Consider the following 57671-nt stretch of genomic DNA (forward strand, 5'->3'; position numbering starts at 1 on the left):
TAACAACCAATACCAAATGATAATTTAGCAAAAATACTGAATTATTATTTGTATCTAAATCCATTTATTTTACCTCATTTATATATTTACCACTGATTTTAGAATACATCATATATAATAATTCGTCAAGTAGTTATTATTTTAGGCATCGAACCTAAAATAACAAGGACTATTCATCTCCCGCTTATAGAAGATAGGAGAATCACGCCCTTTTTGTCAAAATTATTAAAATATTTAGGTTTCATATGAATCAAAATATCTATAATCCAATACATTGACTGCTTACTTTACATCGGGTATCATCAATCTCCGATGTTTAAATTTTATTCAATTTCATATTGTAGATACTATGTCAATAATTTATATCTTTATTTTTTTTTCATATAAGTAAAATATTCCTTTTCTAAGATTTATTTTTCCTACCCTCTTATAGCCATTTTTATCATACAATTTTAAGGCAATCGGATTTAAGGAAAAAGCATCTAATCTTATAGATTTTATATTTTTCTTCTTTAACATTCTCTCAATCAACATGAGGGTACATTTGCCAATTCCCTGATGTTGAAAATCTGGATTAACACATAATCTATGAATTATAACAAAAGGATCTCCTTCATACCTCCAGTTTCCATTTTTATACTCTTCATTGCATTCTTGATTTATAACAACCACAAATGCTATTCTGTCATTAATTTTTCCTAAAAACATTTGACTTTTTAGAATATCTTCTTTTAAAATCTCTCTATCTGGATATATAATATCCCATTGATCAATTCCATTGTCATTCATTACTCGAATAGCAGCTTTAAAAATTTTTACTACATCGGCCAAATCCTGTATGACCGCTTTTCTTAATATCAATTCTGTACTCATTCAATACCAAATCCTTTATGCGCTCACATCAAAATTTGTTCCAAGATTCGTGTCTTGAATCTGGTCGATACTCTCTATAATCTGCTGAGCATTTTTCTGTCCATTATCCAATATTTTTTTTGTTAAAGCTGTACTTACCGCAGTTGACACATTTAACTGGCTCATAGCCATCGACAATTTAGGTATATCCATATTTTCACCTTCCTTCGTTTTATTTAAAAAAACGCTATCTTTTCAATTTAAACTACCAGCTGATAAATAACAAAATTATCATCACAATTTTATCATACAAATTCATCTATGTCATTTACCTTTTTAGTAAAATCATTCTCTAAAGATATTTTTCTTCCACCTACTTCATCATTTGCATTCTTTCCATTTTCAATATATTTTAATTTTTCATTTAAGCCATTTACATCTTTTATAGATCCTTCTATATTGTCATACAATTTTCCAATTTTAGATTGTATACCATTGGCTTTACCCATATTTAATGCTGCTTCAGCTCTTTCTCTTTTTGCCATGCTGTAGTTTTCCATATTTTCATCAAAATCAGCATCAGATTTCAATACATTTGAATTTCCAATCAATTTTTTCTTTATGGAATTTATGGTTTTCAACTGATTATAGGTATTTGACACATTTAAAATCAATGTATCTTTTGAAAGTTTGAGTTTATCCTCCCCATCTACATCCGATACATTTAAACTTGACTGATCCTTAATCTTTGACTTAGAGTTATCCTCATTGCTTATTTGAGACATCTGTATCTGCTGAATTTGGGCTTCTATACTCTGAATCTGCTCCTGTAAAGGTTCCATGAGCTCCTGTTTTGTCTTTACATCCATATCACCATTTTTTATGCTGTCTATCTGCTTTTGAATGGATGACTCCTGACTGCGAAGTGCCTTTATCTGATCGTCACTGGAATTATCCTTTTTGCCGCTCACTGCATTATGTACCCCAATGGAAAAAATTGAACTTATCACAGTTATACATCTCCTTATAAAAATCTCCAGTTATATTATCGTAGTTCCACTAAAAATACTTAGTTTTAATCCAGTGTCCCAACAACTTTATTCAATTTAAACAGAGCATTTGGATCAATTTTCAGAGTAGTGTCTTTTTCGCCCGAACCGCCATAAACAAATGAGAATTTAAGAAGTTTTCTATCTATTATGCAGGGCAGTGAAATTCCAAGCATAGGAACATTGCCCACTGAAAATCCTGTTACGGACTTAACCTCCTCTTTGGTCGCCAATCTTACATTTTTACAGCCCAATAAATGCTTTATGTCTTTAAAATTAACATGGCCTCTTTCTCCTGAAACAATCAATACATGAAAACCCACTGCAGTATATATTATAAGAGTCGGTGCTATTTGGTCAATATCAATTTTAAAATAATCCGCACCTTCTTTTGCAGTACGGATAGGTACATCATTATGAATCAATTCATATGAACAGCCGCTTTTTTTCAAAATCTCTCTTATATTCTCCATACTATTTCACCTCCTAATAAAAGTGTATTCTTTAGCCGACTATCTCTTCATTCCAGTATAAAGAGTTCCTCTCTAAAATAAATATTACAATAATCTGTGTGCTCATTATAAAAGTAAAGCCCTCTCTTACACCTTCATCAATTCAGTCTATAAACTGCAAAATCTCCTCCCTGTTTTTGCGAATTTTGTTGCGGAGTTTTGTATCTGCAGAGTAGCCCACACTTATTACGAGCCTTATCCTCTTAGCTGTTGGTATATCCAGCAGTTTCTTGAGCTTTTTCTCATTAAACCAGCCCATAATACAGGTGGACAATCCCTGCTCAGTGGCCGCAAGGCATAGATAAGCTGCTGCAATACCAATATCAATGGAGGAATAATCCTGATCTTTGACTGCTCCTCCAATTCGCGCTTTAATATCCCCTTTCTCCTCCAGTACAATGACAAAGGCAGGACATTTATCCGTAAATTTGTTCATACCTATATCCTGGAGACACTTTGCCACTTTAAAAGATAGTTCCCTATTATTAACAACTATGAATTTCCAGGGCTGCTCGTTACAAGCTGAAGGGGCAATTCGACACGCCTCTATGCAGGAAATTAATTTTTCCTTTTCAACCTGCTTATCCAGATAATTTCTGCAGCTCTCACGCTGTGCAATTAAATCAAAATAATTGGTCATAAATATACTCCTTTCAATGAAATTTAGTACTTTAATTGAAAATGCTTAATTCTAATACTTCTTCGCCTCTTCTCTTGTCATCCAAAAATGAATACCCGTAGTAGAATCCATCCATCTATCCTCATTAAAATTTTCTACTTCTACCCACTCACCCACACGATAAACAAAATTTTCATCTACCAAAGACCAAGCTTCCTTGTAACTTTCCTCATAGTCGAAGCTTTTGATCGTAAGCACTTTTGCCCTGCTGCAGCGGCAAGAAGGTAAAGTAGCAGAACTGCGCTTTGCATCTGCCGGTATTAGAAGCTGTACCAAAAGATCATTAAAACACTTCTTATATCCAAGAAAGGCTCCCTTCTCTGGACAATGCAAGCGAAACCATTTTGTATTCTCATCTGAAATAATACCTTCCAATTTAGCATGCTCCAGTACTGCGCCATATAAATTTGCACCTTCAATATTACAACCTGTCATATCTGCATATCGAAGCGCTGCGCATTCCAAATTTGCATGCCTAAAATTCGTCTTACGTGCGGTACATTCATCAAATAGTGCATTAAAAACACTGCTGTACTCTAGGCTTGCCTCATCAAACCTAATTTTATGAAATGCACTGAAAGAAAAATCAATATTAGATAAATCCAAGTTTGTAAAATCCATATTAAAAAGCTCTATCTCTTTTAAAACAAGCCTTTCTTTCGCTCTCCTAGTTTTTAATATTTCTTTAAATTTCTCCTGTGATAATTTACGCATGATATTTTTCCTCCTTAAATCCTGAACAAATCGTTTTATGTTCATTTTGAATGGAATTCAATTGTGATACAATTATTCCTACCAATATAAGGGTACAACCTGTATATCCTCTACCGCTCATGTTCTCTCCAAGTAAGAGTACCCCTCCTACAGCGCCAAATACTGATTCCATACTTAATATAATAGCAGCATGAGATGGCTTAGCATTTTTCTGAGCTATCGCCTGCAAGGTATATGCCACACCAACTGATAAAAGACCACCATAAAGTATTGGAACCAAAGCCTGTGAAATGTCACTCAAAATAATATTTTCAAATATCAGAGCCATTATTAAACTTAAAAATGAACATACCGCAAATTGAGCACAACATAATTTCAGGGCATTTACCTTATCAGAAAAATAATCTATCATTAAAATATGTACAGCCCAGAATATTGCCCCTATAATTTCGAACAAGTCTCCATAACTTATACTGAAATTTTCATTTACGCTTAAAAGGTAAAGTCCAACAACTGCAAATACTACTCCAATCCACAAACTTTTTTCAATTTTATGTTTTAAAAATATGCTTATAATCGGCACAAAAACCATATAAAGTCCTGTAATAAAGCTTGCTTTTCCGGCAGTTGTGTAACTGAGGCCAATTTGCTGTAGTGTTGAACCTGCAAAAAGGACTATGCCAACTAACGCACCAGGTAAAATTGATCTTTTAAGATTTATCTCAACATTATTTTTATAATTTCCGCTGTATTTCTTCTTTTCATTAAAATAGATAATTAATGGTATAAGCGAAATACTTCCCAGAGCAAACCTTGTCCCATTAAATGTGAAAGCTCCTACATATTGAGCACCTACCCTCTGTGCAACAAATGCAAATCCCCATATAGCCGAAGTAATTAATAAGAGTATATTAGCACTTAATCTTTTATTGTTCATTTTACCATCCTTTTCTAAATTAAAGTTTCTACGTAATACTTTGCAATTGGAAATTAAATGCCAAAATCATAAAGTGACATCTTCTCTGCCATAATTGCTCATTTCTTCATTTTGCTGTTTCATCATTTAAGTATCAATATAATTTTTATATACACTTATATTAAAAATTATATCAAAAAATTACTACAGGAACACATATCCTATAGTAATTTTTAAATTAATATTTATTCCATAAAGCTCCCCCTTTTTAATCTGGAAAGCTTTTTAACTGCTTGTACTTTTTGTAGCTTGATTTATGTACTTATCTAATTTTTGACTTGCCCTTAATATTTCATTATAGTCCGCTTCTTTTTCAATTAATTTATGTAACCTTTCTCTCAAATCGTTTACTTTATCATCTATCACGTAATTTCCAACCCACCTTTCTCATAAATAACAAATTAAAATTTATCATTCACCATAGCATTTCAATAAACCGCTAATATTTTATAATTTAAAACACTTCTAAATTATATCATAAAAATCGCTCATTGTAGACTATAGTATGCAGACAAATTGCAACATTTTTTTTAGAATTATATTTAAGAGGTGGTTTACGTGACATTAGAAAATGCACTTGCTATAACTTTAAAAAACCGCAGAATAAAATGTGGATTATCTCAAGAGGATCTTGCTCATAAATGTAATATTGACAGAACTTATATCAGCATGATTGAGTGCGAAAAGCGAAATCCTACTTTAAACACAATTTTTAAAATCTGCAAAAGTTTAAATATAAAAGCCAGTGATTTTATTTCAAGTATCGAAAAAACAATGGAGGACAATTAAAAAAACAATACTATTTTCTCGCCAACTTGATTCATATTTATAAATAAATTGAATGAGTTAAAAGGTCTCATCTTAAAAAGATGGGGCCTTCATTAATCTTTCGTATTTAAAGAATATTATTGACATGTTTATAACTAATTGTTCTATATCTATTCTAACGATTCATTTAAATTTCGGATACCAGATTCATCTAAAATGTCGGTTATGTCTTTCCACCTGTTTAGAGAATAAATATGAAGTCCGTTTATTCCTGCATTTATGAATCTATAAATTTGCTTTACCGTATATTCTTTTCCTGCTTTTTTAAAATCCTCTGGATTATCACCATATCTTGCAATTATTTCTGCCAATTCTCTTGGAATCGCACTGCCATTAGAAACTGTCATGCGAACGATAGGATCTTTTGAAAGTACCGGCATTACCCCCACATCGATTGGCAGTAAAATACCTGATTTTCGAATTTTCTCAGCCCACCATTTATACTGATCTACATCATGGCACAATTGAGTCATTATATAATCGGCACCTGCATCCTGCTTCACGCGAAGATGGGCAATATCCTCTTCAAAAGAGTCCGCTTGAAAATGCTTTTCCGGATTACCTGCTACAGCAATACAAAATTCAGGAAAATTTTTCTTAATAAATGCAACTAATTCATTTGCATAATCAAAATCACCCCTCGTTCCTTCCCAGCCCTTTGGGAAATCACCGCGTAATGCCAAAATGTGATCAATGCCCATATCCAAATACGTCTGCAGACTTTTTTTTATGTCTTTTTTTGTATTGCCAATACATGTAAAATGAGTTACAGGAATAGTCCTTCCACTTTTTTTAATAGCCCTGCAAACTTCAACATTCCGCCCTGCATTTGTTCCACCAGCACCATAAGTACAACTAATAAAATCAGGATTAAAAACATAAAGATGTTCTAAGGTGTCTAAAAGATTATCCATAGGCTGATCCATTTTAGGCGGAAATACTTCAAAGGAAAAGCTCATTTTTTGCTTCATAATTTCAGATATTTTCATATTTAACCCTTCAATCATAATTTTTTATTCATCTCAGCAAAATAATAGACATTTTATCTATCCTCTCCTCGTTAATTGAATACTTTTCAATACATTGTCAACAGTACAAAACATACATATATAACCAAATATGTAGATTTATTTTATCATATGTTCGTATCTTTTACAAGATTATATATCATCCAATCCTTTAAACTTCTCTTGTATACAATTTTAACCAGGATTGCTCTTCCTCAGTTAAATAAGGTGCTAACTTCTGATACACAAGTTTATGATAACTATTTAAATACACCTTCTCATCGCGGCTAAGGTCTTCTGGGTCTATGGCATCCAAGTCAATTGGAGCATACGTTACAGGATCAAAGTACATGAATTGCCCGAATTCATTTTGAATTCCTTTTCTAACAATAAGTTCATTCTCTAATCGAATGCCATAAGAGCCGTCTATATAAATACCAGGCTCATCAGTTATCACCATACCTTCCTCCAATACATGAGTTTCATGCTTGGATGGTACAACATACCACCTGAAACCGCTGGGAGCCTCATGAATATTTAGCAAATAGCCAACACCATGGCCAGTTCCACATTTATAATCTATATCTAAACTCCAGATGGGTTCTCTAGCTAACACATCTAAATTGTAACCTTTGCATCCATATAAAAATCTAGCACGCGCCAGATTCATCATACTTCTGGCTACGACTGTGAAATGGTGTTTAAGCTCCTTGTTCACTTCACCAAGGACAAATGTTCTTGTGATATCCGTTGAACCTTCAAGATAGTTTCCACCAGTATCCGTTAAGAAGAAATATCCTTTTGTAAGTTCTACATCCGTTTCAGATGTAGAAGTATAGTGCATCATAGCTGCATGCTCCTTAAAAGCACAAATCGGTTCAAAACTTTGCCACAAGTAATTATCCTGCATTTTTCTGAACTCCTCCAATTTTTGAGAAGCACTGATTTCCGTGATTTTTATTTTTCCTATATTTGTTTTTAACCAGTGCATGAATTTCGTAATAGCAACTCCGTCTTTAACGTGAGCTTTTTCAATATTGGCAAGTTCTACAGAATTTTTAATGGATTTGAACAGAACAGTAGGATTATCCACTTTTATTTTTTTAGTATGAACTGGAATATTCTTATACAGTGCATAATTGATACGATCTGGATCTATAAGCACCGTGTCTTCAGTCTTAAAGCTCTTGACATATTCATAAATATCGTTGTAGGGCTTTAACACTACATTATCTCTATCTAAAGATTCTTTAACTTTAGCATCAATCCGGCTTTCCTCAATAAACAAATATACTTTTTCCATGGAAACGACAGCATAGCAGAGAACCAATGGTGAATACATAACGTCATTTCCACGTATATTAAGTAGCCATGCAATATCATCCAAAGTTGTGATCACATGGTAATTTGCCCCTGCTTCTTTCATTGTGTTTCTCAGTCTGCACAATTTGGATGCTGTGCTTTCACCAGAATACTTTTCTTCGAGAAGGAAAACAGGTTCATTTGCCAATTTAGGACGATTTCCCCATATTTGGCCAACAAGATCACAGTTATATTCCACCGATACATTCTTATCAGCAAGCTTCTGGATCAATTCCTCTCCCTCTTGTACGGGAATAAGACGGCCATCAAATCCCAGCTTTCCATTATTGGGCATTTCAGCTTCCAAATATTCAAATACGGTAGGCACGCCTGGATTACCCATTTTAAAGAGCTTGATTCCACTACCTTTAAGTTGATACTCAGCTTGCAGAAAAAACCTTCCATCAGTCCAAAGTCCTGCTTCATCCCTTGTAATGACAACTGTTCCAGCATCGCCCGTAAACCCTGATACATAGGCCCTTGCCTTAAAAAATTCTCCTACATACTCACTTTGATGATTATCTGAAGATGGAATGATATAAGCATCTAATCCATTTTCTTTCATAAGTACCCTAAGTTTTGAAATCACTTCTTTTTTGTTTCCACTCATGTTTATTCCTCCCTTTCATTTTATAATTTGCTGTCAAAGCAGATTGATTCATTATAAAATCATTTAACATTAGCAGCAAAAACTAGAAAAGTTTTTGCTGCTAAAAGATTACAATTATATCACAACAGTTATCTCACTGTAATATAAAATTAATCATTTTCATTCAGCCATCTGTTAAGCACTTTTATATATTTCTCATTCTCTTCTACAAAGGGCATATGACGGCTGAATTCAAATAATTCCCACTTTGAATTCGGAATCTTATCATACATCGTCTTTGCAATAAGTGGAGAGCAGAGATCAAGAAGACCGCTGATAATTAAGCAAGGCTCTTGAATATCTTCAATTTGTTCCATAAAATCAAAGTCTTTTAATGTACCTGTTGGAGTGAATTCATTTTGTCCCCATGCAGTTATATAAGACTCTGTCCCGGCAACTTTTGGACGCTTTAAACACTCTGGTGAATCCGGACCTACTGGATCTGCACAGTAACGTCGCATGAATTCTGCTTCTGCATCCTTATACTCCTTTGATGAATAATCGCCGGATTCTTCTGCTTCTGCAATAGCATCCTGCATTTTTTGCGGAAGATACGTGACCCTTCTACGCTGTTCTTTTTCCCACAATGAGGCAGATGGTAGAGTGCTGGATAGTATATAACTTTTAATTCCCTTCGGTTTGTATTCACAAGCATATTGAATTGCCTGCATTCCACCCCAAGATTGTCCTAATAAATGGATTTCATCTAGGGATAAGTACTTACGCAGTTGGATTAATTCTTCAATCCATGTCTTTGCACACCACAAATCAGGGCGTGAGGGTGTTGCAGACAATCCGCATCCCAGCTGGTCATACATGATAATTGCACGCCCATCTTCTGCCAACTTGTCGAGCATTTCAAAGTAATTATGAGTGGAGCCGGGACCGCCGTGCAATAAAAGCAGCGGTTTTTTATTTCCTGTACATTCACCTACTATACGATAATAAGTTTTATATTCTAAATATGGCATATAGCCTTCAGTAATCTTCATAAATAACCTCCTTACAATCTATTTGCATTGACGATACTTCATTGATTTCAGTGTTCTGTTCACTCTTTTTGCATTCATATTATTGCCTTCCAATAATTAATTCATTAGCTAACCTGATTACTTGATTCCTCGTCTTTTATAACCAGACTGTTCAATTTTTTATCTAATGACCAAAGAATAATACCAGCTGTAATAGCAATAGCTGCAATTATGAAGTATGTGGGAGCAAATTTAAATTTCAATGTAAATTCATATATCCATCCATAAGATTTTGCTGCAAAGAACACAGCAAGTACCCAAACACTCATCATACTGGATAATAATCTAGGTGGAGAAAATTTACTGATGAATGAGTTTCCCAGCGGTGAAAATACCATTTCACCAAAAGACAATACAACACCAAATGCAACAATCCACCCAAGCGATGCAAGATGTCCTCCTCTTGTAACATCAGCCATTGCAAATATTACATAGGATAATCCCAATAACAACATTCCCAAAGCAGTTTTCTTGAACATGCTCAAATCCCCTTGAGGTCTTCTGGCTAATTTTGCCCACAATCCAGCAAGAACCGGTCCCAGCGTGATACACATCAATCCATTTAATGAATCGAACCAAGATGTTGGAACCTGGAAATTACCTATCATCCAGTTGGCAGCTGCATGGTCTCCGCCCCAGTAGAAGTATACAGGCATATACGCCAGATACCAGAATACCCAGAATATTACAGAAAAGAAAGATACCAGAATTATGGCAGCCACTCTTTTCTTTTCTATTGTTGTAAGAGGTTTCTTCTCTTCTGCAGGTTTATTTTCCTTTTTCTCTTTACGTTCATCAACTTTGAACGGCCTTTTGCCTGCTTCCCCCAGGAATCTCCACCCGAAAATAAACCAGACAGCATCAAGAAACATCATTATGGCACAAATCAGGAAACAAAAAGTATAACCTTTACTTCCTGCAAGTACACCTATAATTGTAGTACCGATAAAAGAGCCAATGTTGACAAAAGAATATTGAATAGAAAATGCGGAATCCAGCTGTTTTGGGTCATTAAATAGTCTTCCTGTAATAGCGTTGGTCTGGCACTTGAACAATCCGGTGCCAATAGATACCAAAACAATCATAATGTTGATCATGGCGGCACTTGAAGCCTGCCATCCAACCAGATAGCCTGCCCCCATCAAAATCATTCCAATTGGAACAAGGTATCTGGCGCCTATTAGACGGTCAGATATAAATCCCCCAATTAATGGGGCAAGATAAGTGAAGGCAACTAGGTTTGCAGACATCTTTGCTGCATCGGCAGTGGTAAGACCGAGCCCTCCACTAGCTACAGCGGTGGCCACAAATATTGTGAGCAGCCATTTTGCCGAATAGAATGAAAACCTTTCCAATGTGAAGGCAAATGAACATACATAAAATCCAAATGGCCTTCTTTTTGCGTTTTCCATTTCTTATCCCTCCTATAAAAAATTAAATAATGGATATATAATTCTAAAGAATCAGAATACATTTTTATTATACACTATTTATAAACTTTTTTGTGTAACTTTACAGTATTAGTATAATAATTATTTTTTTAAGCTCTCATATTTTACTAGTTCAACTTCTATAAGCCCTTTTTTTAGGCATAATATCTTATTTTGCTTAATTCATATACATCTCTCTACAAATTTTATACATATAAAAAATAAATTAAATATGTTCGAACTTTTTATAGATCATTGTCAAATTTGTTCAAACTTGTTATTTACACAGACGTTCCTCGCAATTTGTTCAATCAAGTATTGAACAGGAGTTATTAGTCAACATTTTGTGTAACGAATATTTTATTCCAAATCTAGATACGTTGACCAATAAAAGTTATTAAAAAAAATAAACATAGATATCCACCACATAATATAGTAGCTATCTATGTTTATATTGTATAAAATCTACGTAGGGTCTCCTCAAAATATAAAATCACTCATTTAAAAGTCAACTTTTTTACCCTCATATATATACTGGAACAACTTTTTCATCTCTTCTTCAGTTATCTTTGCAGGGTTAGCTCCAGTGCAGGCATCTTCCATGGCGTTATGAGATATTCTATCCAAATTATCCTTGAAATCACTTTCGCTTATTCCATAATCCTTTAATGTAAGGGGAATATTCATTTTTCTATTCATATTTTTAATCATATCAGTAAGGGAATCTGTGAGTTCCTCCTCAGTATCTCCAGAAAGTTTAAGAAGTCTAGCTATTTCTGCATATCTTTCAGGGCATGCATCCTTATTGAAATCTATCACATATGGCAGAAATATGGCATTGGCACATCCATGTGGTATGTGAAATACAGCACCGGTCTTATGGGCCATGCTATGGGTTATCCCCAGAAGTGCATTCGAAAACGCCATGCCAGCCAGACACTGAGCTATGTGCATATGACCCCTGGCTTCCATATTTCCTTTATAGGATTTCAATAAGTATTTGTTAATCATCTCTATAGCATGAAGTGCAAGTGGATCCGAAAAATCAGAATGTAAGCTTGCTACATAAGCTTCTATTGCATGGGTCAATGCATCCATTCCAGTATATGCCACAAGTTTCTTAGGCATGGTCTCTGCAAGTGCCGGATCTATTATAGCTATATCAGGAGTTAAATTAAAATCCGCCATAGGGTATTTTATCTGCGTCTTGTAATCAGTTATCACAGCAAAAGAGGTCACTTCGGTAGCCGTTCCGCTGGTAGAAGGTATGGCTATAAATTTTGCCTTTTTCCTCAGCTTAGGTATTCCAAAAGGAACTACTGCCTCTTCAAATGTAAAGTCGGGATATTCATAAAACACCCACATGGCCTTGGCTGCATCAATAGGCGAACCTCCGCCCATTGCTATTATCCAATCAGGCCCATATTCCCTCATAATTTTGGCACCTTCCATAACGGACTCAACAGATGGATCCGGTTTAATTCCCTCAATTAGCTTGAACTCAATATTGGCATCTTTTAAATAGGATTCAACTCTATCCAGAAATCCAAACCTTTTCATGGAGCCTCCACCTACGACAATTACAGCTCTATGGCCCTCCAGATCTTTTAAATGTTCTAAAGAATTTTTACCAAAGTAAACATCTCTCGGTATTGTGAATCTTTCCATTTTCTAATTCCTCCTTATCAATACTATAATTTAATTTTTATTTCAAGTAAATAAAACTACGCCCTCCATATCAATACATTCCCAATTTATTTTTAGATATATTTATAAATATATTCTTAGCAACTCAAGAGCTGCAGGTATCAATTTATTTGCAGTTTCTCTTGCAACTTCATAACCCACCTCGGTAAAACCAGTAAAAACAAGTTTGCTGAAACCTTTATGTTTATGTGATGCATCAACAGTTCTATCTACATCAAAAATCACTTCTTAAATATTTGACGTCTTTATGATATATGATATTACTGTTTGAATACAATGTCAATAAAAACTTTCAATTGTTATAATTTTGGCAATATATTGATTAATTATTCACTAATAATAAGACTCAATTATTTATTTCTTTTTAATTTCTATATTAGCTATAACACAGGATATCTCAATGATTTTCATATTTAGTTAATTTTTTATTCAAAATCTTATCATAATTCTAAGTATCAATTAAACTTATTTTGTTTTTAAATAGATATATAATAGATAATTTTTAAATTCATTTTTCCTAAGTTTTGACTAATTTTTGACTAATCACATTCATAAATAAATATATTAATATATATAATAGTATTTTTGGGGGATTCTATCAAGACATATATGACTACGTGAAGCAAAAGAATATAGTTAACGTATTCTAAGTGCTAAATACACTAAGAATACTGTTAATAAAGTTCAGATGGAGAAAATCATTCCTTATAAGCAAACTCCATCTGAACCTAAGAATCACTTGTCCAAACTGTTCTCCAGTATTTTTACTTATTAATCTAGAAAGCTCTGTTATTATTACTTCTCTTCTTTAATATAGCTAATCCATTCCTTTTTAAGTTCCCATAATGCTGCCTGCATAGTTCCTACATGCATAATTCCCGATTTCACCAGTTTATCATACTTAAACAAATTATCCCAACTTTTTTTTACTTTCAATTTCAAATTTGGATAAAAAGGTTTGGTAAATATATCTGACTCAATGGAAATATTTTGCTTTGCAAGCATACACTCATACTCTTTTCCATCTTCTTTACTGACAGATAAATATTTTAGATTTAAAATCTTGTTCCAATCTTCAATTTTAAAAAAAATAATTTTTTCGATAGGAACATTCAAACAAAGCAAATAATTGCCCGGATACCATCCAGCATAGTCTATTTCAGTAAATGTCCAAAATGGATACTCGGCATGTTCAGGCTTCTCTACAATATTCCGCGCTTTGCTTATATACCAATCGTATGCTTCCAAAAATATTTGGGAAACTTCCTGATACTTTTTTACAATATACTCTCTTTTTACATGACATATCTTTTGTTCCATCAATGATTTGACAACCACCGAACTCTGGGAAGTATACAGTATCACTTTATTATTTTTTGCACCCATTCTCTTTTCACCTCCCAGATTGTGCCCTGCTTTAAATCTGACAACGAATAGGAATTGTCAAATAATCTATCCCAGCTTTTAATTATCTCATTTTTAAGATGAGGATAAAAACTGCTGATATACGCATTTGAGCAATTTGATATTCCATAATTTTTAAGTTTTTTATCATATTCATCTTCATCTTTTTTATCCAGTGGAACATACCATAAGTTAACTACTCTATCCCATTTTTCAGCATCCATTACAATAATCAAATCCCGCTCTACTAAGAGCTCTAATATAACCGTGCCGGGTGTATGCTGAAGCATAAAATCGGAAGTTATTGAAACCCAGACAGGATATTTTACATCCTCAGGCTTTGGAACTATTTTGCTTGCTTCTCTGGTATACCATGAATACACTTCAAAATAGTACTTTGCACAATCTTCCAGTTTATTTTCTATATACTCCCTCTTTACAACATACCTTCCTTCGTTTTTCAAAATATCAAGAATCCTCTCATTTTGTCTAGTCCATATCCTCACTTTTTCTTTCATAAAATCACCCTTTTACGCATACAGAATCATCGGAAAATATTAAAGATATAAACAGGGATAAAGCTATCTTTAATTTGTACTATTTAAATCCCTTCTTTACAAGTAAATCAACGGCATTTTTACTTTCTTCTTCACTTACCAAAACTACAGGACCGGTACAGCCCATACCACTTTCTGAATATATACCTTCCTTCCAAAGTGTCTTACATGCATTTTCAAGTTCAAGTATATCAATTCCTGGAATAGCATAGGTTACTACTTTTTTAGGCGGTATTTCAACTTCTTCTTCAGTAACTGCACCCTTATCCTTTTCAAGTATTTTTCCTACTATTTCTTTCAGCCCTGCTGCATTGGCATTTTTATACTCAATATCAGCAAGCTGCACCAGATTATTTTTTGCAGAAAGTGCACAATATTTTAATGCCTCACAAATTAATGGAGCTCCAGATGCTCTAGACACTATATTAATTACCTTATCATAACCTTCTCCTACTCCCGGGCCGTACCCGTATCCAGTAGTTTCATAATTTCCCCCTGTTGTAAATGATGCAAATATCTTTATAAGTAAATTACCCGTTAAAGAATCGCAAACCATGACATCTGGTGTTCCTGCCAAAAGGTCATTCCCCCTCATAACTGAACCTCCATCGGCTCTTAAGGACTCACTAAAGGTAAACTTGTATCCCCGGCTTTGCAGTTTCTTAAGTGCTCTCTCGACACCTCTGGCTCCATCTACATTTAATATGCCAACCTTGGGATCTTTGATACCACAGGTTTTTGCAACAGCTATTCCATTTATAGTGTTTTTGATCATTCCCTCAACTCTATGGGTAGCTGTTGTTCCTGTAGTCGTGGCAAGTATCATTTCTTTTCCCAGACCCGGGGTAACCACTTTCCCAACTGTAGAAACTCCTATAGGAAAGTCAAAATGCTGAGTGACACATCCATCTATTACTTTATTATCCAGCAATTCCAGCATTTTTTTATGCCCTTCTTCAGCATCTGCAACTTCAACTGTATCAAAATTCCCTTCAGTTTTAGGTCCTATAAGAACTATATCAAAGTCACCATATTTGCTCTTGGCAAGTTCTGCAGCTTTACTCATCTCGCTAATACCATGTTCTGAACCAAATGTGGTCAATCCAATTTTAACTCTTTTTCCAAAACTTCCATTTATTATTCCATCTGCTATTTCATCAAACACTTCTGCAATCACCTTTTTAGTTTGATCCACTTTGCTCCCTCCTTTTAGTTAGTAATTTTCTATTTCCCAATACTTTATTGAGTTCACCTTTTGACATAAATCAGCATGTATTATTCTTCAATCATTTGTGCCGCAAATTTCTTCAATCCTTCAGCTATCATACTTTTAATCTCTTCTTTTGAAACTTCAGCACTTTTATCCTCAACACCATTATTTTTTTCAACCAAAATTGAAATTCCATCAAATAAATTAGTCATTCTACCTAAAAACAAGCTCCCTTTTCCTATTAACATAAAATTATTTAATTTTCCGGATTTTATATGTTCAATGCCATGTCCAATTATAGGTACCCCTGACGGTATGTGTCCCTGTGTCGGTGCATATCCCTGATATCCATGTTCCTTTACAAAGTTGGGCAGCTCTTTTCTATCCAGCTGTTTATTTTTTACTGCAAGAGCTCCTATCATCTTATAGTTTTGAGTTGGAACATCTCCTGCTCCTGCAGGTTCAGTTATATCAGGTATCTGAAGTTCCGGTGCAAACTTATCAACATCAGTAATCTTCAGTCCATTTTTAGTCAGTGGATCCAAAACCAGTGCTTCCAGCACCGCCTGTGGTGCGGCACCATGCGATATGCTGTGCCTTCCAATAACATCTGTCCTCAATACAGGGCTTACACCATCATTTTCCGATATCAGTATCGCAAAACCTCCCAGGCAATCTTCTAAAACCGGCAATCCCTTTTTAACATGGTCCTTACCATTCATTCCAAGCTTAGCAGTGGAACCGCCGGCAAACACAATAACATTTTTATAGACTCCCGATTTGACCAGTGCCGCCGCAGCAACGATTGAATGTGAAGGCCCAGCACAAAAACCTCTCATATCCACACCAGTAGCACCCTTAATTCCTGCAATCTCACCGCAGGCTTTGGCTATATTTCCACCACCTCTTTGATTCATGTCTCCAATAGCCTCTTCTGAGCATTCAATCATATACTCCACTTCATTCACATCTATCCCCGAATTTTCAATTAAATGCATTAGAGCAAGAACTCCTGATGCTTTAACTGACAAATTTTCAACCATTATATGTGAAGTCAAGTTTTTATCAAATTCATGTGCCCTTTTTACACATCCTACAAGCTTGTCATTTAAATATAAACCCTCAGCTATGTGAGCTTCTGTTAATTTCTCTATGTCAGTTATAGGAACCCCTTTTTTTAATTCATCTGCTTTCTTACTTAAAAACGGACGTGCCTTAAACTTTTCTCTAATTGTTTCAGTAAAATCTTCTTCCAGTAAGACAAGATCAAATACGTCACTCAACTTGAGCAGCCCGTAGAATTCATCTTCAGGCATTATTTCTCCAAACTTGCCAAACCTCGATGCACCATCAACTTTTTCATTGTACCAGGGCCTTTTTCTTTCACTTAACTCTTCTGGAGTCACGTTTCCTATATAAGTTTGATTTGGCGCATAACTGACTACATCTTCAAATGATCTTAAGTGATTAGGAACTTCTTTTAAATACTCCGACTCCGGATTTGTTTCTCTTTCTAACGTTTGAGTAGTGCCATTATGTATTACCATATCTGGTGTGTTCACTAATACATATGCAGCATTTTTGATTACTGGAAAACTCATTAAAAAAACCCTCCCTAATAATTTGAATTAATTTATACTGGAAAACAGCATACATCTCTGCATGCCATTTTCTAGTAATTAAATAATGATATGGACTATTTGTTGTATTTTGAATAACTGTCTCTGACAGTTTTTACCTCGCTGATAATTTCATCCACGTCAAGGACCATCTCCATCATACCACACTGTTCATCGTAAACAGCCGGATCAAACTCTGCCTTGACTTCCGGTTCTACTGCATGATATACACCAAGACCTAATGCTATCCCTGCAAGCGGCCCTGCAAATGTTGGATCCCCTGCACTTACTGTTTCTGCTGAAAGTCCTGATGCTTCTGCCTCTGCTCCTCCTAAAATTACAACTACATTTTCTACTCCATATTTTTCTGTCAAATCTTTTACTCTCTGTTGGATCTCCAGATCCATAGCTCCCGCAGCTGTTCAAACGAAACATTCTGTAGAGGCAAATACAACCTCTGCTCCGGCTGACTTTGCGCAGGCTTCAATAGCCTGGCCGGGTATGCCGTCCCTGTCTCCTATTGCAATTACCTTTTTTCCTTCCAATAAGCTCATTGTCTTTCCCTCCTTAATTACATTAGATATTTACATTTTTTGTAATCATTGTCTCGATATTTGCTTTTGTGGCATCTTCCTTTATGACCTCTTCCAGCTTTTCTCCATCTTTATAGAGAACAATTGTGGGAAGGCCGAGTACTCTCTGGGAAATAGCCAGCCTTCTGGCCTTTGAAGTATTCAGTTTACAAAACTTCACCTGTTTGTCATATTTTTTTGATAGTTCTTCTACATCCGGCATTAATGCCTGGCAGGGTACGCAGCCATCTCCAAAGTAATCCACAAGCACATATCCCTTGGCTTCCAAAACTTCTTCTTTAAATGTATTTTTATCTAACATTAACATTTTAATATCACCCTCTATTCTTCAAAATTATTTTCTATATATTTCCCAGCCTGTACAGCTGCTATTGCTCCGTCTGCCGCAGCTGTAACTACCTGCCTCAGCGGTTTTTCCCTAATATCTCCGGCTGCAAATACTCCCTCAATATTGGTTTCCATCTTATCATTTGTTATAATATATCCCGCCTTGTTCATTTTAATTTTGTCCTTAAATAAACCATTAATAGGCAAATAGCCAACAAAAACAAATACTCCAAATGTGCCGTCGTCCTCGTCAGCAAAATACTCATTTGTTTCTCCAGTTTTCGTATTTTTAAATACAGCAGACTGCAGCAATCCATCACCTTTTAACTCTGTTATCACTGAATTCCACATTATTTCAATTTTGGGATTTTTAAAGGCTTTTTCCTGTATGGATTTTGCTGCCCTGAGTTCATCTCTTCTATGAACTATAGTGACCTTTCTGGCAAACCTCGTCAGATATATAGCTTCTTCAACAGCTGAATCACCACCTCCTACTACAAACACCTCTAAATCTTCGAAAAATTCTGCATCACAAGTTGCACAGTAAGATACACCTTTACCAATTAACTGGTTCTCCCCAGGACATCCAATATGCCTTGGAGTAGCTCCAGTTGCAATAATTACAGCTTTAGCCTGGTATTCTTCTTTAATTCCCTTTAGCTTTTTTATTTTTCCGCTAAAATCCACCTCTTTTATTTCATCTTTTTTTCTTTCTGCTCCAAAGCTCTCAACCTGCTCCTCCATTCTGGCAATCAGGCTGGGGCCGGTGGCCTTTTCTACTGAGCCCGGATAATTAGCTACTTCATCTGTAATTACAATCTGCCCACCCACTTTACTTCCTTCCAGTATCAAAGTTTTCATTCTAGCCCTTGCTGCATATAAAGCTGCAGAAAGTCCTGCAGGGCCAGAACCAATTATGACAATATCGTAGATATTATTCATGCTACACCTTCTTTTCTAATATTTCAGTAATATTTACCTACTATTGATGTAAATTACTTTTAATTCACTATTTTCAGATACTACTATTTCTTCTTTAAACTTTCTCTTGCCGAAGAGCCTTGTATATACTGTAGCACATGACGAGCATAATCAGCATGAATGGAAATGCAGCAGCAATAGAAGCTGTCTGAAGTGTCTTTATCGCAGCAGTGCCTCCTACTAGAACAAGCATTATTGTAACAGCTCCCTGGGCAATTCCCCAAAAACCGCATAATTTTTTACTTGGATTCAGGTCTCCTCCCGATGTCAACATACTCAGTACATAGGTCGCTGAATTAGCAGCTCCTGCAAAGGACGCGATGATCAGGATAATTGCCAACGGCGCAGTGATGAAATAGAGCGGCATATGCTGCAATGTTGCAAATAAGGCAGTCGAGATATTGGATTTAACAGCTAACTGGATGGCACCGTGTGACAATGCATCTAGATTAAACGCAGCTCCACCATAGATTGCAAGCCATATAAAGCAGAAACCAGAAGGCAGGAAGACTGATGCAAGTATGAATTCCCGAATAGTACGTCCTTTGGAAACACGTGCTATAAACTGACCTACAAATGCTGCCCAAGCAATATACCAAGCTCTGTAGAATACTGGCCAAGCTTTAGTCCATTCAATATTGCCCATCCACAGACTCTGTCCGACAAAGTTTTGAATATAATCACCCATAGTTTGAGTAAAAATATTTAGTATAAATACCATTCCGCCAAACAGGAAAATAAATACCATAAATCCAATTGAAAGCCATACCTTCACATTAGCAACAGCCTGCATAGCCTTATGCAGTCCGGATACGGTAGCCGCTGTGAATATCACTGTCATGATTGCGATAACAACAGCAGTCATACCAGGTGTCGCTTTAATTCCCCAGATATATTCTACTCCTGTGGCAATCTGATCAGCTCCTAGTCCCAAACTGGTCGCTACTCCAAACATCGTAGCAAATACCGCTATTATGTCGATGGCTTTACCTATAGGTCCGTGAATGCGCTCACCAAGTATTGGATAAAAAGCTGAGCTGATTAAGCATGGAAGGCCTTTGCGATACTGAAAATAGGCCAGAGCTAAACCACAAATCGCATAAATAACCCATACATGAATACCAAAATCATTAAATACAATTCGCATGGCATCATGCATAGCTTGCGGAGTCCCTGGTTGCCCCACAGGTGGTGACATATAATGAGTTATCGGTTCAGCAATCGCCCAGAAAACCATCCCTATGCCCATTCCTCCCCCAAATAGCATAGTAAACCACTGGAAGTTTGTAAATTCCGGTTTTTCATCATCCAACCCTAGTTTGATATTGCCAAAACGACTGAGAGCAATAACAAATAGAACTATTGTAAAGATAAACGCCGACATGAGATATAGCCAACCAAAATTAGTAGTTAGAAATGATAACACACCATTGGCTCCTTTGGCCATTTGAGAAGGCAGGATTATACTAAATGCTACAAATATCAGAGCTATGCCTGCAGAAACATATAAAACCGATCGATCTGTTGTTTTTTGTTCACTTGACATAATTAATTTTCCCCCTTGACAAAACCAATCCAAATAGGTCTCATCTACTTTAACAAGACCTATTCAGTTAACTGATTCAGATTTTTACTTTAAAGACAGTCGGTTCTTTAATGTCTGTCGCTAAAGCATCCAGTGCCACTCCTACCCTGTGATATCTAAGCTTCCACTGCTGCTCTTTTGAATCTGCCGGATTTCCAAGTGGATATGGTATAGATATAGTTGGCACTATTCTGTTTGAGCCAACCGTAGTTGCAACAGGAATCAGATTGCACATTTGAACTATGGGGAAACCTGCTCTTTCAATTTCTTTTACCATCGTTGCACCGCAACGTGTACAAGTTCCTCAGGTGGAGGTTAATATAACTCCATCTACTTTAGCTTCTTTTAAGTACTCCACAATTTCTTTGGCCATTCTGGCAGCCTCACCCTGTGTCGTACCTGTTCCTACAGTTGAATAAAAATATTCATGAAGTTTTCCTATTTTTCCTTCTTTTTCATATGCCCTCAAAGCATCCAGAGGAACTATGACATTTGGATCTGCATTAGCTGCAGCCGGGTCAAAACCTGCATGTATTGTTTTAAATACTCCTGCTTCCAGCCTATCCATTTTGGAATAGTCATACCTTCCCCACCTTGTAGCAGATGCAGATTGAATTCTGTCAGGATTGTCTACTGGAACTATTCCTCCTGAAGTCACTACTGCTATATTAGCTTTACTTAGGTCTTTTATAGCAGAAGCTATAGGTACCATATCTTTTTTAGGAATAGGAAGTTCAGTTTGAAATTTCTCACCATTAAGTTTGTCAATCAGCATTTTTACAACTCTTTTAGCTGCAGGTTCCTTGGATTCGAGCCATACCTGGTGTCTTTTACCTCTTCCGTAATAGCCCTCTGCATCAGCCCATAAAAGTTCTTCACCGTTTAATATTTTGTTTCCAAAATCAGCCATAATTTTCATGTCGCGTCTCATTCTTCCTGCATTATTTCCACCCTTGAATATATATACATCTTTTTTAAACATCTCTACTCCAGGATTCTCAACGTGCATGGAGGTGATCGCAGGAACGTTAAACTTTTCTTTGACAGCTTTGCAAATAACTCCGCAGGCATTTCCATATCTTCCTGCCTGAAAAGCGGGGCCTGCAAAAAAGATATCAAATTCTTTTCCCTCGAGAAAGCCCAATATTCTGCCTACAGCTTCTTTTTCATTGGAGCCCATAAAGTTATCACCGCATATTATGGTATGGGTAACTTCGGCATCTTTAAGATATTTATTTAATGCCATAGCCGGTCCAACCAGGCCTTCTCTTATTTCAGGTTCAAAATCAGCTTTATCCTCTCCGCCTATTTGTCCAAAGAATTGATTTATATATAAAATTGCTTTTTTCATATTGTTCCACCTCCCTAAAACTCTTTCATTGTTTTTGGCGACCATCCACAAATCTGATCTCCGCAGAACATAGCATTGTTTTCCATAATTATTGAACCATCTTTTCTCACAGAAGGTCCCAGTATCTCATCATTTGCCCAGCCACCAGACAATCCATCTCTGCTAAGGGACTCAAGCTCACCAATTACCGTTCTCATAGGAGGAAGTTCTATTAATTCAGATACGTTTCCCGTAGAAACTATGGCATTGGCTTTCTCGTCAAGGGTAACCAGAGGCTGTGATTCTCCATCTCGACCTGTACACTCATTTGTAATTCCTACAGTTTTGATTCCGGCATTTTCCAGTGCCACAATACATGCAATAAAATCAGCATCAGGGTTACCATAGCCTTCCTCAGCAACTATGGCACCTTCTGCACCCAAAGACTCTGCCATTTGAGCTACAAACAATGCCGCTCGGTTTTTCTGTTCCAAAGCAACATTCAAATTTGACATTATAACACCCAGGAAATTTATTGTTTTGCCATGCTCTGAATATAACTCTTTGATAGTAGGATTGTTTTGAAAATCATAAGTTGCCCATTTTGACGAACAGGGCATAAAGCTTCCCGAAATCATTGCACCATCTAGAATTTCATTTGGATGCATGAATGTGGGAACAATGTGATTTGTGTCCCAGCCATAAACAAGATCATTGTATCCCATCTCCTCCATCTGCGATTGAGGCTGCATAACAAATACAACACCTGGAAGTTTTTGAAGGTCTTCAGATCTCCTTGTAATAGGATCCAATTCGAAAGTTTCAACATCTTCAGGCTCTAAATCCTTAACACAGCTTCCTATATATTCCGCTAGTTTATGTCCTGCCCACCTTAAAGCCTTATTTTTCTTCTGCTGTTCATTTTTCTCAAAACCTTCGTCTGTATCCCCAACAAGAACAATGTTTTTAATCTGTGAAAAATAAGTGTACTTGGCTCCTTCACCACTCATATCAATTAAACCATCCTGAAATCCACCCCAGTGTTTTCCAACCACAAGCAAGCTGCAGTCCTTAAGCGCATGCGTGCAACCGTTTCCAACCGGAGCTACATCTCCAGTTACCCCAGGAAATAATGTAGTCCCATCAACCTTAACCCTGCATTCAATAGCTTCTTTTACAGGAACAAGGCGAACTTCATCCCCAGGCTTCACAATTAAAAGATCTGCCTCTGTAATGTGTTCGTCTTCCAGTACATAATCTAAGGCTTCTTTTTTGTTAATTGTCAAAATACCATCTTTATAATTTGTTGATTCGCCAAAAAAAATGTCCTTTACATGGAAGTTTCCAATTTCAAGTTTCATTATTCTACCTCCTCTATTAAAATTATTAAAATTGTCTAAACAATTTTACTTGTATAAATTTTAACATATCATGTTTGATTTATCAATCATGATTGATAAATAATCATGATTGAAAGTTATAGAAATATCAAATTGGTTTTATCATAAATTTCAATAAAGCTGAAAATGATTACAATATCTACATTTTAACCTATACATCTATAAAAATTTAAAATACATCTTATAACATTGAGTAATACACTTGCACTATGTTATAATAGGTTATATGAATCAAACATTTTTGGAGGGCAAAATGAACAAAAAAGATATAAAAAAGTATAGAAACATGAGTTATTTTATTGATGCTGCTGCACGTATTATTGATGAGGAGGGAATTGAATTTGTTACCATAAGGAAGGTTTCAGATTTGGCGGGATACAATAGTGCTACCATTTACCACTACTTTAAAAACCTGGATGAACTTATATTATTTGCTTCAATAAAACATCTTAAAGAATATACCTTAAACTTAGAAAAATATATAGAATCAGCAAAGGGCAGTATAGAAATATACTATAAAATATGGGAATGTTTTTGTAAATACTCTTTTTTAAACCCTCAAATATATAACAATATTTTTTTTGGAAAACACAACGACTTCATACCGCATATAATTCAAGAATATTATTCCATTTTTCCTGAGGAACTGAGTGGAAATTCGAAAGAACTCCTGCCAATGCTTTTGGGCAGTGATTTATATACAAGAAATTTAGTATTATTATCAAAAATTCAGTCAGATGGCTATCTAAATGAGTCAGATTTAGATGACGTTAATGAAATGACAATACTGCTATATCATGGGATGCTGATAAAAGTTTTAAATTCAGAAAACCAACTAAAAATAGAAGATATATTACCAAAAACCCTTAGATATATTAAACAGATCTTAAACTCTTTTATAATAAAGAAAGAAAACTAAAACTCTATGTTCAAATTAATTACAATTTCCTATGTGCCAAAAATATCTCCAAACAGAATATTTTTGGCACATACATTCTTCTATTATTCAATTTTTTCTTCATACATATGGAGTCCAAAAATCCACAAATACCGGCATATCATTTGCAAAAAAACTTTTTACGTATTTTTAGTCTTTATCTTTTTTATTTAATTTAATATTTTATCAGAATTTATCATCTTTTCTACCTAATTTACACCATCTTTTGCAGAGATTAGCTTTTTTATTACAAATAACTTTATCCAAACCGCAGGAAGGGCAGACATATTTGTCTTCTTCTTTTTTTATTTCATATACGTTGCCACAATTAAAACATTTAAATTTGCAGAATACAGGCCTGTAGTTTCCTCCACTTATCCTTATTGAATTTCCCTGTGTCAAAGCAACAGCTGTTTTTTCTCTTGCACTATCTATTATATTTTGAAAAGTCTGTCTGGACACATGCATTCTTTCAGCACATTCTTCTTGATTTAATTTTTCAATATCTTTCAGTCTCATTGCTTCAAGTTCCTCAACTTTTATTACTATATCTTTTATTTAGCATTTTTTCTACCTGCTGGTATAAAATAATTATATTCTGGTAACTTTTCCATTCTTTTATAAAGGAGTGCAAACCATAATAAATAATTTCGATAAAATGAACGCTTTAGAATTTGAAAAAAACTTCAAGAAATTAAAGAAAAGAGAAAATTTGTATTAAATATTGTACTCATTAATTTAGAGAGCCATAAAAAATATCCTTACTCCTACAAGAGCTAAAGCAGCTGCAAGGCTTCTAATTATTGTCACTCCATGAATTTTTTGTGAAATTCTAGCGCCTAATTGTGCTCCGAATAATACACCAATTGATAACGCAACAGTTTGAATTACGCCAGATTGAAGTGCTCCGTCTACTATATGAACTATCGTTCCTGATAGTGACATCGCTGCCAGGACAAAATGTGATGTGGCGGTTGCAATATGAACCGGATAATTTAATACGTTAATAAGTATTGGAACATGTATTATTCCACCTCCTATTCCTAAAAAACTAGATATAAGGCCTACAAAAACACTTAAAATAATCCCAACAATAGGATTATATGAAAATGTATGTTTTACTCCTTCAATATCTATTACTGTTCTTGTAACATATCCCTTCTTAACTACTATATTGCTTTTCATTGCTTCCTTTTTCGTTCTCACCATTAAGAACACTGACACAATAACCAATATCACACCAAATATTCCATTGAAAATGCGCCTTTGTACATATGATGTTATAATTGATCCTATTATTGATCCCGGAAGCGCTGCAATTGCAAACATTATCCCGGATTTATAATCTATACGTTTCATCCTAGAGTAAGCAAAAGAACCAGATAATGCATTAAAAAATACAACTGCCAAAGAAATGCTAGTTATAGTATCTGGGCTTTTGTCAGGATACAACAACAACAATATAGGTACAAGTATGAAACCTCCACCAGCACCAATTAAAGTTCCAAATGCTCCAACGAGGAATCCCAGAGGAGTTAGCCATAATAATTGTATCAATTTAAAAAACCCTTCTTTCTGCCATAATTATTAAGACCTATTATTTGAAATATAAGAATGTACCCCTAGAAATTCGGACACTAAAATAACCAAAGACTCATTATAATATTTCAACAGCTTTTTTTGCCAGTGAATCAGCTAGATCATTATACTTATCTTCGCCTGAATGAGCCTTGATTTTCTTAAATTTTATCTCTATCCTTTTCATATATTTTTGCATAAAATCCCTGTAGTCCTTAGTAAGAATCTTATTGGCCTTCCACTCGCCTGTGGCCCAACATTCAATGCCCTTGTAATCATATGCAATAACTACACTTGTAAAATCATTTGCCAATGCCAGTTCAACAGCTTTCAAAGCTCCCCTTATCTCACCAAATACATTTCTACTTTCAATCATATCGCTGATTCTAAATGCTCCCAGATCCTTAAAGAGTACAGCATCATTTTTTACCATAACCACGCCATACCCAGCTATCTTCTTACTATCATTATAGGAACCATCCACATACGCATAGAGAACATCTTCTTCACATGTATTTCGAGGTAAATCAGCCCTATCCTGATTTAAAAATTTAAGTGCAGAATCATAATCCTTAAATTTCTTGTATACAGCTCCGGAAAAACCTTTGATCTGTATTTCACAATCTTCCCAATTATCAAATATACCCGTATTTTTTCCCTGTTTTACGGCATAAAAATTTGGCATTCAACAGATACCTCCTTTTCTCTTGCTTGTGTAAATTCATGAAACCATTATATCATATATTTTAATTGCATCTAAATGCATACTATTTAACAATAAAAAAACTCAGAAACAGAAATTATTTGATAAAATCAATAAGTTCCATAGGCCTTCCAATAAGAGCCTTTGCTCCATTTTTTAACAGTTCATCAGCTTTTCTAAATCCCCAGGTAATACCTATGGCATACATACCAGCACCATTAGCTGTTTTCATATCCACACCTGAATCCCCAAGATAAAGATAGCTCGGAGGTGAAATCTTTGAAAGTCTGGATATCTCCAGTGCTGCAGAAGGATCCGGCTTCTTAGGAATACCTGCCCGTGAACCGAGAACATAGTTAAATTTTTTCATTCCGAAAAATTTGTCAATTATTATCTTTGTAAAATTATCAGGTTTATTTGAAAGTACCGACATGTTAATTTTCAAAAAATAAAGCTCGTCCAATAGTTCGTTTATTCCGCTGTACGGTTTTGTCAGTTCATGCCACCTTTTATTATATTCATCTATAAATTCTGCCAAGCACAGTTTCACCATTTCATCATTTGAATTATTTTCTGGCAGAGCCCTCAATACCAATTTCTCAATACCATTTCCAACAAAATATTTATATTTTTCCACGTCATGTACAGGAAATCCATGCTTAATCAATACAGTATTCATTGAATTAGCCATATCATCAAGTGTATTTAAAAGCGTACCATCAAGATCAAAGATAACTCCAGAATAACTCATAATCAGCTCTCCTTTTATTTACATTTTGCTCATAATCACCAGTCACTGCCATGTGTAAGATTCTCTCAGCATTTTAATTTCTCTTGCATAACCCGGCAGTTCATTGGGAGTTTCTAAAAAGAATGGAAGATGGCACAACCTTGGGTGATTTATAATTCTTACAATGGCTTCTTTCCCGATAAAACCCTGCCCAATTTTCTCATGGCGATCCTTATGACTTGAAAATGAGTTTTTACTGTCATTTAAATGTATTGCCTTGAGTTTATCCAATCCGATTATTCTGTCAAATTCATCTATAATACCATCCAAATTATTTACAACGTCATATCCCGCATCGTAGACATGGCAGGTATCAAGACATACACCCATTTTATCAGAAAGTGCAACTCTATCTAATATACACTTTAATTCTTCAAAACTCCTCCCAATTTCTGTGCCCTTTCCTGCCATTGTTTCAAGTAGAACAGTGGTAGTCTGCTCAGGTATCAATATGGAATTAAGCATATCTACAATGTACTTTATTCCAACCTGAACCCCCTGCTTCACATGACTCCCTGGGTGAAAATTATATAGATTATGGGGCAAATACTCCATTCTTTTCAAATCATCCTTCATAGTTTCAGATGCAAATTCCCTAGTTTTTTCATTTGCAGAACAAGCATTTAAAGTGTAAGGTGCATGAGCCATAACCACAGAGATTTTATTCTCCTGCATAATTTTTAAAAGTTCATTTATATCTTCAGGATCAATTTTTTTAGCCTTTCCTCCCCTTGGATTGCGGGTAAAAAATTGAAATGTATTGGCCCCTATCTCAAGTGCTGTTTTTCCCATTGCTTCATAACCCTTGGCAGCTGATAAATGACAACCTATATTCAACATAATTACTACCTCCATTAAAGTGCTGCATTTACATTTTCTATTTTTAGAAGTTTCTTTTTTAAATCCAATCCTCCGGCATAACCTGTTAAATCTCCATTGGAACCTATAACACGGTGGCAGGGAATAAAAATTGGAATAGGATTCCTGTTATTTGCCATTCCCACCGCCCTGCAAGCTTTTTCATTACCTATATACGTAGCTATTTCCTTGTAGCTGCGAGTTTCACCATAGGGAATTTCCTCAAGTGCCTTCCACACTTTTTTTTGAAATTCCGTACCTGTAGGTGCCAGGGGCAGATCAAACAATTTCCTATTCCCATTAAAATACTCCTCAAGCTCCAGATATGCTTTTTTCAACAGAGGTGTTTCTTCAACAATATCATATTTTTCGCTAAAACTATTTTCAAAATACAGATTTGTAATGGCCTTTTTATTTTCGGCAATTCCTATTCTGCCTATTGCAATATCATAATAAAATATATTACTCATATTTTTTCTCCATTTTAATAAATTTGCGTTTTTTCTAAACACAGTATATCACAAATCTGTATTTTTTCATAAATTCAAATTTAATTATTGATCTATTTTACAGTTAAATGTTTTTCAACAAGAAGATCATTTTTTTCCATTGACAGAAATATAAATATTGTATATACTGTGTATATATTAATATATACAGTATATATGATTTTCAAAGGAGTACTACCTATGAACATAATTATTTCCAATATATCAAAGGATCCTATTTATGAACAGATTACAAAGCAGATAAAAGACAATATAATAAAAGGCAGCATTTCCGAGGGTGAACTTCTGCCTTCAATAAGAAATCTTGCCAGAGAACTTAAAATAAGTGTCATAACGACTAAAAGAGCCTACGAAGAACTGGAAAGGGAAGGTTTTATAGAAACAGTTCCTGGAAAAGGCTCTTATGTATCATCACAGAACAAGGATCTTTTAAGAGAAAAAAAGATCAAATCGATTGAAGACAAATTGATGGAAGCCATAGAAGAGAGCAAAATCATTGACCTTACAAAAAAAGATCTGGAAGAAATGCTGGATATTCTATACGACAATATGTAAATGGAGGAGATATCATGGATAACATTCTGGAGATTATAAATTTAGGTAAAACCTACAAGGATTTTACCCTGCACAATATAAGTTTCAATTTGCCCAGAGGATACATTATGGGGCTCATAGGTCCAAATGGTGCAGGTAAAAGCACTACCATAAAGCTCATAATGAATCTTGTAAAAAAGGATTCAGGGATTATAAAGGCTTTTGGCCTGGACAATTTAAAATACGAAAAGCAGATAAAACAAAGGATAGGCTTCGTATATGATGCAAATTATTTTTACGAGGATCTGACTACAACAGCTATGAAAAATATCATATCCCGTTTTTATAAAGATTGGGACGATAAAACTTTCAATAGATATATGGACGAATTCAATCTCCCCGGGAACAAAAAAATAAAACAGCTTTCCAAGGGAATGATGATGAAATATTCTCTTGCCATTGCCCTTTCCCACAATGCCGAATTCATCATAATGGATGAACCCACTTCAGGACTGGATCCGGTCTTCAGAAGTGAAATGCTGGATATACTCTACTCCATAATCCAGGATGAAAACAAAGCAATATTGTTTTCCACCCACATAACCACGGATCTTGAAAAAATAGCGGATTACATCACTTTTTTAAATTCAGGCAGGATAGTTTTTTCAGACACAAAAGATAATATTTTAGATAGTTACGGCATTGTAAAAGGTGATAAAAATCTGCTGCAGCCCGATATCAGGAAAAAATTCGTAGGTATAAGAGAAAATTCCTATGGATTTGAAGGCTTGACCAATAACAGCTCAGAAATAAAAAAGCTGTTCAAGGACAACGTTATAATTGAGAAAGCCACTCTGGACGATATCATGGTATACACTATAAGGGGGAACAAATAATGTGGAATTTGGTTTTAAAAGATATACTTTTACAAAAAAGAACCTTTGTTATACTTGTCTTAATTTCAATATTATTTACCATTAGTTTTAAAGATAATACCAGTGTTATCTATACATCTACCGCTGTTTTTACGGGCTACGCATTTTTAAGTAACAGTTTCTATCGCGACGAAAGAACTGAAATGATGCTGAACAGCCTTCCTATCAATAGAATAAATATAGTTATATCAAGATACCTGTCTCTGTTTATAGTTTTGATTATCAGCACAGCAGTTTTGTCTTTAGTTTTTATCTTTACAAAATATACAGGCATAGTACAACCCCCTGCAAGTGTAAATACTGAAGATATAATAGTAGCCCTGATAAGTATTCTGCTTTTCAGCAGTATACTTATCCCCATATATTTTAAATACGGATATTTAAAAACAAGATATGTGGTGATGATATTGTTCTTAGGTACATACTTTGTTTTTATGGCATTTGCAAAAATATTCGGTGAAAAAATTCAGCCTTTTATCATCTATTTGAGCGGTATTTCTGAAATCACAATGAGGTTTATTATTCTGACCATATGCCTGATCGTACTTTTGCTGTCGTTTTTTCTGTCCTATGAAGCCTATAAAAACAAGGAGCTGTAAAAGGGGGTCTGACCCCATTCCAAAAAATGGAATGGGGTCAGACCCCCCCTTGCAAAATTCACCATTATGTATATAATATTATGTATACATAATATTACTTATGTATATACTGAGCTTACTCTAAAATTTATAATATTTGTATGCTCAATCTGTTACAATTATTAATAAAAGGGAGGATGGCAAATGTTATATCGAAGTTTCGGTAAAACAAATGAAAAGGTTTCAATTTTAGGTTTTGGATGTATGAGGCTTCCACTGCTTCCTGGAGGCGACTCCAGTAAAATTGATGAGAAAAAGGCCATAGAACTAATTCGTTATGCAATCGACAATGGTGTAAATTACGTGGACACCGCATATACCTACCACGGGAACAGTTCAACAAAAGGGGGTGAAGGTGAGCCTCTTGTAGCAAAAGCATTAAAAGACGGTTACAGGGAAAAAGTCAATTTGGCCACAAAGCTTCCCAGTTGGTTAATAAATCAAGGAAGTGACATGGACAAATATTTAAATGAACAATTAAAGCGTTTAGAAACAGATCATATAGACTTTTATTTGATACATTCACTTAACCGTGACAACTGGAAAAGAGTAAAGGAAAATGGTGTTGATGAATTCCTAGACTCTGCTATAAAAGATGGCAGAATAAGATATGCCGGATTTTCCTTTCATGATAAATTAAAACTCTTTAAAGAAATAGTAGATTATTATGATTGGTCATTTTGTCAAATACAGTACAACTATTCAGATGAAAACTTTCAAGCTGGAACAAGGGGATTAAAATATGCCGCCCAAAGGGGACTTGGAGTTACAATTATGGAACCACTTAGAGGAGGAAAACTTGTCAACAGCCTGCCTAAAGAAGCCAGAGCTATTTTTGATAGATCGGGCTTTAAGAGGACACCAGCTGAATGGGGATTGAGATGGGTATGGAATCACCCAGAAGTGAAAGTTGTCCTAAGTGGAATGAACTCCATGGAACAAGTCAAGGAAAACATAAAGACAGCAAGCAAGGTTGAGGCAAATTTATTGACAGAAAAAGAATTGAAAATAATTGATCAAGTTAAGGATGTCTTTAATTCAAAGATGAAAGTCAACTGTACCGGCTGTGAATACTGTATGCCATGTCCATCTGGCGTAAATATTCCAGGATGTTTCAGTGCCTATAACAATTACAGTATTTTTGGAAAAGGTGACGATACCTACAATTCCATTTCATCTGAACACAGGGCTTCAAAATGCAAAGAATGCGGCAGATGTGAATCTCTATGTCCTCAAGGCATTTCAATACGCAGTAAATTAAAAGACGTCAGGTATCTGCTCGAAAAAGTACCTGCACTTTAATTTTATTTTTTACAAACTGACGTTATAGACATTGACAGGTAATGGCACAAACCTCTTTCATTTCAAAACTCCTGCCTTTTGTGCCTCTTCCCGTCATTGTCCAAAAAATACTCTATTTTTAAAAATATCTTTCCACTTCATTTAAATTTCACGTAGGAAGGATATTTCCATTTTTTCAACTCTTCCTTAGGCAGAACATTAGGCTCCTTATTGCTGTTCAGCAGCAAAGCTCTATAATATATTTCCGCTATTTCCTCTACATATCTTGCTTTAAGATAGGCACTTTCTATATCTTTACCTACGGTTACAACTCCATGGCTTTCCAATAAACATGCATCCGATTTTTTAAGTGGCCCAACTATGGACTGAGCCAATTCTTTTGTGCCGGGCCTTTCATAACGTGCCACATATACAGTTCCCCCATAGTATACAGATTCATATACAATTGGTGGAATTTCTTTTTTCAAAACTGCAAAAGATGTTGCAAATCGTGAGTGAGTGTGTACTACAGCACTAATATTCTTTCTTGAATTATAGGCATAAATGTGCATCAGTACTTCACTGCTTGGTTTATAATCTTTTTTGTTTTCTATTACATTCAAATCCTGATCCAGTACACATATGTCCCTGCCAGTTAGATCCTTCCTGTCTACTCCCGAGGGAGTTATCAATACGCATCCTGTATCTCTATCCTTAATACTAAAATTTCCAGATTTATGTTTGCACAGCCCCTCTTCTTCTGCTTCTCTTGCCACCGCAGCCAATTCTTCTTTTTTATCTTCAAGCATAATACTCCCCTTTCTACCTTCAATTTTCAGTTTAGATTATCTTTTTTAAATTTTCTCCAAAGGGCGGATATACTATACCCTTTTCCGTTACTATGGCAGTTATATTTTCGTGAGGTGTTACATCAAAAGATGGATTATATACCTTCACTCCACTAGGTACAGTCCTGACTCCAAATCTGCAGGTGACTTCCTCAGGATCCCTCTCCTCTATAGGTATATCCTTTCCAGTTAGAGTATTTAAATCTATACTCGGTGTAGGTGCCGCTATATACATCGGTATATTGAAATACCTCGCCAAAATTGAAACTCCAAAAGTGCCTATTTTATTTGCCGTATCGCCATTGGCAGCTATCCTGTCACATCCTACTATTACAGCATCAACCTTGTGCTGAGACATAACCACAGCTGCCATATTGTCTGTAATAGTTGTCACATCTATTCCCGCCATGTAGAGTTCAAGTGCAGTAATGGTAGAGCCCTGAAGCCTAGGCCTTGTCTCATCTGAATATATTTTAAGATGCCATCCTCTCTCCTTTGCAATGTACATAGGTGCCGTAGCCGTTCCATATTTTGATGTGGCCAGCTGTCCTGCATTGCAGTGAGTTAATATTCCCATATTATCCTTGAGCAGTGTAATCAAATTTTCTCCTATGCTCCTGCATATCTTGATATCTTCACTGTGAATCCTTTTGGCTTCATCCCTAAGTATTTTCTTTATTTCAGGAATTGGTCTATCACTTTCATCTTTAATTTTTCTAAGCATTCTCTTCAATGCCCAGGAAAGGTTGACAGCAGTAGGTCTACTTGAATTCAAATACTGCGCTTTCTCTTCTACATAGTTATAAAATTTTTCAAAAGAATCCTCAGGCGCACTTCTAATTCCAAAATACAGTCCATAACCTGCTGTCACCCCTATAGCAGGTGCACCTCTTACTATCATCGTCTTTATAGCATCATAAATTCCTTCAACCGTACCATAAGTTTTATACTCTATATAGTTTGGCAATTTTGTCTGATCCAAAAGTACAAGCTTATCTTCTCCATCTTCCCACTTAATAGCAAATAATTCAGACATTTTCTTACCTCCCCAAATTTTATTTTGCAGAATTTCTAATTAATTTTATAAATTCATCAATGGAATCAACATCGTCTCTATTTAGGAGAATAGATTGTCCAACTTTTAATCCCATTATCTGAGCTTTGGCTCTTTCCCTAAGGTCCTTTACTGCATCTATGTCAGGTACATGGGCCATTCCAATAATTCTTCTCATTATCTCACAGGCGCAAAACCCAACGGTTTCATGAAGCAGATTTCTCACATAATATTTCCTGTAACCAGCTATTTTTGTTATTATATCTTTTGATTTATTTTGCCAAAGATAATTAAACTCCTTTAAAAATTCCCTCCATATATCTTCTATTGAAGTTAAAAGATAGACCCTATAACGTTCAATTTCCACTTTAGACTTATCTCTTCTTCCCTCCCAGGAAACATAATTCAAAATAAAATTAGCAAACAGCAGTCCCATATCGTATCCATAAGATCCATAAAATGCAAACTCGCAGTCAAACACAATAGTCTTTTCACTGTTTATAAATATAGAACCTGTATGCAAATCTCCATGAAGCAGTGACTCGGCTTTTGTCATGAATATATTCTTCAATTTTGAAACTTCAAGACATATTTTTTCATTTTCCCAGATTTCCTCTTTGACATAATCTCTTATATATTTATTAATTTCATTGGATCCAGCATCCATGTAAGGATCATTTAAAACAAGCTTTTCAGTTATATCACATAATTCAGGGTTTATAAATTTTCCTACAATTTTCTTCTTTTCCATAGGACTCATTCCCATATCCGATGTCAGGAATAAATTCCTTGCCATAAACCTCCCTATCTGCTGAGGAAAATTTTTAAAGGTTTTCATCTCCATCATGGCTTTTCTCAGGATTTCCATATCACCTAGATCTTCCATCACAGTCAATGCATATTCATTACTGTGGTAGTATATTTTTGGAACGCTGCCTGGACAAACTTTGTCCTGAAGTTTAAGTGTCTCAGCTTCTATTCTGTTTCTGTCTAAAGTCAATTTCCATCCTTCTCCTGCAATTTTCAAATAGGGAAGAGCTTGTTTTACAACAACTTTCCTATTATCATTTAGATCCACCACCCTGAAAACATAATTTAAATTGCCATCCCCTATTTCTCTGCTCTCAATTTCATGATCCTCTGGAAATATACCTACGCTTTTCAAATAATCACCTATGGTGCTTAATGTCATTTCTTTATACCCGCTCATTTTTAAGCCTGATTTTCAGCAATCAGGTCTTTTCACCTCTTCTTTCCCCTATATATTTTTATCCATTATAGGCCAAATATGAACAACTTCTTAAAATAGTATAACACAAACGCACTTTACCCGGCAGCTATACTTTTTGCTCAAATAATTTTAAAATCTCTTCCTCTGTCAGCGAAGCAATTCCCTGGCCTCCTGAAAGCTCTCCGCCAAGCAGGCTGTCTATAAGTTTCTTCTTTTCATCTTGCAGCTGTATTACCTTCTCCTCGATAGTACCTTTGGTCACAAGCTTTATAACCTCTACTACATGTTTCTGACCTATTCTATGTGCTCTGTCTGTAGCCTGCTGTTCTACTGCAGGGTTCCACCATGGATCAAAATGAATTACTACATCCGCAGAAGTTAAATTCAATCCTGTTCCACCTGCTTTTAAACTTATTAAGAATACCAAATTACTGCCGGTATTGAACTCATCTACCAATGTCATTCTATCTTTGGACGATACAGATCCATCCAGATAACTGTAATCTATACCCTCTATTTTCATCCTGTTTCCAATATTTTTAAGTATGGAAGTAAATTGTGAAAACACCAGTACTTTATGTCCTTCCTCCGTACTCTGAATTAAAAGCTCCACAAGTGCCTCAATTTTTGCACTCTTCCCATTATAATTTTCCATTATTACAGATGGATCAAGACAAAGCTGTCTCAATTTTGTAATGTATGCCAGTATCTCAATTTTACTGTTTTTAAATTCATCCTCCTTTACTTTCTTCTCAATGAGCTCAATGGCATGTCTTGCATAGGTTCCATAAACTTTTTTTTGCTTATCTCCCATGTTTACCATGACAGTTCTTTCTATTTTATCCGGCAGTTCCCCTACGACATCTTTCTTTCTTCTCCTCAAGATAAATGGTTTTACAAGTTTCTTCAGATCTTCAATTACCACAGGTTCTTCTTTGAATCTCTTGTAATACCTCACACTAAATCTCTTCTCATCATACAGATATCCCGGCATTATAAAGTCAAATATGGACCAGAGCTCCATGACGGAGTTCTCTACAGGAGTACCTGTAATAGCAAACCTTCTTCTTGCATTTATGTTCTTTACAGCTTCAGCATTTTGAGAATGGGGGTTCTTTATATACTGGGCCTCATCCAGCAGACAATAGTCAAATTTTATATTCTTATAGATCTTAAGATCTCTTTTTAAAAGACCATAGGTAGTTATAATCACATCATACTCATCTATATATTTTATCTGTTTTTCCCTACAGCTTTTTGAGCCATTCACCGCTGCTATCTTCATATCCGGGGCAAACTTTTCAAATTCATGAATCCAGTTATACACCAGGGATGTAGGCACAACAATTAATGACCTGCTTCCTGTACTTGACAGCAGAAAAACAATAACCTGCAGAGTTTTCCCGAGTCCCATTTCATCTCCCAGTATTCCTCCAAATCCAAGATAATCCAGTGTCTTAAGCCAATTATATCCTATTTTTTGATATTCTCTCAAAGTACCTCTTAAATTTTCAGGTTCCTTGAATTCAAGATCTTTTACATTCTTGAATTTATCAACTATTCTTTTAAGTTCAGCTGTTCCCTTTATATATCTTATATGATTCTTTTTCATATAGTTATTTATATAAACGCTCTTATTTTTATCTATCTCAATGTGATTATCCCTTATATTTCTCTGAGAAACCACATCCAGAAGTTTTAAAAACTTTCTAAGTTCTAGCTCCTCCAAATCCAGATATTCTCCAGTTTTCAATTTGTAATATTTTAAATTGTCTCTAAAAGCTCTGAGTATTGAAGCTGTTTCCTCTGAAGGTATATCCCCAAGTTTAAACCCCATCTCAAAATAGTCATATTTCCCTGATTTAATCTCTCCACTTATGTCTTTACTTTTTATAAATTTTATACCCCTGAAGTTTTCAGAATAAAACACATCTCCCATTTCTTGAAGTTTTCCTACTTCCTCTTTAAAAAATCTGAACGCATAGTCATCTCCCCTCATAAAATGGAATTTATTTTCAACTCTTTCAAATCCAAGTGATCCTAATGTCTTCAAAACAGCTTCCTCTTTTTTGGAATCTCTATATACGATCTTTCCGGTATAGTCTTCAAATATATTAAACTCAAAAGCACCATATTTTACTTTGACAATAAGTATAATCCTGGTGCCCTCTTTATCAAAGTAAAATTTAAACTCGCATTTTTCATTTACCACCTTGTTCTTTATAGCTTTTGACAAAACAATATTATCCGACAATAAATTAAGCCTTGGAATCAGTTCTCTAAGTATGACATCTTCCTCATCTCCCTGAAATGCAACTGAATTGTTTCCACTGAATACATCAAGAAAAGGCTTTATTCTAAAACAGTATTCCCTGTCTGGAAGATATATGGTTGAACCGTAGAAAAACACATTGTTTCTAGATCCCAAAACCATGGGCATTCCATTTAGAACCCTTAAAACATAATCCTCCTTTACCATTTTCAAATCAAATTCCAGTGGTGGAGGGCTATCAAGTATTTCAGTTTCAACACACCTATATAAAAATCCTTCATTTAAATATACCCTGTGTTTTTCTATTACTTTAAAAAATTCTCTCACCAGATAATCTGGTATATGTATATATTTCCCATCTATATTTGACTTCTTTACTCTTCCCCGATATGTGGAGCTTCCCTCTACACTTTTCAGCATCTGAATAAAATCCACAAGACATTTATCCCTCGTGCTGAATTTATCTTTTTTCATATCAAGAGTGAAATTTTTTCCATAGACTACAGGTATATTATTGTAAATTACCAGCAAAAATTGATCTATATCTTTAAGTACATAGAGATTTCCTGAACTCATTGAAGTAAGCCCTATTTTAAACTGAGCGGAGATCTTATTCTCCCATTGATTTCTATCCACATAAACTTCTATTTTTATCTCCTTCTTATTTTTCTCATCACCTAAAAGCACAGATAAAGTATCCAAATTCTTATATTTAGATTGAAAAATATTCTCAGATTCTGATTCACACAAAAGAGAAAAATCTTTTAATTTGTCAGCAGCCCTGTAAAAAGTAGCTATCAGATGCTTGCAGCAATAGTTTTCCCTTCGGAATTCATTATTTTCATAATCTCGACAACTGCAGTAAGTTGATACTATGTTTTTATTCTCCGCATCCAATTCAATTTCCGTATTGTATTCACTTACAAGGCTTTCCGAAATGACTCTGCCCTTTATATACACAAGTGTCTCCCTGTTTGTGATCTCTATAGAAGAAACCAGATCATTGTCTATAATTCTCATTCCCTTGGCATGATTTTTTCCGCTTATCTGTTCATTAAATAACTGCAGTAATCTGTCTTTATTCATCCTACCACCCTGATATCCTATATTTTATACAGACTTTAATTATACCACAAATAAACTTCCAGGATAAAATCATATAGAACAGGTAATTTTCTAGGTCATATTCACATAAACTATACCGTAAATAATTTTGTGGAGCAATCATGAACTATAGAAATAACTTATTTTATTCCAGGGCTAAAGCCGTAAATTATGCCGTAAAATATGCCCAATCACCAAATCCATCTTATAAATATTTTCTTGTACAAGGCGACAATGGAGGTGACTGTACAAACTTTATATCACAATGTCTCAGAGCTGGAGGTGCTCCAATGGTATTTTCAGGTAAAAACAGGTGGTGGTATACCAGCAAGAACTGGTCAGTTTCCTGGGCTGTAGCCGGTTCTCTTTACTGGTATCTAAAAACCAACGCCACAAAAAATTTATATGGTGTCAAGGGTATGCAGGTCGACTCTGTATCAATGCTGGAACCAGGCGATTTAATATTCTATGAAAATAGAAAAGGTAGAATACAACATTCTGCAATGATAACTTCATTTAACAGAAGTTATCCTCTGATATCCCAGCATACTCCAAATGTTTTAAACATACCTTATGAAAAAGATTGGGCTATAAGAATGTATTTTTTAAAAATATATTCTTAGTTTACTATTTTATTCTATAAAATGATCAAATTTGTTTTCAATTATTTTTTTACTATTATAGCCATCAATTTAATAATGATATAGTTTGAAAAGACTGTTAGAATATAGACAAGCCTAAATTCCCAAAAATATTGATTAAGGAGCTGATCAGCATAAGTTATTAGTTGTAATTTCTAAAATCACTTTAACAGCACTTCAATTGAAAAGTGAACTAAAAAATACAATATAACAAAATTTAGGAGGATTTAAAATGTTAAAAATCAAGCATAAAATATTTTCATCTTTAATAGTTGCAGCACCATTATTAGTAAACGCTGGGGTGGCTACAACAGTTCACGCCAGTCCTGTAAACAATAATTCCTGTAAAAATTACGAAACAGTCTGTAAATCAGCAGATTCAAATAATTGTGTAACTATCGATGGCGTAAAATATGATTGTTCAAAACTTATTCAATCCATCTGCTCAGGTGTTGATTCAACATCATATAATTGTACAAAATAGTATATTTAAAAATACATTTATATTAAGATAGAACTCCAACTCATGAAGTTGGAGTTCTATCCTTTTTTCGCATATTCTTTCACAATGTCCTATTAAACACATATGCCTTAATTCACTCTAAAATATTATTATTTTGACCTTCTATATCCTGCAGCTTGTGCCTCTTCTTCCGTATTAAACCATGCTTCAGGATTGGTTTTGTCATAATAACTATCTCCTGGCATATGATATATTTTTTCACCCTTTGAATTGATATTGCCCTTTATGGATCCGTGGTCAGAAGAATCACTGTCTTTTACACTTGAGCTCCTCTCTGATGAAATACTTTTACCTTTTGTATCCCCTACACTGTCTCCCCGTGTAGTCCCACCGGAATTTACAGACCACAGACCCCTGTCGTTTTCTCTGGCTTCCCTGCAAAATTTTCTAAAGTAATCTGCATATTTTACATTGGGCTGAATGGTCATCTGCTGCGCATATCCATTCACAGCCAGTATAGCATTAAACATTTTATTTCTAATCTCACTTTCATTTATTTTCTCCGGCTGAGACAGCCATACATACCTTAAAAGTCTTCCATATTTATCCGTATCCCCTGCATCCTTTTCCAAATATACGGTTTTCCCTAAAAGATTTGATTTTGTATAGCTGCTTGCCTCTTCACCATACTGCTCATGCTTAGTTGTGCTCTCAGGAGTATTGACACCTATAAGTCTTACTTTTGCATTTTGCCCGCTCTCCAACCTCACATATACCGTATCTCCATCTATATGCCTGCTCACCACTGCTTTTTCCAGCTGCACCGAAGTCTTGGATTCATAGCTTGTACTATTGTGATCATCACTGTCCCCAGAAACAAGTACTTGCCTGGATTTATCCTCATTTTTGTTATCACTGCTGAAATCCGAACATCCTACTGCTGAAAACAATATAATTGCAATAACACAAATACTTAAAAATTTTTCTACAATTTTTTCGTTTTTCATTTTATTATCACCATCTTTCAGCAATTTTTACGCAACCATAATGATTATACCACATTTGTCATCAACTCATGTTATAATAATAGGGCAAAGGATGTGTAATAATGAATCTATTGACTGCAGAAAATATATGTAAAAACTACAGTGAAAAAATACTGCTTGAAAATATATGTCTTGGAATAAATGAGGGGGACAAAATAGGTATAATAGGTGTCAACGGCACGGGTAAATCCACTCTTTTAAAAATTCTTTCCGGATTTGAAATACCTGACAGGGGCAGAATTACAAGGGCAAATAAATGTGACCTGGGTTACCTTCCTCAAAATTGCGATTTCAGCAGCAGTGATGCCACAGTACTGGAACAGATTTTCAGAGGAAATTCCTCGGTAATGAAACTTTTAAGAAAATACAGGGCCGTCCTGGGTCTAATTAAAAAAGATCCGGACAATACAGAGCTTCAAAACAGTATCTTTGATCTCAACTCCAAAATGGAGTCAGAAAATGCCTGGGGGATTGAAAACAAGGCCAAAACCATACTTACAAAATTGGGTATTGTTGATTTTGACGCAAAAGTATCCACACTTTCAGGAGGGCAAAAAAAGAGAATAGCTCTGGCTTCCACGCTCATAACTCCTTCAAATATCTTGATACTTGATGAACCTACAAATCACCTTGATGATGAAACCATAGAATGGCTGGAAGATCTTTTGGATAAATTTAATGGTGCACTTGTCATGGTGACCCATGACAGATTTTTTCTGGACAAAATCACGAACAGGATATTTGAACTTAGCCATGGAAATTTATACAGCTATACGGGAAATTACAGCACCTTTCTGGAGAAAAAGGCAGAGAGACTGGAAAGGGAAAATGCAGATGACAGAAAGAGAAAAAGCCTTATTAAAAAGGAACTTGCCTGGATAAGGAGAGGTGCGAAAGCAAGGAGTACAAAGCAAAAAGCAAGGATAGAAAGATTTGAAAATCTAACATCAGAGAAACATATAACATCAGATCCAAAACTGGACATAGACATCAAAAGTTCGAGGATAGGCAAAAAAGTGATAAACATAGATAATATAAGCAAGAGTTTCGGAGATAAAATAATTGTCAAGAATTTTTCATATAATATACTGAATAATGATAGAATAGGTATACTAGGGCCAAACGGCTGCGGTAAATCCACTCTGATGAATATATTGAGTGAAAAGATCTTGCCTGACAGCGGGAGTATAGATATAGGTGAGACAATTAAAATAGGATATTTTTCCCAGGAAATACCCGACATGGATATGAATCAAAGGGTCATCGAGTATATAAAAAATACCTCGGGATATGCCGATACTGAAAGCGGTGAAAAAATAAGTGCTTCGGCGATACTGGAAAAATTTCTCTTTGAACCTTCGGTTCAGTGGACTCCTCTTGGGAAACTTTCCGGCGGGGAGAGAAGACGTATCTATCTTTTAAAAGTGCTCATGGAATATCCCAATCTGCTTCTTCTAGACGAACCCACAAACGATCTTGATATAGAAACCCTGACTATTTTGGAGGACTACCTTCAGAATTTCAAAGGAGCTGTTGTGTCCGTATCCCACGATAGATATTTCCTCGATAAAATAGTCAACAAGCTGTTTGTTTTCGAAGGTCACGGCAGGATCTCCCAGTATACCAGCAGCTATTCCTATTTTCGCCAGATGCAGAGAAAAAAGCAAAATGAAATTTCAGGTGGAAATATTAAAGAAAATAAGGCGAAAAAAATTCACACCCATACTCGAGAAAAGAAGTTAAAGTTTACCTATAAAGAGCAACTGGAATTCAATGAAATAGACGGCATAATCGAAAATCTGGAAAATGCCATATCTGAAAAAGAACGGGAAATGGAGGAGGCATCTTCTGATTATATACTTCTCGAAAAACTCACAGCTGAAAAAGAGACTTTGAAAAAAGAGCTGGATAAAAAAATTGACAGGTGGACTTATCTAAATGAACTCAATGAAAAAATTCAGGAAAGCAAAACACATGGGGTATATCAATACCCCCATTAGTACTTCAAAAACGTGATCCTAAAAGTAGTTCCTGCTCCAAGTTTGCTCTGAACGTTTATAATTCCATCATGGGCTTCCAATATAGATTTTGAAAGTGCCAGACCTATTCCTATGGAATCACTGCTTTTTGAGGTTCTGGCTTTATAAAATCTCTTGAATATGTTGGGAAGATCTTTTTCACCTATGCCCTCCCCATTATCCGATATGGTGATTCTCTTATAAATTGGATTTTCCATCACACATACATCTACTTTACCTCCTCTTTGAGTATGTTCCACACAGTTTTTAACTATATTTATAAGAGCCTCACAAAGCCAGTGTCTGTCATGGTAAAATACTATTTCTCCCTCTTCATGGAATTTCACCTGTACACCTGCCGATACTATTTTCTCTTCAAGAGCCTCTATAGAATATTTTATTGTTTCGTTCAGACTCTGCCCCTTCATATGAAATTCTATTGCCCTAGCATCAAGCCTTGCCAGTTTCAATATGCTCTTAATAAGCCAGTTCATCCTGTAAAGCTGGTTCCTGCTGCTTATGAGGAAGTTTCTCGACTGCTCTTTTGAAAGCTGTTTGTTAAGCAAAATATCATTGTAAACTATCATAGAAGAAAGAGGTGTCTTAAGCTGGTGGGATATATCAGACAGAAGTTCAACCAAAAATTGTTTCTCTTTTTTAAGCTCATTCAGATTATTTCTTATAATTTCCCTCATTGAATTGAATGAAACGGAAAGTTTTGAAAAATCCCCTTCTCTATCTTCACCTATTGATATGTCATAATCCCCTTCCACTATTTTCTTTGCACCAAAATTTAACCTTCTTATTCTCTCATAAAAATATCCATACTGAATATAGTTAAGCAAAAAAAATATAATCAGCATACTTATAAATATCAGGATTATATTTAAATTTTCCCTGAGTGCAGATTTATTAATATATGGGAAAAGTTCATTTTCCAATTTTTCGCTTAACCCATATTGTTCTAATATATGTTTCCCCTTTTGAGCCTCTTCTTCATCCGCCCCAGCTGTAATAACAGGTATTATTTCCCTGGCAATTTCAGGATTATTCCTGTATATCCTTTCGGTTACGGCTCCAAAAGTTAGTACATAATCCTGCTTGAGATTATAATGATACATTTTTAAATTTAAAAGCACAGCCGTCATAAAAAACACATTTAAAATCAAGAGAATTGTCGTACTTCTCCTGAGCTCGGGATTTATAAAATATCTTCTCATATCAATTACTCCTTGTTGACCTTTTTATTCCATATATAACCCATACCTCTCTGTGTAACTATATACTGGGGTTCCCTTGGATTATCTTCTATTTTTTCTCTTATTCTCCTTATATAGACCGACAGTGTATTCTCGTCAAAAAAGGATTTTTCACCTTCAATAAGGCCGTTTAATATCTCATCCCTCTTCATGAGAACTTCAGGGTTATTTAAAAATATAAGAAGCAGCTTATACTCCTGTGCTGTAAGCATCACCTTTTTGTCTCCCTTTTTCACCAGAGCGCTTGTAGTGTCTACTGTTATATTTCCGCTCTGAAACATGCTGCCTGAAGGTTCCCTTTTATAATTTCTTCTTATTATAGCCTTTATTCTAGACAAAAGCTCTCTCACCCCAAATGGTTTGGTTATATAGTCATCTCCACCAATTTCCAAACCAAGCACAATATTTACTTCCTCGTCAAGAGCAGTCAGAAACACTATGGGAACGTCACTTTTGCTCCTTATGTATTTACACAGATCATACCCGCTTCCATCAGGCAGATTTATATCTAGAATAATAAGATGGAACTCTTTATCCTCCATTATTTTCTTTGTATCTTTAACTGTTGACACTGTTAGGACTTCATATCCTTCATCTTTTAAAGTAAACTCTATTCCCGCTGCAAGGGCACTGTCATCCTCTACCAGCAATAATCTGTACATTGACTTTACCTCACCATCAATATTGAATGTAAAACATAATAATTTTACTGTTCTAAATTAATTATACCATTCAGTGTCATAAATCCAAATGATACCATCAATTACAATCTGGTGATTTGCCGTTTTCGATAGAAAAAATAAAATCATCTATCATAAATTCAAAGCTGTCTTCTACTTCTACATCAGGTTTATGCTGAAAATATCCAAGAAAAGTCAATGATACAAATCCATGCAAAATACTTCTTAATTCACGACTTTTATGGACTAAAATCACCCTATCATCTATATAAAAATTTAAAATGCTTTTAATAATGCTCATGGTTTCTCTTGCCATACAATTTATTTCTTTATTTTTCGTGCTGGGAATATTCATGAAAAGTTTATAAGCCTCCCTGTTTTCAAAAGCAAAATCCCGATAAATATGGGCAAATTGCCTGATTGCATCCTCTCCACTTTTACCTACCAGTCCCTGCATTAATTTAAAATTCAATATGCGAATAACATATACTGTCATCTCTGTTTTAAGAGCATCCATATTATCAAAATGATTATATAAAGATGGATATTTTATATGCAGTTTATCTGCAATTTTTTGAAAAGTAACTCTATCAAAGCCGATCTCCTCAGCCAATGCAAAAGCAGCCTTAATTATCTTTTCGCCGGTTAGGTTCCTTTTTTGCATAAATATCTCTCCCCATACGTTTATTTATCCGAACGCTACCATTGCTAATACTCCAACTTCTTAAAATCGGAGATAGATACTTGTTACACGTCTGGATAAGCATAGTTTAGCATTACTATGAAGGTTTATCAACTTTAAACTATACTACTATTTGATAAATTATAAATTATAGTTTATTATTATATCATATAGCACGAAAAGAAAGGGTAATATTTATATGGAATTGTGGAAAAAAAATCTGGTTGTCTGCTGGTTTGGAATGTTTGTGACAGGTATAGGAATGAGTCAAATTGCTCCTGTATTACCTCTATATATAGGAAATTTGGGTATTTACAATACCTCTTTAATTGAACAGTTTTCAGGAATTGCATTTGGTGCTACTTTTATAATATCAGCTATTTTTTCACCAATCTGGGGTCATGCTGCCGATAAATTCGGTCGAAAACCAATGCTCCTTCGCGCAAGTCTCGGCATGGCAATAGTTATAGGAAGCATGGGATTTGTGCATAATGTATATGAACTTATAGGATTGAGGCTGCTGCAAGGCGTTATAACTGGTTATAGTACGGCTTGCACTACATTGATTGCAACTCAGACGGACAATGAACATGCAGGTTGGGCTCTAGGTACACTTTCAACGGCGAATATAGCAGGTTCCTTACTTGGACCGGTAATCGGCGGTTTCATAGAAGAAAACTTTGGCCCTAAAAATGTATTTTTTATAACAGGTGCACTACTTCTGATTGCATTCATTATAACGGCTTTATTTGTAAAGGAATCTTTCACCCGTCAAAATAATAAAATATTGAAGATCAAGGAAGTATGGGACAGCATACCCTACAAAAATTTAACTGCTATAATGTTTGTGACATCTTTTATATTAACTATGTCGTTATATTCTGCTGAGCCAATTATAACGATATATGTCACTCAATTATCCCATAATATGAATCATGTGGCATTGATTGCCGGAATGGCATTTTCAGCCTCAGGTCTTGCAAATATAATCGCTGCCCCAAGGCTTGGAAAACTTTCAGATAAAATTGGAACCCATAAGATCATGTTGACATCACTTATAGCCGCTGGATTGATTTTCATACCACAGGCATTTGTAAAAGATCCCTGGCAGCTTATGGGACTCAGGTTTTTACTTGGATTGGTAATGGGAGGGCTTAATCCTTCTGTAAATGTAATGATCAAAAAAATCACTCCAGACTTTCTCACTGGTAGAATTTTCGGATTTAATATTTCTGCCCAATACCTGGGAGTGTTTGGAGGTTCGATTTTAGGAGGACAAGTATCTGCCTGTTTAGGCATCAGATATGTATTTTTCATTACAGGAACATTGCTTTTAATAAATGCCCTATGGGTTTATTTAAAAGTGTATAAAAGGCTCATTCCAACTTAAATAATAACATTTTTAGGAATAAAAAATGGACATTTATTTATCTTATCCTCATATATGTCAGCTTCTATTCCAAAAACTTTTCTTAGCAATTCCTTTTTTATTATTTTATACGGCATTCCCATGTCCCACAGCTTACCATCCTTTATAACAACAATTGTATCTGAATATCTTGCAGCTTGGTTCAAATCATGCAGAACCATGATCACAGTTAAGCCCAGTGTCTCGTTTAATTCCTTTATTAATTCCAGAATTTCCATCTGATAGGATATATCAAGAAATGTAGTGGGTTCATCCAGCAAAAGTACTTCAGGCCTCTGAGCCAGACACATGGCCAGCCACGCTCTCTGCTCTTCTCCTCCGGACAAGGTTGTAACAAACCTCTGTCTCAAGGGGACAAGTCCGGTTTTCTCCAGTGCCCAATCTATTATATCCATATCTTCTCTGTCAAGTCTTCTTCTGAATTTCAAATGCGGATATCTGCCGTAGGACACCAGTTCTTCCACAGATATATCTGAGGCTATGTTTTTCATCTGCGGAAGTATGGACAACTTCTGTGCAACGGCCCTGGTATTCATATTTCTGATATCAGTTCCATCTAAATATACATTACCTCCTGCAGGTTTTAAACATCTGCCTACAGCCTTAATTAAAGTTGATTTTCCGGAGCCATTGGGCCCTATAATTGTAACTATTTCTCCAGAATGTATATCAAAACTGATGTCTTTTACAACTATCTTATTTCCATAATTCACTTTTAGATTTTCAACTTTCAATTCCATATCAATACCCTCTCTTTCTCCTAAGCAAATACAGAAAAAAAGGAGCTCCCAGAGCTGACATTATAATTCCCACAGGTATCTCCATAGGTGCAAACATCACTCTCGCAAGGGTGTCACACAGCATGACCATAGCAGCCCCTGTAAAAATAACCGATGGAAGCAAATATCTGTAATCCGAACCAATAAACAGCCTCGTCATATGCGGTACTATAAGTCCTACAAATCCAAGAAGGCCTACAACACTTACTGCACTTCCGGCCAGCAGGGAGGAGATCACGATAAAGACAAACCTGGTTCTTTCTACATTCAATCCAAGACTTGTAGCTACTTCATCCCCCATCATCAATATGTTCAATTTGTTGGGCATCAGTAAAAGTAGAATAATACCCACAGAGGCATAGGGAAATAAGGTATTTACCTGCTTCCATGTAGTTGACGAAAGCCCTCCTACCATAAACCCTATAATTCCCGCCACTTTGTTTGGATAAAATGTCATAAGTGCATTTGTCCCTGCTCCCAACAGAGAAGAGACGGCAACTCCGGCTAATATCAGTCTTGTTGGTGCTACTCCTTCTCTCCAGGCTAAAAAATATATAAAAAGAGTAGCCATCAGTGCACCTGCAAATGCCCCCAAAGGTGCCAGATGATAAAAATCCGGAAAAAGTATGAGAATTATCAGTGTCATAAGTCCTGCTCCGGAGGAAACTCCTATAATATTCGGTCCCGCCAATGGATTTCTCATAACACCCTGCAGTATGGATCCCGACAGTGCAAGGCAGGTTCCAACAAGAGCAGCCACTATGGTTCTGGGCAGTCTGACATTCCATATTATCTGATAATTTACTGTGGATTTTTCAAAGAATACCGCATTCACTATTTCTTTGGGACCTATATTTACGGCTCCATTCCCTACACTTACAAAAAAACTGATAATAGATACAACTATAAAAATCAATAAAATAAATCTTTTTCCAATCCTTTGAGTTGTTATATTGCCCTTAACCATTTTCTATTCTCCTCAGTATTAATTGTTCCAGTCAAAAAGCCTTATATCCTTCATATCAAAACTGCGGGCTTTTTTAATTTGTTTTGTTGAATACATGGGGATAAAGTATCTTTGCCAATCCTTCATAAGCTTCGGCATACCTTGCATTTGGCTTGTACAAATATAAATCTTTAGGAAGAATTATATACCTTTTGTTCTTCACAGCAGAAAGAGAATTCCATGCCGGATTATCCTCCACATCTTCCTTTAGCTTTTCCATTATCTTTTCTTTGTCACTTCCCATAGTCTGTACAAATATAAAATCCGGATTCTCCTGTATTATCTTTTCCATGCTAAATACCTTTGCCTCAGATGAATTTGCCTCTGCATCCGATATGTTCACTGTATGCAGATCTTTAAGCATTTCCCCCAACATTGAATGGGAGTTTCTGACTGTAATATCTTTGGCCGTGGCAAATATTATTAAAACCTTATATTTTTTATCCTTTGGAGTTTCTGTTATTATTTTATCTACATTTTTCTTTACCTCATCAATATGTTCTTTATACAAATCCTCTCTTCCGGTAATTCCACTAAAAAGTCTCAGTGTCATATAATAATCCTTTAAATAGGTATTAGCTAAAGCGATAACTTGAATATTATTTTGTTCCAACACCGGTACCATTGCTGCCTGATTTTTGAACTCGTCAGTTGCTATGACCAAATCCGGCTTCAGTGCCAATATCTTCTCCAAACTTGGAGACCCTGGAGTTCCAACAACCTGGGCAGATTCGGCATTTTTAACAGGCTTTTCTTCAGCTTCTTGAACTCTTCCTATTACTTTTCCACCGCAGCTGTCCCAAATATCAAGATAAGAATTATACAGGCAGACAACTCTTTTGGGATTCTTTTTTATAGTTACTTTTTTCCCTCTGGCATCTGTAAATACTACACTGGTTTTATTAAGTGTCACGCCATATTCAGACGCCGATTTAATTTTTTTCTGTTCCGTATCGACTTGATTGCTGCTGCCATTTTCACTATTAACACTTTTGCCGCATCCGGCAAATACAGATGTAACCATTACAATAACCAATACCAATAAAAATATTTTTGTCTTTTTCATATTCCATTCCTCTCTTCCTATTGACTTTTGATAGCTGGTGTTATCTAGTTTTCCTTGATGCCTTCTTGTCAGAATCTTGCTGCAATCCAAAGCAAAAAACCATAGCCTTTTCTGCTATGGTTATATACAAACAAAATTCATATATAAACAACCACTTCCCTCCGAAGGCTTATTTATCAAAAAATTTACAGGCAGGTCTCCTGGCTCATAGTTCATTTTAATCTCAATACCTTCCCGGAAAAATATTTCCAGTGGCAAATATATATGATTTCATCCCTATTTACAGTAGCGGGGGCTGCAGCGGATTTTTACCGCTTTCCCTATTAATTTTTTAAAACCTGTAACTTTTAACCTTTTTAATTGTAAAAAATCATCTCTTTAAATATCTATTAATATTTTTAATTATAACACATATATCTTTATATTTGCAGTAACAAAAATATCAATTTTACAAGAAAGCCTTTTCTTCAATTCAAGCCACTTCATGCCTGCAATAGGATAAAACTGTAAGAATTAAAAACAACGGAACGGCAGCAGCCGATGCGGTGATCATTACATAGGGCGACCAAAAACTGTAAGATCCCAATGTGAGAAATTTAAGTTCTACAAGGCTAATGCCGAAACTGTTTCCAAGACCTACTCCTCCAGAGGGCAGAATCATCCTCAGCCAGTTCACTGCATTGCTTCCTGAAATAGAGGAAAGTATGAGAGGCAGCAGACAGAACACAATGGCTATTATCATGGAATTCACTGTATTTCTACATTTTGCAGACAGAAACAGTGTAAAGCTGACAGTGGCAAGAAGTGTAAGCAGACCTGCAGCTGCAGTGATCATCTCAAATTGACCTACATTTATAGCAGGAAGGCAGATGGTTTCCACACTTTGAATTGAAGTTTTTAAACTTTCCCACCCAAATACACTGTTTTCAACCAAAAGGAAAATGGAAATACATACCGCAGAGGTTATGCCGCAGATCAGAACAACAGAAATTATCTTGGATACAGCAAGTTTCGTCCTTCCGTATTTGGTACACCTGAGTATATTGTCCGCTCCTGTCTGATATTCTGCAGAAAATATAGGGGCAGTAATAAACGTACATAAAAACACCAGCAAGAAGAGCAAGATGATGAGGTAACTTCCCGCATCGCTGCTGCCAAAACCATAGGTGAATTTGAAGGGCTTATCCACTTTTTCATAGAGGGCAAGAGCTTTTTTCTGGGCTGAAGGCTGAATGGCTCTATTTTTTATTTGCCAGGTGTATTTTTTATAGAAATTTTCTGCCGCTTCCCCGGGAGAAATTTTGCTTAAATCCACAGGTGTCTTGGTCTGTGGATCTGCATATACATTCTCTAACCTGTTTATTATATGTTGAAATGGAAGTATTTTTTTATTAAGGACGTCCTGGGGAATATTATCCTTATAAATACTTCCGTACTTCTTTGCAACCTCCTGGTAATTTTTAACTGCCTTCTGTATTTTATCCGGTGTGATATCCCCTTCAACTGTAGTTTTCTTCATAAGCTGTACGGCTTTTATTCCTGAAACTGTAACATTGTTTCCATTCTCGTTTACATAATTGTAATTGACAAAGGATATGGGAAAATAGGCCAGGGCTCCAGAAATTAAAATGGCCGCTATCAGCAAAATCCAGGTGGAACGGGTTTTCAGAACCCTTTTCAATTCCAAATAAAAAATACTCATGTCAAATCTTCTCCTTTCTTGTTTCCTCTTGTGGAAACAGCCATAGATACAGATCCTCCAGCCGCGGTACGGCCTGTTTTGAATCAGGTATATCCGGGGCATCCGACAAATACCTGATGAAAAGATTTCCATCTTTTTCATTTAATATATTTACAATACGGACAGCTCCTTCATAATAGGGAAGTCGTTCAGGAGGTATTATGCTCTCCCATACTTTGCCTTCAACAGTTTTCACAAGTTCATCCGTAGTTCCCTTTGAAATTATCTTTCCATCTTTCATGATGGCATTGCAGGTGGCAATGTATTCCACATCGGAGACAATATGGGTGGAAATAAGTACAATTCGATCCCTGGAAAATTCAGAAATAAATTTGCGGAATTTCACACGTTCTCCCGGATCAAGACCGCTGGTGGGTTCATCCAGAATCAGCACCTCCGGATCATTCAAAAGAGCCTGTGCAATACCTACACGTCTTTTCATACCTCCGGAGAGCTTGGAGATTTTCTTTTTCCTCACTTCGGCTAGAGTAAGAATCTGAAGCAGTTCATCTATTTTTATTTTTGTATGGTTTTTGGTGAGTCCTTTCAAAGCTGCAACATATTTCAGATAATCCACCACTGTAAATTCAGGGTAAAAACCAAAATCCTGGGGCAGATAACCCAAAATGTCACGATAGGCTTCTTTTAGTACCTCGATTTCAATTCCGTCATATAGTATCTTCCCTGAAGTGGGACCGGTAATGCCTACCATCATTTTTATCAAGCTGGTCTTTCCTGCACCGTTTGCACCGAGAAGTCCCCATACACCAGGTGATACATTCAAGTTCACACAGTCCACAGCAGTTTTGTCCTTATATTGCTTGGTTAAATTACATATCTCAAGTTCTATTTTTATCACCCCTTTGATTTTTTTAGTATTTAACATCTAAACTCTATACTTTGATATTTTAACAAACGCAGATCCTGTTGAATTTCACTATCAACTTATATATCTGAAAGGCAAGAACTGCTGCAAAAAAAACACTTAGCACAACCCATCCGGTTAAAGCTGCCCGATGGTAAGCTTGAGGCACCAATGTGTGAAACAGAAACTGCAGCGATAATATGAGCAGACAGAAAAACTCACAGGCAAACACATTGTACTGACTGCGGTTGCTCCGAAGGATGAAAATGCATCCGCAGCAGGACACCAGAAAAGGCAGCAGCAGATAAAAAATTACTAAAGCAGTGGAAATACTCACTTTGCTAAATGTTACAAGAGAAACAGCCAGCAGGAAAATACCGTCACCCAGACCAATTACAATGAGTCTTGCTGATAATAATCCGGACATTGACATAAATGAAGCTGTCTCCACTTCCTGCATCTTGTATCTATAAGATCTGCACAAAAATGGCAAGCCGGTCATAGTTATGAAAATTGCAAATAGACAGAGCAAATCCGGCAGGTGTCGGGCTGCAATATATTTAAAGTCTTCCTGAAAAATAGTAGTGAGCAGCAGCCACATAAGAATCAATATTGAACCCTGGAAAATCCATATTCTCCTCCCCATAAACGGAATCTGTTGAAATAAAAACTCCACATATCCAATTCTCTCCCTTGACCTGTGCTTTTCATATTCACTATTTGCCAGACTGATGGCTTTCTCAAGCTGTTCACCATGATACACAACAGGTACATTCAGGGCTTTTTTTAAATCCAAGCACAATTTTTTATTCATGATCATTTTCTCCTTTCTTTATCCGAAGGCTAGTATTCCTTATTAGCAAATTCCATCTGAGCCTAAGAATCACTTTATATTTTTTTCAATTTGCTTCAGTGCCGATCTCAATCGGGACTGTACCGTTCGAAGTGGAATGTTTTCTATCTCTGCAATCTCTCTCAAGGATAAATCCTGTGCAAAACGCAGAAGTACAATTTCTCTGTGTTTTTCAGGAAGTTTCTGCACTAAATCTTTCAAGTCCAGATCAGCCTCCACTTTTTCAAATCCCTGCTCCCTGTAGGACAGATCTTCAGTCAGGGATTCTGTTTTCTTTTTTCGCCAGATATCTATACACACATTGGAAGCTACCTTATAGATATAAGCTCTGAATTTTCCATTATGTACGTACTTTTTGAAATAACGGGCCATCTTTAAAAATGTTTCCTGTGCGGCATCCTCTGCTGTCTGGCGATTTGGCGTATGCCAGAGACAGTATCGGAATATGTCCGGATAATAAAGAGCAATCAGCTTATCCATATAAGCCATATCTTCATTTTCAATTTTTTGTAGTAACCTGGTCTCACGAACCATCCTGTATCCTCCTAAACAACCTGCAAAAACCTTTTCTATATTATATAACGTTTATAAACAGCAAAATGATTTAAAAATTATCAATATCAAAAATAAGCCATCACTTTGCCCGACTATTTTCGCTAAAAAGTCGAAAAATATCAGTAAAGGATGACTTAATTGTGACTATACCATTTTATTATGTAAAGGTTTCACTATATAAGAAGACTTAACAACAAGCATGCAATTAAACCCACATTTGATTAATAAACTTTAAACACAAAACTACATTGCATCATCTAAATCATTTAAATCTCTTCCGGTAACATCTTCAGAAGCATAAGAACTAAAAAATGTACTTAAAGAGAAAACAATAAGCATTATAGCAACTGGAAGCCAACTTCCTGAAACTGCTGACACCCAGCTAGCTGCAATTAAAGGACCAAAACCAGTAGCTATAACACCTGCTATTTCTTTAGCAAGAGATACTAAAGTCACTCTATTTTTTGATCCAAATAATTCACTGAGCATTACATTTTCTAAAGCAAATATTCCTTGACAACCAACATTCAAACCAATTACCAGTGCAATAGTCAGTACAACAACATTCTTTGAATTAATCATCATCATCATTGGAATCGCATAAACTGCCATAGCAAATGATAAAATCATATACAGCTTTCTTCTTCCAAACTTATCACCAAGATATCCAACTACAGGAATAGTCATAAAAGATATTAAAGATGAAATAATATTGGCATTAGTTGCAACAGTTTTTTGCATTAAAAGAACAGTGACAATAAAACCTGCTAGATATGTTTGCAAAATACCACTATTGCCAGCTTGTCCAAAACGTAATCCCAAGGCAATTGCAAAACTCTTCTTTCCTTTTCTCTTAACCTTAACTGGTTTACTATTTTTTTCTTTTTCTTCTCTTTCTTTTAAAAGCAGCTTTTTCTTCTCCGCCATAACCGGACTCTCTTTAACAAAAATTCTAATTAAAATTGCTGCAATCATGACAACAAAGGAAGCAAAAAACGGAATTCTCCATCCCCACGTAAGTAAATCGTTTTCGTTAACATTCATTAAAATAATCGACCAAACTAAATTGGCTAATAATGTTCCAGATGAAGTTCCTAAACAAACTAAGCTACCAATTAAACCTCTGTTTTTCACTTTAGAAAACTCAGCAACCATAACACCAGCACCGCTTATTTCTGCTCCAGCACCTAGACCCTGAAAGATTCGTAATACAACTAATCCAATCGGCGCTAATATACCAACTTTTTGATAAGTAGGCAAGAAACCTATCAATGTTGACGCAAGTCCCATAAGAGTTATAGTAACAAAAAGAACAGTTCTACGTCCCATTTTGTCACCAATTCTTCCAAATATATATGCTCCAATCAACCTAGCAACATATCCAGCACCATACGTTCCCATAGACATTATTAAACCCATGGCAGGACTTGAATTGGGGAAAAACACTTCATTAAAAACAATAGCTGCCGCAAGAGAATATAATTGAAAATCCATAAATTCCATCGCAGTTCCAAGCCAACCACTTACAGCAACTTTAACCAATTCTCTCGTTTCAATCTGATAAGTAGCATTATCATTTTTTTCCATTTTTACTACACCTTCCTTGCTATTTATGAAAATTAAACTTTATTTTTTAATACCTATCCCTAATTTCCAAGCTGCCTTAATCTTAACTAGTCACCAAAAGTAAGAATCATTTTTTTAACTTTCTCAGCATGTTCATCAACAAAATCAAACGCTTTTTGAACTTCTTTAAATTTGAACTTATGCGTAATTAACCCGTCAGATTTTAAATTTCCACTTTCCATCAACCTAATAACATTTGCAAATTGATAAGCCTGAAGTCTGCTTCCAACAACAGTCAGTTGTTTTTTAGTAATTGGAAGCTGTTTAATTTGAGCATCATCCTCTGAAAACCCAAGTACGACAATAGTTCCTGCCGGTGAAGTTACATCAAAGCCAAGTTCAAATGTCTTTGTAGTGCCTACAGCATCTATAACTTTATTTACCCCTTCATTGCCTGTCCAATCTTTTACCGCTTCCTTTATATCTTCATTTAATACATTGACAATTCTATCTGCTCCATTTTGTTTGGCAAATTTCAGTTTTTCGGATACTATATCACTTATCATTACTTCTGCACCCTTGATTTTAGCTAATTTAAGAATACATATTCCAATAGGACCTGCTCCTTGAACAAGAATCTTGTCACCAATTCCCACATTGCCTCTAAATGTTGCATTTGCCCCTATAGTGTACGGTTCTGCAAGTACTGCTGTATCCCAATCCAATTTTTTATCCAGTATGTAACATTGTTTCTCAGGTACTGTAAAATATTCTCTCATACCGCCATCTTCATGAACACCAAATACACTTAATTCCTTACAAACATTGGGCATCCCATGACGACATGCATAACATTTGCCGCAATATCTAATTGGTTCAACTACAACATGGTCTTCTTTTTTTAAATTTTTTACGTTACTACCAATTTCAACAACTTCTCCAACAACTTCATGTCCCATAACCCTCGGTAATACAGCTAACGGATTTTCACCATGATATAGATGAACATCTGATCCACAAATACCAACTCTTTTTGTCTTTATCAAAACATCATTGGCGTTTGCAATTTTAGGTATCTCTTCTTCCTCCAATCTTAAATCATCTTTTCCATAGACTCTTGCAATTTTCATAACATTTCCTCCTAATTGTTAATCATAATAGTTGATGTTATAATTAAATTTGTATATAATTTTTATTGGACATTTTTTCATAATTGATCATATTGAATAGTCGGAATTCTATATGATCAATTATGAGTAAAAAAATGTCTATTTTTTATTGTCCATTTTTCCAATGGCTTCCCAGAGTCCATTTAAATATGTTGCTCCGAGAGCTCTGTCATACAGTCCATATCCGGGTCTTGCCTTTTCACCCCAGATCATTCTTCCATGGTCAGGCCTTACGTATCCATCAAATCCCACATCGTAAAATGCCTTCATTATTTCAAACATGTCGAAACTTCCATCACTGGAAAGATGAGAGACTTCATGAAAATGCTTCTCGGACAATATTTTTATATTTCTTACATGTGCAAAATATATTCTTTTTTTAGCACCAAAATATCTTATGAGCTCGGGTATATTGTTTTTAGTACTGGATCCCAGTGATCCGCTGCAAAGTGTAATTCCGTTGTAAGCACTGTCCACAAGGTTTATTATCTTATCCAGATTTTCCTTTGAATGTACTATTCTTGGAAGTCCAAATACATTCCATGCAGGATCGTCAGGATGAACGGCCATCTTAACATCATATTTTTCACACACTGGCATTATTGCTTCAAGAAAATATCTGTAGTTTTCAAAAAGTTTTTCTTCATTTACTCCCTTGTATAAATCAAAAATTTTCTTCAGCTCTTTAAGTCTTTCAGGTTCCCAGCCTGGAAGCGAAAATCCATTTGAACTTTTTTCAGTGTCCTCTACAAGCTTTATAGGATCCAGCCCTTTCAACT

56 protein-coding genes, 1 pseudogene and 1 riboswitch (1 of these 58 running past the window's edge) are annotated in these 57671 nt (G+C 35.5%); of the genes and pseudogenes, 10 read left to right on the forward strand and 47 right to left on the reverse strand.

The window, feature by feature from the left end; all coding sequences use genetic code 11:
• Window positions 1-360: 360 nt before the first annotated feature.
• The 8 genes from LN736_RS12900 to LN736_RS12935 form a co-directional block, all read right to left on the reverse strand.
• Window positions 361-873, reverse strand: a complete 513-nt coding sequence (locus LN736_RS12900; protein WP_179977489.1) for a GNAT family N-acetyltransferase — start codon at window positions 871-873, stop codon at window positions 361-363.
• 15 nt (window positions 874-888) lie between these two features.
• Window positions 889-1065: a YjfB family protein gene (locus LN736_RS12905; RefSeq protein ID WP_150358407.1), complete on the reverse strand. Its 177-nt coding sequence runs from the start codon at window positions 1063-1065 to the stop codon at window positions 889-891.
• Window positions 1066-1157: 92 nt separating this feature from the next.
• Window positions 1158-1862 (reverse strand): FlxA-like family protein, encoded by a 705-nt coding sequence (locus LN736_RS12910; RefSeq protein ID WP_179977490.1) that lies wholly within the window; start codon window positions 1860-1862, stop codon window positions 1158-1160.
• Window positions 1863-1927: 65 nt separating this feature from the next.
• Window positions 1928-2374 carry an aminoacyl-tRNA deacylase gene (locus LN736_RS12915; protein WP_179977491.1) on the reverse strand — a complete coding sequence of 149 codons (447 nt, stop codon included), beginning with the start codon at window positions 2372-2374 and terminating at the stop codon, window positions 1928-1930.
• 142 nt (window positions 2375-2516) lie between these two features.
• Complete coding sequence (locus tag LN736_RS12920; protein WP_229981677.1) at window positions 2517-3053, reverse strand: nitroreductase family protein; 537 nt, start codon at window positions 3051-3053, stop codon at window positions 2517-2519.
• Between the two features lie 51 nt (window positions 3054-3104).
• On the reverse strand, window positions 3105-3806 hold the full coding sequence (locus LN736_RS12925) for a pentapeptide repeat-containing protein (protein WP_179977493.1): 702 nt from the start codon (window positions 3804-3806) through the stop codon (window positions 3105-3107).
• Window positions 3799-4743, reverse strand: coding sequence for a DMT family transporter (locus tag LN736_RS12930; protein ID WP_229981678.1), 945 nt, complete (start codon window positions 4741-4743; stop codon window positions 3799-3801). Before LN736_RS12930 ends, LN736_RS12925 begins: the two co-directional genes overlap by 8 nt.
• A gap of 264 nt (window positions 4744-5007) precedes the next feature.
• Window positions 5008-5148: an aspartyl-phosphate phosphatase Spo0E family protein gene (locus LN736_RS12935; RefSeq protein WP_150358401.1), complete on the reverse strand. Its 141-nt coding sequence runs from the start codon at window positions 5146-5148 to the stop codon at window positions 5008-5010.
• A 192-nt stretch (window positions 5149-5340) separates the two neighbouring features.
• Here LN736_RS12935 and LN736_RS12940 point away from each other — a divergent pair, with 192 nt between their 5' ends.
• Window positions 5341-5571, forward strand: coding sequence for a helix-turn-helix domain-containing protein (locus LN736_RS12940; protein ID WP_150358400.1), 231 nt, complete (start codon window positions 5341-5343; stop codon window positions 5569-5571).
• A gap of 149 nt (window positions 5572-5720) precedes the next feature.
• Here LN736_RS12940 and LN736_RS12945 read toward each other — a convergent pair whose 3' ends face one another.
• The 15 genes from LN736_RS12945 to LN736_RS13015 all read right to left on the reverse strand — a co-directional run bounded on the left by LN736_RS12945 (window position 5721) and on the right by LN736_RS13015 (window position 23763).
• A complete protein-coding gene (locus tag LN736_RS12945; protein ID WP_229981679.1) occupies window positions 5721-6599 on the reverse strand; it encodes a methylenetetrahydrofolate reductase in 879 nt (292 codons plus the stop codon).
• A gap of 190 nt (window positions 6600-6789) precedes the next feature.
• A complete protein-coding gene (locus LN736_RS12950; protein ID WP_150358398.1) occupies window positions 6790-8589 on the reverse strand; it encodes an aminopeptidase P family protein in 1800 nt (599 codons plus the stop codon).
• Between the two features lie 149 nt (window positions 8590-8738).
• Complete coding sequence (gene pepI / locus LN736_RS12955; RefSeq protein WP_229981680.1) at window positions 8739-9620, reverse strand: proline iminopeptidase; 882 nt, start codon at window positions 9618-9620, stop codon at window positions 8739-8741.
• A gap of 104 nt (window positions 9621-9724) precedes the next feature.
• On the reverse strand, window positions 9725-11071 hold the full coding sequence (locus tag LN736_RS12960; RefSeq protein WP_229981681.1) for a peptide MFS transporter: 1347 nt from the start codon (window positions 11069-11071) through the stop codon (window positions 9725-9727).
• A 519-nt stretch (window positions 11072-11590) separates the two neighbouring features.
• Window positions 11591-12757: an iron-containing alcohol dehydrogenase gene (locus tag LN736_RS12965; protein WP_150358395.1), complete on the reverse strand. Its 1167-nt coding sequence runs from the start codon at window positions 12755-12757 to the stop codon at window positions 11591-11593.
• Between the two features lie 834 nt (window positions 12758-13591).
• Window positions 13592-14182: a DUF3841 domain-containing protein gene (locus LN736_RS12970; RefSeq protein ID WP_150355779.1), complete on the reverse strand. Its 591-nt coding sequence runs from the start codon at window positions 14180-14182 to the stop codon at window positions 13592-13594.
• Window positions 14158-14718 carry a DUF3841 domain-containing protein gene (locus LN736_RS12975; protein ID WP_179977496.1) on the reverse strand — a complete coding sequence of 187 codons (561 nt, stop codon included), beginning with the start codon at window positions 14716-14718 and terminating at the stop codon, window positions 14158-14160. The genes LN736_RS12970 and LN736_RS12975 overlap by 25 nt, the downstream gene beginning before the upstream one ends.
• A 79-nt stretch (window positions 14719-14797) precedes the next feature.
• Complete coding sequence (gene grdD, locus LN736_RS12980; protein ID WP_150355781.1) at window positions 14798-15952, reverse strand: glycine/sarcosine/betaine reductase complex component C subunit alpha; 1155 nt, start codon at window positions 15950-15952, stop codon at window positions 14798-14800.
• 80 nt (window positions 15953-16032) lie between these two features.
• Entirely contained in the window at window positions 16033-17568 is a 1536-nt protein-coding gene (grdC, locus tag LN736_RS12985) for a glycine/sarcosine/betaine reductase complex component C subunit beta (RefSeq protein WP_150355782.1), read from the reverse strand.
• A 95-nt stretch (window positions 17569-17663) separates the two neighbouring features.
• Window positions 17664-18140 (reverse strand): glycine/sarcosine/betaine reductase complex selenoprotein A, encoded by a 477-nt coding sequence (grdA, locus tag LN736_RS12990; protein WP_150355783.1) that lies wholly within the window; start codon window positions 18138-18140, stop codon window positions 17664-17666.
• A gap of 22 nt (window positions 18141-18162) precedes the next feature.
• Window positions 18163-18486, reverse strand: coding sequence for a thioredoxin TrxA (trxA, locus tag LN736_RS12995; RefSeq protein ID WP_150355784.1), 324 nt, complete (start codon window positions 18484-18486; stop codon window positions 18163-18165).
• Window positions 18487-18500: 14 nt separating this feature from the next.
• Window positions 18501-19448 (reverse strand): thioredoxin-disulfide reductase, encoded by a 948-nt coding sequence (gene trxB / locus LN736_RS13000; RefSeq protein WP_179977497.1) that lies wholly within the window; start codon window positions 19446-19448, stop codon window positions 18501-18503.
• Window positions 19449-19542: 94 nt separating this feature from the next.
• The gene (locus LN736_RS13005; RefSeq protein WP_150355786.1) at window positions 19543-21033 is read right to left on the reverse strand and encodes a glycine betaine uptake BCCT transporter; all 1491 of its coding nucleotides are present in this window, start codon (window positions 21031-21033) and stop codon (window positions 19543-19545) included.
• Window positions 21034-21109: 76 nt separating this feature from the next.
• The gene (grdH, locus tag LN736_RS13010; protein WP_150355787.1) at window positions 21110-22423 is read right to left on the reverse strand and encodes a betaine reductase selenoprotein B; all 1314 of its coding nucleotides are present in this window, start codon (window positions 22421-22423) and stop codon (window positions 21110-21112) included.
• Between the two features lie 14 nt (window positions 22424-22437).
• Entirely contained in the window at window positions 22438-23763 is a 1326-nt protein-coding gene (locus tag LN736_RS13015; RefSeq protein WP_150355788.1) for a glycine/sarcosine/betaine reductase component B subunit, read from the reverse strand.
• A gap of 292 nt (window positions 23764-24055) precedes the next feature.
• Here LN736_RS13015 and LN736_RS13020 point away from each other — a divergent pair, with 292 nt between their 5' ends.
• Window positions 24056-24721 (forward strand): TetR/AcrR family transcriptional regulator, encoded by a 666-nt coding sequence (locus LN736_RS13020; protein WP_229981682.1) that lies wholly within the window; start codon window positions 24056-24058, stop codon window positions 24719-24721.
• 204 nt (window positions 24722-24925) lie between these two features.
• Here the strand turns inward: LN736_RS13020 and LN736_RS13025 are convergent.
• The 6 genes and pseudogenes from LN736_RS13025 to LN736_RS13050 all read right to left on the reverse strand — a co-directional run bounded on the left by LN736_RS13025 (window position 24926) and on the right by LN736_RS13050 (window position 29138).
• A pseudogene (locus tag LN736_RS13025) lies at window positions 24926-25353 on the reverse strand (DUF134 domain-containing protein).
• 124 nt (window positions 25354-25477) lie between these two features.
• On the reverse strand, window positions 25478-26296 hold the full coding sequence (locus tag LN736_RS13030; RefSeq protein ID WP_229981683.1) for a sulfite exporter TauE/SafE family protein: 819 nt from the start codon (window positions 26294-26296) through the stop codon (window positions 25478-25480).
• A gap of 100 nt (window positions 26297-26396) precedes the next feature.
• Window positions 26397-27002: a ribonuclease H1 domain-containing protein gene (locus LN736_RS13035; RefSeq protein WP_150355791.1), complete on the reverse strand. Its 606-nt coding sequence runs from the start codon at window positions 27000-27002 to the stop codon at window positions 26397-26399.
• 115 nt (window positions 27003-27117) lie between these two features.
• Window positions 27118-27771: an HAD family hydrolase gene (locus tag LN736_RS13040; RefSeq protein ID WP_150355792.1), complete on the reverse strand. Its 654-nt coding sequence runs from the start codon at window positions 27769-27771 to the stop codon at window positions 27118-27120.
• Window positions 27772-27813: 42 nt separating this feature from the next.
• Window positions 27814-28650, reverse strand: a complete 837-nt coding sequence (locus LN736_RS13045) for a deoxyribonuclease IV (protein ID WP_150355793.1) — start codon at window positions 28648-28650, stop codon at window positions 27814-27816.
• 14 nt (window positions 28651-28664) lie between these two features.
• Window positions 28665-29138, reverse strand: coding sequence for a methylated-DNA--[protein]-cysteine S-methyltransferase (locus LN736_RS13050; RefSeq protein WP_179977499.1), 474 nt, complete (start codon window positions 29136-29138; stop codon window positions 28665-28667).
• Window positions 29139-29357: 219 nt separating this feature from the next.
• On the opposite strand from LN736_RS13050, the gene LN736_RS13055 reads away from it, so the two are divergent.
• From LN736_RS13055 to LN736_RS13070, 4 genes are all read left to right on the forward strand, one after another.
• A complete protein-coding gene (locus LN736_RS13055) occupies window positions 29358-29732 on the forward strand; it encodes a GntR family transcriptional regulator (RefSeq protein WP_150355798.1) in 375 nt (124 codons plus the stop codon).
• A gap of 14 nt (window positions 29733-29746) precedes the next feature.
• A complete protein-coding gene (locus tag LN736_RS13060) occupies window positions 29747-30607 on the forward strand; it encodes an ABC transporter ATP-binding protein (protein WP_179977502.1) in 861 nt (286 codons plus the stop codon).
• On the forward strand, window positions 30607-31245 hold the full coding sequence (locus LN736_RS13065) for an ABC-2 transporter permease (protein WP_229981684.1): 639 nt from the start codon (window positions 30607-30609) through the stop codon (window positions 31243-31245). Before LN736_RS13060 ends, LN736_RS13065 begins: the two co-directional genes overlap by 1 nt.
• Window positions 31246-31428: 183 nt before the next feature.
• Window positions 31429-32586: an aldo/keto reductase gene (locus LN736_RS13070; protein ID WP_229981685.1), complete on the forward strand. Its 1158-nt coding sequence runs from the start codon at window positions 31429-31431 to the stop codon at window positions 32584-32586.
• A 137-nt stretch (window positions 32587-32723) separates the two neighbouring features.
• Here LN736_RS13070 and LN736_RS13075 read toward each other — a convergent pair whose 3' ends face one another.
• From LN736_RS13075 to LN736_RS13090, 4 genes are all read right to left on the reverse strand, one after another.
• Complete coding sequence (locus LN736_RS13075) at window positions 32724-33374, reverse strand: class II aldolase/adducin family protein (protein ID WP_229981686.1); 651 nt, start codon at window positions 33372-33374, stop codon at window positions 32724-32726.
• Between the two features lie 31 nt (window positions 33375-33405).
• Window positions 33406-34449, reverse strand: a complete 1044-nt coding sequence (gene mtnA, locus LN736_RS13080) for an S-methyl-5-thioribose-1-phosphate isomerase (RefSeq protein ID WP_150355803.1) — start codon at window positions 34447-34449, stop codon at window positions 33406-33408.
• Between the two features lie 19 nt (window positions 34450-34468).
• Window positions 34469-35677: an S-methyl-5-thioribose kinase gene (gene mtnK, locus LN736_RS13085; RefSeq protein WP_326839087.1), complete on the reverse strand. Its 1209-nt coding sequence runs from the start codon at window positions 35675-35677 to the stop codon at window positions 34469-34471.
• A 127-nt stretch (window positions 35678-35804) separates the two neighbouring features.
• Window positions 35805-39056 (reverse strand): DEAD/DEAH box helicase, encoded by a 3252-nt coding sequence (locus tag LN736_RS13090; protein ID WP_229981688.1) that lies wholly within the window; start codon window positions 39054-39056, stop codon window positions 35805-35807.
• A gap of 140 nt (window positions 39057-39196) precedes the next feature.
• Here LN736_RS13090 and LN736_RS13095 point away from each other — a divergent pair, with 140 nt between their 5' ends.
• Window positions 39197-39697, forward strand: coding sequence for an amidase domain-containing protein (locus LN736_RS13095; protein WP_229981689.1), 501 nt, complete (start codon window positions 39197-39199; stop codon window positions 39695-39697).
• Window positions 39698-39947: 250 nt separating this feature from the next.
• On the forward strand, window positions 39948-40199 hold the full coding sequence (locus LN736_RS13100) for a hypothetical protein (RefSeq protein WP_150355807.1): 252 nt from the start codon (window positions 39948-39950) through the stop codon (window positions 40197-40199).
• A gap of 128 nt (window positions 40200-40327) precedes the next feature.
• Here LN736_RS13100 and LN736_RS13105 read toward each other — a convergent pair whose 3' ends face one another.
• On the reverse strand, window positions 40328-41185 hold the full coding sequence (locus tag LN736_RS13105) for a thermonuclease family protein (RefSeq protein ID WP_150355808.1): 858 nt from the start codon (window positions 41183-41185) through the stop codon (window positions 40328-40330).
• A 101-nt stretch (window positions 41186-41286) separates the two neighbouring features.
• Between LN736_RS13105 and LN736_RS13110 the strand changes: the two genes are divergently transcribed.
• A complete protein-coding gene (locus LN736_RS13110; RefSeq protein WP_229981690.1) occupies window positions 41287-43224 on the forward strand; it encodes an ABC-F family ATP-binding cassette domain-containing protein in 1938 nt (645 codons plus the stop codon).
• On the opposite strand, the gene LN736_RS13115 is transcribed toward LN736_RS13110, so the two are convergent.
• The 3 genes from LN736_RS13115 to LN736_RS13125 all read right to left on the reverse strand — a co-directional run bounded on the left by LN736_RS13115 (window position 43221) and on the right by LN736_RS13125 (window position 45845).
• Complete coding sequence (locus LN736_RS13115) at window positions 43221-44462, reverse strand: HAMP domain-containing sensor histidine kinase (RefSeq protein WP_150355810.1); 1242 nt, start codon at window positions 44460-44462, stop codon at window positions 43221-43223. The genes LN736_RS13110 and LN736_RS13115 overlap by 4 nt on opposite strands.
• Before the next feature lie 5 nt (window positions 44463-44467).
• Window positions 44468-45163, reverse strand: a complete 696-nt coding sequence (locus LN736_RS13120; RefSeq protein ID WP_150355811.1) for a response regulator transcription factor — start codon at window positions 45161-45163, stop codon at window positions 44468-44470.
• 97 nt (window positions 45164-45260) lie between these two features.
• The gene (locus LN736_RS13125) at window positions 45261-45845 is read right to left on the reverse strand and encodes a TetR/AcrR family transcriptional regulator (protein WP_150355812.1); all 585 of its coding nucleotides are present in this window, start codon (window positions 45843-45845) and stop codon (window positions 45261-45263) included.
• Between the two features lie 217 nt (window positions 45846-46062).
• Between LN736_RS13125 and LN736_RS13130 the strand changes: the two genes are divergently transcribed.
• Window positions 46063-47253, forward strand: a complete 1191-nt coding sequence (locus tag LN736_RS13130; RefSeq protein WP_150355813.1) for a multidrug efflux MFS transporter — start codon at window positions 46063-46065, stop codon at window positions 47251-47253.
• On the opposite strand, the gene LN736_RS13135 is transcribed toward LN736_RS13130, so the two are convergent.
• The 10 genes from LN736_RS13135 to uxuA all read right to left on the reverse strand — a co-directional run.
• A complete protein-coding gene (locus tag LN736_RS13135) occupies window positions 47250-48032 on the reverse strand; it encodes an ABC transporter ATP-binding protein (RefSeq protein ID WP_150355814.1) in 783 nt (260 codons plus the stop codon). The two genes, LN736_RS13130 and LN736_RS13135, sit on opposite strands and share 4 nt — an antisense overlap.
• Window position 48033: 1 nt before the next feature.
• On the reverse strand, window positions 48034-49038 hold the full coding sequence (locus LN736_RS13140) for a FecCD family ABC transporter permease (protein ID WP_150355815.1): 1005 nt from the start codon (window positions 49036-49038) through the stop codon (window positions 48034-48036).
• A 73-nt stretch (window positions 49039-49111) separates the two neighbouring features.
• On the reverse strand, window positions 49112-50143 hold the full coding sequence (locus LN736_RS13145) for an ABC transporter substrate-binding protein (protein WP_150355816.1): 1032 nt from the start codon (window positions 50141-50143) through the stop codon (window positions 49112-49114).
• Between the two features lie 173 nt (window positions 50144-50316).
• Window positions 50317-50500, reverse strand: a riboswitch (cobalamin riboswitch).
• Between the two features lie 115 nt (window positions 50501-50615).
• Window positions 50616-51845 (reverse strand): ABC transporter permease, encoded by a 1230-nt coding sequence (locus LN736_RS13150; RefSeq protein ID WP_150355817.1) that lies wholly within the window; start codon window positions 51843-51845, stop codon window positions 50616-50618.
• Between the two features lies 1 nt (window position 51846).
• Window positions 51847-52734, reverse strand: coding sequence for an ABC transporter ATP-binding protein (locus tag LN736_RS13155; protein WP_347562615.1), 888 nt, complete (start codon window positions 52732-52734; stop codon window positions 51847-51849).
• A gap of 58 nt (window positions 52735-52792) precedes the next feature.
• Entirely contained in the window at window positions 52793-53563 is a 771-nt protein-coding gene (locus tag LN736_RS13160) for a hypothetical protein (RefSeq protein WP_229981691.1), read from the reverse strand.
• Window positions 53564-53632: 69 nt separating this feature from the next.
• Window positions 53633-54136 carry an RNA polymerase sigma factor gene (locus tag LN736_RS13165; protein WP_229981692.1) on the reverse strand — a complete coding sequence of 168 codons (504 nt, stop codon included), beginning with the start codon at window positions 54134-54136 and terminating at the stop codon, window positions 53633-53635.
• Between the two features lie 264 nt (window positions 54137-54400).
• On the reverse strand, window positions 54401-55744 hold the full coding sequence (locus LN736_RS13170) for an MFS transporter (protein WP_229981693.1): 1344 nt from the start codon (window positions 55742-55744) through the stop codon (window positions 54401-54403).
• 86 nt (window positions 55745-55830) lie between these two features.
• Window positions 55831-56853, reverse strand: a complete 1023-nt coding sequence (locus tag LN736_RS13175) for a zinc-binding alcohol dehydrogenase family protein (RefSeq protein ID WP_229981694.1) — start codon at window positions 56851-56853, stop codon at window positions 55831-55833.
• Window positions 56854-56991: 138 nt separating this feature from the next.
• Window positions 56992-57671 carry the 3' portion of a mannonate dehydratase gene (gene uxuA / locus LN736_RS13180; protein WP_229981695.1) on the reverse strand. It continues 400 nt past the right edge of the window, so only the last 680 of its 1080 coding nucleotides appear in the window; the start codon falls outside the window, past its right edge; the stop codon is at window positions 56992-56994.

Source organism: Clostridium aromativorans (genome assembly GCF_020908015.1).
Lineage (GTDB): Bacteria > Bacillota > Clostridia > Clostridiales > Clostridiaceae > Clostridium_B > Clostridium_B aromativorans.

Excerpts from the sequence above, each read along its gene's own strand:
- LN736_RS13175 (WP_229981694.1), bottom strand. The coding sequence starts at position 56,853 with ATGAAAATTGCAAGAGTCTATGGAAAAGATGATTTAAGATTGGAGGAA.
- LN736_RS12920 (WP_229981677.1), bottom strand. The coding sequence starts at position 3,053 with ATGACCAATTATTTTGATTTAATTGCACAGCGTGAGAGCTGCAGAAAT.
- pepI (WP_229981680.1), bottom strand. The coding sequence starts at position 9,620 with ATGAAGATTACTGAAGGCTATATGCCATATTTAGAATATAAAACTTAT.
- LN736_RS12925 (WP_179977493.1), bottom strand. The coding sequence starts at position 3,806 with ATGCGTAAATTATCACAGGAGAAATTTAAAGAAATATTAAAAACTAGG.
- grdC (WP_150355782.1), bottom strand. The coding sequence starts at position 17,568 with ATGAGTTTTCCAGTAATCAAAAATGCTGCATATGTATTAGTGAACACA.
- LN736_RS12900 (WP_179977489.1), bottom strand. The coding sequence starts at position 873 with ATGAGTACAGAATTGATATTAAGAAAAGCGGTCATACAGGATTTGGCC.
- LN736_RS13105 (WP_150355808.1), bottom strand. The coding sequence starts at position 41,185 with ATGAAAAACGAAAAAATTGTAGAAAAATTTTTAAGTATTTGTGTTATT.
- LN736_RS13075 (WP_229981686.1), bottom strand. The coding sequence starts at position 33,374 with ATGCTTGAAGATAAAAAAGAAGAATTGGCTGCGGTGGCAAGAGAAGCA.
- LN736_RS13100 (WP_150355807.1), top strand. The coding sequence starts at position 39,948 with ATGTTAAAAATCAAGCATAAAATATTTTCATCTTTAATAGTTGCAGCA.
- mtnK (WP_326839087.1), bottom strand. The coding sequence starts at position 35,677 with ATGAGCGGGTATAAAGAAATGACATTAAGCACCATAGGTGATTATTTG.
- LN736_RS12945 (WP_229981679.1), bottom strand. The coding sequence starts at position 6,599 with ATGAAAATATCTGAAATTATGAAGCAAAAAATGAGCTTTTCCTTTGAA.
- LN736_RS13115 (WP_150355810.1), bottom strand. The coding sequence starts at position 44,462 with ATGAGAAGATATTTTATAAATCCCGAGCTCAGGAGAAGTACGACAATT.
- LN736_RS13090 (WP_229981688.1), bottom strand. The coding sequence starts at position 39,056 with ATGAATAAAGACAGATTACTGCAGTTATTTAATGAACAGATAAGCGGA.
- LN736_RS13070 (WP_229981685.1), top strand. The coding sequence starts at position 31,429 with ATGTTATATCGAAGTTTCGGTAAAACAAATGAAAAGGTTTCAATTTTA.
- LN736_RS12930 (WP_229981678.1), bottom strand. The coding sequence starts at position 4,743 with ATGAACAATAAAAGATTAAGTGCTAATATACTCTTATTAATTACTTCG.
- LN736_RS13160 (WP_229981691.1), bottom strand. The coding sequence starts at position 53,563 with ATGAATAAAAAATTGTGCTTGGATTTAAAAAAAGCCCTGAATGTACCT.
- LN736_RS12965 (WP_150358395.1), bottom strand. The coding sequence starts at position 12,757 with ATGGAAAGATTCACAATACCGAGAGATGTTTACTTTGGTAAAAATTCT.
- LN736_RS12960 (WP_229981681.1), bottom strand. The coding sequence starts at position 11,071 with ATGGAAAACGCAAAAAGAAGGCCATTTGGATTTTATGTATGTTCATTT.
- LN736_RS13130 (WP_150355813.1), top strand. The coding sequence starts at position 46,063 with ATGGAATTGTGGAAAAAAAATCTGGTTGTCTGCTGGTTTGGAATGTTT.
- LN736_RS13140 (WP_150355815.1), bottom strand. The coding sequence starts at position 49,038 with ATGGTTAAGGGCAATATAACAACTCAAAGGATTGGAAAAAGATTTATT.
- LN736_RS13015 (WP_150355788.1), bottom strand. The coding sequence starts at position 23,763 with ATGAAACTTGAAATTGGAAACTTCCATGTAAAGGACATTTTTTTTGGC.
- LN736_RS13170 (WP_229981693.1), bottom strand. The coding sequence starts at position 55,744 with ATGGAAAAAAATGATAATGCTACTTATCAGATTGAAACGAGAGAATTG.
- LN736_RS13005 (WP_150355786.1), bottom strand. The coding sequence starts at position 21,033 with ATGTCAAGTGAACAAAAAACAACAGATCGATCGGTTTTATATGTTTCT.
- mtnA (WP_150355803.1), bottom strand. The coding sequence starts at position 34,449 with ATGTCTGAATTATTTGCTATTAAGTGGGAAGATGGAGAAGATAAGCTT.
- LN736_RS13120 (WP_150355811.1), bottom strand. The coding sequence starts at position 45,163 with ATGTACAGATTATTGCTGGTAGAGGATGACAGTGCCCTTGCAGCGGGA.
- LN736_RS13150 (WP_150355817.1), bottom strand. The coding sequence starts at position 51,845 with ATGAGTATTTTTTATTTGGAATTGAAAAGGGTTCTGAAAACCCGTTCC.
- LN736_RS12905 (WP_150358407.1), bottom strand. The coding sequence starts at position 1,065 with ATGGATATACCTAAATTGTCGATGGCTATGAGCCAGTTAAATGTGTCA.
- LN736_RS13165 (WP_229981692.1), bottom strand. The coding sequence starts at position 54,136 with ATGGTTCGTGAGACCAGGTTACTACAAAAAATTGAAAATGAAGATATG.
- trxB (WP_179977497.1), bottom strand. The coding sequence starts at position 19,448 with ATGAATAATATCTACGATATTGTCATAATTGGTTCTGGCCCTGCAGGA.
- LN736_RS13145 (WP_150355816.1), bottom strand. The coding sequence starts at position 50,143 with ATGAAAAAGACAAAAATATTTTTATTGGTATTGGTTATTGTAATGGTT.
- LN736_RS13060 (WP_179977502.1), top strand. The coding sequence starts at position 29,747 with ATGGATAACATTCTGGAGATTATAAATTTAGGTAAAACCTACAAGGAT.
- LN736_RS12975 (WP_179977496.1), bottom strand. The coding sequence starts at position 14,718 with ATGAAAGAAAAAGTGAGGATATGGACTAGACAAAATGAGAGGATTCTT.
- trxA (WP_150355784.1), bottom strand. The coding sequence starts at position 18,486 with ATGTTAATGTTAGATAAAAATACATTTAAAGAAGAAGTTTTGGAAGCC.
- LN736_RS13055 (WP_150355798.1), top strand. The coding sequence starts at position 29,358 with ATGAACATAATTATTTCCAATATATCAAAGGATCCTATTTATGAACAG.
- LN736_RS13050 (WP_179977499.1), bottom strand. The coding sequence starts at position 29,138 with ATGAGTAATATATTTTATTATGATATTGCAATAGGCAGAATAGGAATT.
- LN736_RS12915 (WP_179977491.1), bottom strand. The coding sequence starts at position 2,374 with ATGGAGAATATAAGAGAGATTTTGAAAAAAAGCGGCTGTTCATATGAA.
- LN736_RS13065 (WP_229981684.1), top strand. The coding sequence starts at position 30,607 with ATGTGGAATTTGGTTTTAAAAGATATACTTTTACAAAAAAGAACCTTT.
- LN736_RS13020 (WP_229981682.1), top strand. The coding sequence starts at position 24,056 with ATGAACAAAAAAGATATAAAAAAGTATAGAAACATGAGTTATTTTATT.
- LN736_RS13095 (WP_229981689.1), top strand. The coding sequence starts at position 39,197 with ATGAACTATAGAAATAACTTATTTTATTCCAGGGCTAAAGCCGTAAAT.
- LN736_RS13125 (WP_150355812.1), bottom strand. The coding sequence starts at position 45,845 with ATGCAAAAAAGGAACCTAACCGGCGAAAAGATAATTAAGGCTGCTTTT.
- LN736_RS13045 (WP_150355793.1), bottom strand. The coding sequence starts at position 28,650 with ATGTTGAATATAGGTTGTCATTTATCAGCTGCCAAGGGTTATGAAGCA.
- LN736_RS12950 (WP_150358398.1), bottom strand. The coding sequence starts at position 8,589 with ATGAGTGGAAACAAAAAAGAAGTGATTTCAAAACTTAGGGTACTTATG.
- LN736_RS13110 (WP_229981690.1), top strand. The coding sequence starts at position 41,287 with ATGAATCTATTGACTGCAGAAAATATATGTAAAAACTACAGTGAAAAA.
- LN736_RS13135 (WP_150355814.1), bottom strand. The coding sequence starts at position 48,032 with ATGGAATTGAAAGTTGAAAATCTAAAAGTGAATTATGGAAATAAGATA.
- LN736_RS13035 (WP_150355791.1), bottom strand. The coding sequence starts at position 27,002 with ATGCCAAATTTTTATGCCGTAAAACAGGGAAAAAATACGGGTATATTT.
- LN736_RS13040 (WP_150355792.1), bottom strand. The coding sequence starts at position 27,771 with ATGAGTTATTCTGGAGTTATCTTTGATCTTGATGGTACGCTTTTAAAT.
- LN736_RS12970 (WP_150355779.1), bottom strand. The coding sequence starts at position 14,182 with ATGGGTGCAAAAAATAATAAAGTGATACTGTATACTTCCCAGAGTTCG.